The organism is Pseudomonas flavescens (assembly GCF_013408425.1).
Classification (GTDB): domain Bacteria; phylum Pseudomonadota; class Gammaproteobacteria; order Pseudomonadales; family Pseudomonadaceae; genus Aquipseudomonas; species Aquipseudomonas fulva_A.
Genome location: NZ_JACBYV010000001.1, coordinates 4806757 through 4863165, shown reverse-complemented (window position 1 = coordinate 4863165; position 56409 = coordinate 4806757). Strand labels below are relative to the sequence as shown.

Here is a 56409-nt window from a genome sequence, read left to right as displayed (position 1 = left end):
CGCTGCGACGCTTGTCGCGGGCACCGTCCATCCAGGCACCACCGCGCTTGTTGGCACGGGCGTAGAGGTCGAAGAAGAAACGCCCGACGTGCTGGCCGTTTTCGGAAATCTCGAACAGACGGACGTCCGGGTGCCAGGTATCGAAGCCGGACAGCTCCTTGATCTGGATGCCGTAGAGCTTCTCGACGATGGCGAACAGGCCGCCGAGCACCTTGTCGATGGGGAAGTAGGCGCGCAGGATTTCCTGGGAAATGCTGTAGCGCTGCTCACGCAGCTTTTCGCTGTAGTAGCCCACGTCCCAGCTCTGCAGATCGTTGCAGCCATGCTCGGCGGCGTAGGCCTTGAGCTCGGCCAGATCCTGCTCGGCGAACGGCTTGCTGCGCACCGCAAGGTCGCGCAGGAAGCTCAGCACCTGCTCGGTGGATTCGGCCATCTTGCTGGCCAGGCTCAGCTCGGAGTAGTTGGCGAAGCCGAGCAGGCGCGCCAGTTCCTGGCGCAGATCGAGAATCTCGGCCATCACCGGACCGTTGTCGTGCTGCCCGGCGTTCGGGCCCTGATCCGAAGCACGGGTGCAGTAGGCGGCGTACAGCTCTTCGCGCAGGGCGCGGTTGTCGGCGTAGGTCATCACCGCGTAGTAGCTGGGGAACTCCAGGGTGATCAGCCAGCCTTCCAGCCCCTTGGCCTCGGCGGCCTGTTTCATCTGCGCCTTGGCGGAATCGGTGATGCCGGCCAACAGGCTTTCGTCCTCGACCTGCTTGGTCCAGGCCTGGGTGGCGTCCAGCAACTGATTGGAGAAACGGCTGCCCAGCTCGGAGAGCTTCATCTGGATCTCGCCGTATCGCTTCTGCTGCTCGGCTGGCAGATCGATACCGGACAGGCGGAAATCACGCAGGGCGTGCTCGAGAATAGTCTTCTGCGCGACATCGAAACCGGCCGCTTCAGGGCTGGCAGCGAGCGCCTCGTAGGCCTGGAACAGGGCGCGGTTCTGGCCCATTTCCGTCCAGTACTCGGAGAGTTTCGGCAGGCAGGCCTCGTAGGCGGCACGCAGCTCGGGGTTGTTGCGCACGGCATTGAGGTGGCTGACCGGGCTCCAGGCGCGGCCCAGCTTCGAACCCTGCTCGTCGAGCGGATCGATCAGCGATTCCCAGCGCGGCGCGTTGCCCTGGCTGGCCAGCAGCTCGGCCACCGCCGTACGGCTTTCGGCGAGAATGGCATCCACCGCCGGCTCTACATGCTCGGGCAGGATGGTCGAATACGGCGGCAGGTCGAAGGATTGCAGCAGGGGATTGTTCGCACTCACGTCGGGTACCTGTGCTGGAAATTGGGAAGACTGATAACTCATATGGCGACCATCTTAATTACAATCAACCCCTGGCGCAGCTTAAGAGGTTCTATCGTGGCGATTCGTACTTACCAATCCATCACCCCGCAGCTTGGCGAGCGCGCGTTCGTCGACGCCTCGGCGGTGGTCATCGGCGATGTGGAAATCGGTGAAGACAGCTCCGTGTGGCCGCTGACCGTGATCCGCGGCGACATGCACCGCATCCGTATCGGCAAACGCACCAGCGTGCAGGACGGCAGCGTGCTGCATATCACCCATGCCGGCCCGTTCAACCCGGACGGCTTCCCGCTGATCATCGGCGACGAAGTGACCATCGGCCACAAGGTGATGCTGCACGGCTGCACCCTGGGCAGCCGCATCCTGGTCGGCATGGGCAGCACGGTGATGGACGGCGCGGTGGTCGAGGACGACGTGATCATCGGCGCCGGTAGCCTGGTGCCGCCGGGCAAGGTGCTGGAAAGCGGTTACCTGTACGTCGGCAGCCCGGCGAAACGGGCGCGGCCACTGACCGACAAGGAGCGCAATTTCTTCAGCTACACCGCCGGCAACTACGTGAAGCTCAAGGACGCGCATCTGGCCGAAGGCTATGCAGACTGAGTCGAGACAGCGCTCCGTCGGATTGACAGGTGCCTGCCGTGCAAGATGCACCACGAAAGAGTAATCTTCATTTGACGTTATTTTTCATTCAAATGAAGGAGGCAGCATGACCATCACCGCAATGCGTCAGGCCAAACGGGGCAAGGGCGAGGCCCAGCCCCTAAGCGCTGCCTTCTGGGCGTTCTGCGCCGGCCGCGAAGCGCTCAGTGAAGCCGAGCGCCTGCAACAGATCCGGGATGGCTTCGCCGCCGAGCTGGTACAGGCCGTCAAGGCCACCTTCGCCTTGCCCGAACGCAGCCTGGAAATCCTCCTCAACGCCTCGATTTCGACCCTCGAACGACGCCGGCGCGAGCACAAACTGCTCGACCCGGTCGCCTCGGAGCGCCTGGATCGGATCGCCATGGTCTGCCAGTTGGCCGAAGAGGTGTTCGAGAGCCGCCAGGCGGCCGCGGACTGGATGTCGCGCGTGAATCAGTCACTGGGCGGACAGGCGCCGATCATGCTCTGCGAAACGGAAATCGGCGCCAAGCAGGTTCGCCGGGTGCTCAACGCCCTCGACTGGGGTGGCGCCGCCTGATGCGTGCCTGGCGTGTCGCCAAGGCCAGGCGGGCGACGGACCTTTCCGGGCGCGGCGCGGCCATCGAAGGCGGGCGTTGGAACGAGCAGGATGTCGCCGCGGTGTACATGGGGTTATCCCCTGCCATCTGCTGCCTGGAAACCTTCGTGCATGCGCAGGGGCCACCGGCGATGCCGATGAAGATCACCTGCTTCGAGCTGCCGGACGACCCCGCGCTTTACTGGGAGCCTGCTGTCAGCGAGCTGCCGAAAGGCTGGAACGCCCTGCCGGTCGACCGCCCGAGTATGGGTTTCGGCACGCTCTGGCTGCGCGCGGTCAGCCACCTGGGCCTTATCGTGCCGTCTGCCGTGCTGCCACTGGAACGCAACCTGCTGATCAATCCGCTGCATCCGGCCGCGAGCCAGATCAGCGTCGTCGAGATTTACGATTTCACTTACGACCCACGCATGTTCAAGGCGTGAGTCGCTGAATATCCCAGGAGAGCGCGTGAATATCCGCCCTATTACCAGCGCCGACTTCGATCAGGTCTGGCCCATCATCCGCGACATCACCCAGGCTCAGGAAACCTACGCCTATGACCCGGCCATGGACCGTGAAACGGCCTGGAAGCTCTGGGTCGAACTGCCGCGCGCCACCTTCGTGGCCGAACAGGACGGGCAGATCCTTGGCAGCTACTACATCAAGGCCAACGCCGCCGGCCCCGGTGACCACGTGTGCAACTGCGGCTACATGACCGCTCCCGCCGCCCGCGGCAAGGGTGTGGCCAGTGCGCTCTGCCAGCATTCCTTGCAGATCGGTCGCGAGCTGGGCTTTCAGGCGATGCAGTTCAATTCCGTGGTCGCCACCAATACCGTCGCCGTGGCGCTCTGGCAGAAGCACGGCTTCAACATCGTCGGCACCCTGCCGAAGGCCTATCGTCACCGCAGCCTGGGGCTGGTGGATTGCCATGTGATGTATCGCTGTCTGAACGACGATGCTCTTTAGCCGAAAGATTGCCTGCGGTGGCCACAAAGTGGCGAAAGCAGCCTTTCGTAGTCGGGGGACAATTGGTGGGCTAAAGCCCACCCTACGGCTAGATGCGCGGCTGTAGGGTGGGCCGGGCGGCGATCCGCTTTAGCCCACCAAACCGAAGGTCCGCTATCGCCTTGAAGCTGCCTTCAGGCGTAGGGTGGACGACGCTTCACCTGCGCGGCCCGATCCGTCCACCGCTTCACGATCGCAATGGTGGACGAAAAGAGCGTTGTCCACCCTACGCAGGGAGCGGCGCTTCTGCCTTGCTGCCATCTATTCGTCGGTAGCTCCTGAGACCTTACTTGCGGTAACTACCTGAATCGCGCCAGCGTGAAGGGTGACAGGTCGACGGCGCCTGGCTCGTTGCAGTGGTGCATGGCCAGCGCTTCACCAATGCCGGCTGAATGCTTGAAACCATGCCCGGAGCAGGCAGACACCAGCGTCACGTTGGCCAGGTGCGGGTGGGCGTCGATGATGAAGTTGAAGTCCGGGGTGAGGGTGTAGGTACAGACCTTGGACTTGAGCACCCGTTTCGACACACCGAGCAGACGGCCAGCCACATGGGCGTCGTACAGGGCATCGATATCGGCCTGGCGGACACTGCGATCCAGCGCATCGGGGTCGCAACTCTCGAGGTATTGCTCGGTGGCGATCTTGATGGCGTTCTCGCCTGGCAGCGGCGGGAAGCCGTAGCAACTGTCGGTGTCCGCCGCGCCATGCAGGAGGATGTACACCGGCGAGCCAGCAGCGAAGCGTTCAGGCTCGTCCAGTTCGAACCACACCAGTTGCTGGCGACAGACCTTGAGCAGGCCCTCGACCGGCGCACCGAGCAGGCGGCCGGTCCACATGCCGGCGCAGACGATGGCCTTGTCCGCGGTCAGCGTGCCGCTGCTGGTCTGCACGCGAACACCCTGGCCGACGGATTCGATGGCAGTGACCGGGGTGTTGGTGTGCAAGGTGGCCCCCAGCCGCTCGGCCAGCCTCAGTTGCACGTCGATAGCCAGTTCGGGGCGCACGAAACCGGCTCCCGGCTCGTAATAGCCGCTGGCCTCTTCACTGAAGCCAGCGAATTGTGGGAAGCGTGCGCGAATCCCCGTGGCATCCAACAGGCTGTGTTCGATGCCGAAACGCTTGGCCAGCGCTGCCGTCTCACCGCCGAAATCGGGCGTGCCGTGCCCCCGCGTCGGCGCCTGGCTGCTGCTGAGCATCAACATGCCGCACGCCTCGAACAGCGACTCGCCGCTCTGCGCTTCCAGCTCGCGCCAGATGCGCTGGGAATTCAACGCCAGCGGTACATAGGCAGCGCCCTCGCCCACCGCCTGGCGGGTGATGCGCGTATCGCCATGGCTGGAACCCTGATCGTGGGGCGGTGCGTGGCGATCCACACCAGCCACGCGCACGCCGCGCCTGGCCAGTTGGTAAAGGGTGGCGGCGCCCATGGCGCCCAGTCCGATGACGATGACGTCGTAGTGCATGCTCACTCCTCCATTAAGGTCGAGGACGGTTGGATTTCCTCGCGAAACGCGGCGAGGAAAGCCACCATCCGCGCGTGCCGCTGCTCGGCCAGTCGCGCGCCTGCAGCGGTCTGAAAGCCTGAGGCCAGGCCCAGCAGCTTGGTACGGAAATGGTCGAGGGCGAAGCGCTGGTCATCCAGCGTGCGATGCGCGGCGTCGATATCGTCGGCATCGTACAGGGCGCTGCCCAGCCGTCCGGATACATGGAAACAGCGCGCCACGCCGATCAGGCCGATGGCATCGAGGCGGTCGGCATCCTGCAGGATGCGCGCCTCCAGGCTGGTTGGCGTAATCGCCGCGGAGAAACTGTGCGCCTCGATGGCGTGGCAGACCGCCGCGATGCGCTCATCGCGCCACCCCAGCCTGGCAAGCACCTCAGCGGCCCTTGCAGCGGACAGGCGCGATGCGCTGGCGCGCAACGGCGAGTCCTTTTCCACCGCTACACAGTCATGCAGCAACACGGCAGCCAGCAGCAGCTCGAGATCGCCGCCCTCTTCGCGCTGCAACAGACAGGCATTGGCCCAGACCCGCTGCAGGTGTGAAAGGTCATGGGCACCATCGTCGGTCGAAGGCGCGCAGAGCGCCAGTAACCGGGCTGCCTGCTGCGCGAAGGGGGCAAAACGATCCATGGTCATTGGCGGCTGGCTGTGGGCGAAAGCCGCACCTTAGAGCCAGGCGCTACGGCTAGCAAGCCGGGCGGCGCGAAATGGCTTATCGCCATTACTGGACAATGTCATATCGCTTGCGACACCTTTGCGCATCGCTGGCCTGATCGAGCGCTGTGATCGACAGCGCCGCACCAGTCCGCAAAAAATCAGACGGACAGGCCAGCTCGAGCGCGCATTCCCAACGGCGTCTCAGCACGTAACCGCATTCCCGGTTATCTTCGGCACAGGACGGCATCGCAGGGTCACGGAAATGGCAATCACACAACAGTCGCGCATGGCCAAGGTCAGCAGCCCGCTCGGCGCGAATGCGTTGGTCATGGAGCGCCTGAACGGCACCGAATCCCTCGGCCGCCTGTTCCAGTACCAGTTGAGCCTGGCGTCCGAAAACTCATCGCTGAAGCTCAACAACCTGCTCGGCAAGCCCATGGGCATCGCCGTGCAACTGGCCGATGGCAGCGACCGCTACTTCCACGGCATCGTCGCCCGTTGCAGCCAAACCGCCCATCGTGGTCAGTTCGCCAGTTACCAGGTCACGCTCAAGCCCTGGCTATGGCTGCTGTCGCGGACCTCCGACTGCCGGATCTTCCAGAGCAAGACCGTACCCGAGATCATCAAGCAGGTATTCCGAGATCTCGGCTTCTCCGATTTCGAAGACGCCCTCACCCGCTCCTATCGCGAGTGGGACTACTGCGTGCAGTACCGCGAGACCAGCTTCGACTTCGTCAGCCGGCTGATGGAACAGGAAGGCATCTACTACTACTTTCGCCACGAGCAGGAGCGTCACGTGCTGGTGCTCTGCGACGCCTACGGTGCGCACGGCACGGCACCCGGCTACGCCCGCGTGCCCTTCTACCCGCTCGACGATCAGATGCGCGAGCGCGACCACATTCATGACTGGCACCTGGTGCACGAAGTGCAACCCGGCTCCCTGGCGCTCAACGACTATGACTTCCAGCGCCCCAGCGCGCGCCTGGAAGTTCGCTCCAGCATCGCCCGCGAGCACAGCAACGCCGACTATCCGCTCTACGACTACCCGGGCGAGTACGTGCAGAGCAAGGACGGCGAGCAGTACGCGCGCAATCGCATCGAGGCGATTCAGGCCCAGCACGAGCAGATTCGCCTGAAGGGCAACGCCCGCGGCTTGGGCAGCGGTCATCTGTTCAGCCTCACCGACTACCCGCGCGATGACCAGAACCGCGAATACCTGATCGTCGACAGCGAATACACCATCACCCAGGACCTGTACGAGAGCGGCCGCGGCAGCGAGAGCTTCCAGTTCGACAGCAGCCTCACCTGCATCGACGCCAGCCAGGTGTTCCGCCCGCTGCCGCTGACCGTGCAGCCGATCGTGCAGGGACCGCAGACGGCCATGGTGGTCGGCCCCAAGGGCGAGGAGATCTGGACCGATCAGTTCGGCCGGGTGAAGGTGCATTTCTACTGGGATCGCCACGACCAGTCCAACGAGAACAGTTCCTGCTGGATCCGTGTATCGCAGAACTGGGCCGGCAAGAACTGGGGCTCCATCCAGATTCCGCGCATCGGCCAGGAAGTCATCGTCAGCTTTCTCGAGGGTGATCCCGACCGGCCGATCGTCACCGGTCGCGTCTACAACGCCGAACAGACGGTGCCCTACGAGCTGCCTGCCAACGCCACCCAGAGCGGCACCAAGAGCCGCTCGAGCAAGGGCGGCACGCCGGCCAACTTCAATGAAATCCGCATGGAAGACAAGAAGGGCGAGGAGCAGCTGTTCATCCATGCCGAGAAGAATCAGGACATCGAGGTCGAGAACGACGAGACCCATTGGGTGGGCCACGATCGCAGCAAGACCGTCGACAACGATGAGACGGTGCACGTCAAACACGATCGCACCGAAACGGTGGACAACCACGAGACCATCACCATCGGCGTCGACCGTACCGAAAAGGTCGGCAACAACGAAACCATCACCATCGGCGTGAACCGTAGCGAGCAGGTCGGCAGTAACGAGACCATCGCCATCGGCGCCAACCGTACCGAGAGCGTGGGCAGCAACGAAACCATCAGCATCGGCGCCAACCGCACCGAGAGCGTGGGCAGTAACGAAACCATCAGCATCGGCGCCAACCGTACCGAAAGCGTGGGCAACAGCGAGCGCACCACCATCGGCGCTGACCGTACCGCGCTGATCACCGCCAACGAGTATGTGCTCATCGGCGCCGATCTGGCGACCATGGCAGGCGGCAACGAGTCGCACTACGTGCGCGGCGAGCGCAATAGCCGCGTCCTCAAGGATGACAACCTGCATGTCGGCAAGAACTTCGTGCTCAAGGCCGGCGACTCGATCACCCTGCAGACCGGCGCTGCGAGCATCACCATGAAGAAGGACGGCACCATCGTCATTCGTGGCAAGAACATCAGCATCGACGGCTCCGGGGCGATCAACGTCAAGGCAGCCAAGAACATCGTGATGAAAGGCCAGAAGATCCTGCAGAACTGAGCAGCGATAGCGGCCATGGAGCAATGCGCATGACAGTCCAGTTCCACACCCCAGTCCCTGCCATCACCCGTCTCGACGGCGTGGTCATCGGTGTACTGCTCGATGTGCCGCAGGCGTCCAGCCCGGTCGTGGCATTCCCCGGCTGCCCAGCGGAGACCGGTATCGCCGCGACCACCACCACGACGCTCAGCCGTGAAGACATCGGCGCTCAGGTGGCGCTGATGTTCGTCGCCGGCGACCCATCTCAGCCGCTGGTGATCGGCCGCATCCAGCGCCTGCCGCAGGCACCTGCCAGCGCACCTGCGGCGGTGGCACACCTCGACGGCGAGCGCCTGGAATTCAGCGCCGAGCGCGAGATCGTGCTGCGCTGCGGCAAGGCCAGCATCACCCTGACCCGCGAAGGCAAGGTGCTGATCAAGGGCGCCTACCTGTCCAGCCGCTCCAGCGGCGTGAACCGCATCAAGGGCGGTTCGGTGCAGATCAACTAAGAAGCCGCCCATGGAACTGCTCAATGCCACGCGAATGGTGGCGGCCTACAACCAGGGTCTGGATGCCGATGGCCGCGAGTATCTGGTGGTCATCGTCAAGGGCACCTTCGACCTGCCAGTGGACGGCAGCGTGGCGCGCCTGCTGGAAACCCAGCAGCCGCTGCTGATGAGTGACACCTTCGCTGGCGAGCCCGGCCTGTCGGCCCCGCTGCGCGAGTTCGACTTCGCCCCCTTCAAGCCCTACTGCGACGTGCTGGTAAGTGGCAGCGCCCATGCTCCGGGCGGACTCCCCGTCACCCAGCTCACCGTCGGCATCCGCGTCGGCCGGGTCAGCAAGGCGTTCAGCGTATATGGACCACGGCAGTGGCAGCCCGGCGCTCTCGGCACCACCGCCGGACTGGCGCAGCCGTTCGTGCGTCAGGACATTTCCTACGCCAGCGCCTTCGGCGGCAGCCATCCGGCACCGGGCAACCACGAGCATCTGCTGTGCAACCTGCGCAACCCGGCCGGCCAGGGCTGGTACCCGCGCAGCCTGAGCGGCGGCACCGTGGTCGGCATGCCGATGCCCAATACCGAAAAGCTCGGCCAGCCCGTGGACGCCCCCCATGGCGACTTCGCCCCCATGGCGCTCGGCCCACTGGGCAAGCACTGGCAGGCCCGTGCCGGCTTTGCCGGCACCTACGACCAGGCCTGGCAGGACGAGCAGTTTCCTTTCCTGCCCCGGGACTTCGACGAGCGCTATTTCCAGGCGGCCCCAGCCGATCAGCAGACTGACTACCTCAAGGGCGGCGAAGAGGTTTTCCTGCTTGGCTTGCTGCCCACCGAGCGCGCCGGTTTCCGGGTGCCCAGCGTGCGCATGCCGGTGACCTATTTCCTCAGCGGCGGCGGCCATGAAACGACGCAGGCGGTAATCGACACCCTGCTGGTCGACACCGACGCCAACCAGGTGGAAATCACCTGGCGCACCCGCCGGCCAGTCAAGCGCAGCCTGTTCGAGATCGCCCAGGTGCTGGTCGGTGAGAAGTCCCGAGCCTGGTGGCGCGCCCGCGAGCTGGGCAAGGATTACTACCCGTCGCTGGCCGCCCTGAGCCGCAGCCGCCTGGCCGAGGATGAATCGTCATGAGCGCCCTCAGCATCCTCTCCAGCGGTATGGTCAGCGCCGTGGGCCTGAGCGCGCCGGCCAGTTGCGCGGCGATCCGCTGCGCCCTCGACAACTTTCAGGAAACCCGCTTCATCGACGGCGGCGGTGAGTGGCAAGTCGCTGCCAGCGTGCCTCTGGAAGAGCCCTGGCGCGGCCGATTCAAGCTGGTGAAGATGGCAGCCCGCGCCATCGCCGAAAGCCTGGCGGCGGTGCCAGGCCTGGATTGCGCCAATACGCCGCTGCTGCTCGGCGTCGCCGAACTGGATCGCCCGGGCCGTAGCGATGGCCTGGACAGCAGCCTGCTGCGCGACATCGAGCGCGAGCTGGGCGTGCAGTTTCATGGCGCGTCCACGCTGATACCGCGCGGCCGAGTCAGCGCCGGCGTGGCGCTGCTCAATGCACGCCGGCTGATCCACGAAGGTGGCCATCGGCATGTGCTGATCGCCGGGGTCGACTCGTTTCTCAACGCAACCACCCTGTCGGCCTTCGAGCAACGCCAGCGACTGCTCACCAGCCGCCATTCCAATGGCTTCATCCCCGGCGAAGGCGCGGCGACAGTCGTCGTCGGCGCACCGGTGCGCCAGGACGCCGAACAGCTGATCTGCTTCGGGCTGGGCTTTGGCATCGAGAAGGCCACCGTGGAAGCCGACGACATCCCGCTGCGCGCCGACGGCCTGGTGCAGGCCACCCAGGCGGCGCTCAAGGACGGCAACTGCCGTATGGAGCAGATGGACTACCGCCTGACCGACAACTCCGGCGAGCAGTATTACTTCAAGGAAGCGGCCCTGGCGCTGAGCCGCACGCTGCGGGTGGTCAAGGAGGAGTTCGACATCTGGCACCCCGCCGACTGCATCGGCGAGTGTGGCGCGGCCATCGGCCCGGCCATGCTGGCGGTGGCCCTGGCCGCATCTCGCAAGGGCTACGGTCTCGGTTCGAACATCGTCTATCAACTGGGCAACGACGCCGGCGAACGTGTCGTCGCGCTGCTCAGCTATCAACGGGTGGGAGCTGCCTGATGGCCAACGAGGTCTATGCCAACAACCGGGAAATTTCCTGCAAATCGGCCAGCGGCAAGTCCATCGCTGCCTTTCCCGACGTCTGCTTTACGCCACCGCAGACGCCGCCGATGCCCTTGGGCATCCCGATCCCGTACCCCAACACCGGGCTATCCAAGGACACCACCAAGGGCACGCGCACCATCCGCATCACCCGCAAGGAAGTGATGCTCAAGAACAAGAGCTACTACAAGACCAGCTACGGCGACGAACCCGGCCGCGCCCCGAAGAAAGGCATCATCACCAGCAAGATCAAGGGCAAGGTGTACTTCACCTCCTGGTCGATGGACGTCAAGTTCGAAGGCAAGAACGTGGTCCGGCATATGGACCTGACCACCCATAACCATGGGTCGATGCCGGGGAATACGCCCACCTGGCCGTATCTGGATCAGACGGCGGTGAGCAAGGGTGAAGGGCCGTGCAAGGAAGACATCAAGAAAGAGAAGGATGCCTGTAAGGATTTTTCACCCCATAAGCCGGATGGCCCTAGCCCCTGCCCTCCGGATGGAAAACCGGAAACCCAACAGGCGGCAAACGCTTACGCCGACAAGGTTGGTGCAGACAAATGCCTGAGCGCCAGGCGATGTCAGCTCACCCCGTACAAACCCACTGCGGGGCAAGCCGGTTGTTGCCCAGGACAAACAGGCCACCACTTGGTTGAAGCAGGTTCTTTCTTCAACAAGGGGCGTGGCGGTAAGGAATCGAAGGCAATCAAGGGAACGAGCCCCTACAACGGCGACAAGGCTCCCTGCATCTGTGTGGAAGGCTGCAATCAGTACCACGGCACACACGGGTTGATGCATACCTATCAGAGCAACGCAGCACTCAATAGCGGCGCGCAGTCAAAGCGAATCACCTTCGAAGATGACAGCTCGGCTCGCTTGGTCAGCGTTACCTACGGCCAGGCCAAAGGCTTTGGCGTGAAGGCAGTAGGCAAAACATTTCCCGAATCAGGCTGCGACCCGGCGTGCACGGAAGCGCAGTTGGATGCCTATCACAACCAATGTGGCATCGATGATCAAACGGATTGCCGCATGATTGCGACCGGGTACAAAGGTGACGACGCCCAGAAGGCAGCGGATGCGGCAGTCAAAGCTCGATCAAAGAAGTTGCGCGCTACAAGCACTAAATCAAGTCGATAGTAATAGGTGCAGCCGATGTCAGATAGAAAGAGCCGGACAGATACCTTCATTACGGGGGCTGTTCGGTACAACGATCTCGCTTATATCGTTACCCAAGACGACAGCCTCGAGGCACGGATTGAGCACTCTCACTTGTACAGCTGGGATGCAGGACAGTGGGGTTACGACGATATGAAAGACTGGCCCACTGTCAGTGTAACTATTACCCGAGAACATCTAGAACAAGCTCTGTTCATGTCGCCCTATGGTGATATCCGTCTATTCGGTAGCGGCCAGGAGAACGACGAAAAGATTAAAACGCCTGATGGAGATCCCATCGATCGCGGCCATTTGAGACAAGCACGAACGATCGGCCAGAAAACATTTGCTGTTGGAATGGGCCGACAAGTTTATCGACGTGATGGCGTTGATCACTGGACCTGCCTCGATCAAACCATCCGCCCCGCAATCGGCGAAACGAAAGGCTTCGAGTCCATCGATGGCTTTGACGAAAGCGATCTATACGCTGTTGGATGGGATGGCGAGATCTGGCACTACAACGGCCAACAATGGAGCCAAAAGGAAAGCCCGACCAACCTCCTGCTGACCCGTGTGCTCTGCGCCGGAGATGGTCAGGTCTATGCCTCGGGCCGGCGCGGACTTCTGATCGTAGGTCGTGGTGACAGCTGGCAGCCAATCGAGCAGGAGGATATCAGCAGCGACATATGGGATCTGGCCTGGTATGACGGCACGCTCTACCTCTCTACACTGCGTGGCTTGTATACGCTTCAGGGTGACAGCCTGGTAGCAGTGGACTTCGGAGAGGACACGCCGGCTACTTACTATCACCTCAGTGTGGCTGACGGTGTACTGTGGTCATTCGGCGCCAAGGACATCATGGCCTTCGACGGCAGTACCTGGACCCGCATCGACTGATGATCGCCACCATCCTCGACCAACACGCTGAAGAAGCCGCCTTCCTCGCCGGACTGCGCAGCTATGCCGTCGGCGCGCCCCATTATGACCTGGGGCATCTCGGCGACCTGGACGAGCGGATCGAGGCGCATCTCGATGGGCTGCAGATCGCTGGTCTCAAGGGACTTCACCTGTTGCTGGAGCAACTCACCCCACACGCCCAGGGCGAAGTATTCGCTACGGCTGCGCTGGCACTGCGGCTGAGCAACGACAGCGCTCTGCAGACGCTGTATCAGCACCTGCACGCCAACCCCGAGGGCGAGCCGTTTCTTGTCGCCGCATTGGGCTGGCTGGAGTGGCCCGAAGTCTGCCCGCTGATCGAGCGCGATCTGCATGCCACTGACGTACAGCGCCGCCGTATCGCTCTGGCGGCCCACGCCCTGCACGGCAAGGACCCAGGCCCGGCGTTGCTCTCGGCCCTCGGCCACGGTGATACCAGCGTACTGGCCGCCGCAGCTCGGCTGGCTGGTACCCTGCGGCGCCGCGACCTGCTGCAGCCGCTGCGTCAGCACCGCCTGCACGGTGACGATGAGGTGCGTTTCTGGAGCAACTGGGCCAGCGCCCAGATGGGTGACCAGGAAGCGCTCGGCAACCTGCGCCTGTTCGCCGAACAGCCGGGTGAACGGCGCCGGCCCGCGCTCGAGGTGCTGCTCGCCTGGCAACCGCGGGAGGCCAGCGTCGCCTGGTTACGCGGTCTGATGCAGAGCGAGGCGCATCGCCACATGGCGATCCAGGCCATCGGCCTGCTCGGTGATCCGCAGACCGTTCCCTGGCTGATTCGGCAGATGCACGAACTGCCTACAGCCCGTGCGGCAGGTGAAGCGTTCGGCCTGATTACCGGCGCCGACCTCGCGGAACTCGACCTGGAATTGAGCGTCTATCCCGACTACGACGACGGCCCTACCGATGATCCATCCGACGCCAACGTCAGCATGGGCCCGGACATCGACCTGCCCTGGCCCGATCCGCATCAGGTCGAACAATGGTGGCAAGGCCAGCAGCAGCGCTTGCAACCAGGCACCGGGTATTTGCTGGGCCAGCCGTTCAGCGAGCGACAATGCATGGCCGTGCTGCGCAGCGGCACACAGCGGCAGCGACGTGCAGCGGCCAGCTTGCTAGCGCGCTACCAGCCGACCAGCGTGCTGTTTGCAAGCGATGCACCGGCGCGCCGGCAAAAGCGATTGCTGGGCTGCTGAGCCGAAGCGATCAACGACACAAGGAGAGTGCGAACATGCTCAAGAAATCCCGACCGGCTCCGTCGCTATACTCCAGCGCCAGCCATGGGCAGAAATCCCGCTCGAAGAAACCGCCTGCTCACCGGCACGCCTACTCCATCGGTCTGCGCACAGCGCCGCTGATTCCGCCCCGCCGCAGCAATCAACCTGCGGCACGTCCCGAAACGCTCAGCCATTCGGCGAAGGAACGACCTTGAACCGCAAATCACTCTCCTGCTGCGCATTGCTGCTTATCGGACTACTCACACAGGGTTACGCCATGGCTTTTTCCAAGACGCTTTATCTGTTCTCCGAGGTAGAGGGCACCGTGTTGCTCGACGGCAAACCTGTTCAGGGTGTGGAGATAGAACAGGAATATCACTGGCACTGGAAAAACGAGCACCGCACCAACACCACACAATCCGATGCCCAAGGCCGCTTTCAACTGCCGGCCGTGACTGCGAAATCACTGACGGCAGGCTTCATGCCCCACGAGCCGGTGACCGGCCAGCGCATCACCCTGCGCTATCAGGGCAAGGAACACAAAGGCTGGGTATTCACCAAACACAATTACGACAACCTGGGTGAGGTGCAGGGCCGCCCACTGAAGTTCATCTGTGAGCTCAACAGCGAACCCGTCGCTCACCCGGAAACTGAAACATTCGGCATCTGCGTTCTTCAGTAACGCCCCATCATCAGACCAGAAGGATTCGGCTGTGAACCCCTTGAGCCCCAAACAATCCGCGCAGATCGCAACGCATGTCTACACCGTCAAGGATGCCGTCATGTCATCCAAGGGCGGTGTGGAGGATGAAGCCGCCCGTCTCGGGCTGAGCAACTCATTCGACTTCTCCAATCTGCAAATGGCCAGTGGAACCAGCGGTGCTGTTTTCCGTACACGGACAGGCTTCGCCTATGCCGTACACGGCGTAGGGGGGCGGCAGGGAGAGATGCTGCTGGCATTTCGCGGTACCGACACCTTTGCAGATGCGATGACCGATGCGAATGCCGGCCTGCAACGCGGCCCGAGCACCTGGCCTGTGCACGCGGGCTTCAACGAAACATTCAAGTCGTTACGCAACGATCTCGATTCCTTCATGCGCGGGCGCAACCCCAGCACCGTGCACTGCGTGGGCCACAGCCTGGGCGGTGCGCTGGCGACCCTGGCGGCGGATCACCTCAGTGAGCTCGGCGTGGCCGGAATCAAGCTCTACACCTTCGGCTCACCACGCACCGGCGTCGGCGGCTTCGCCCGACACCTGAGCGGCAAGCTGGGCGCCACCAACATCCATCGCGTTTACCACAGCGCCGACCCGGTGAGCATGGTGCCGATCTTCCCGTTCAGCCATGTGCCGGTCAGTGGCAATGTCTGCATGATCCCCTGGAAGGGCGCACAGATCAGCCCCAACGCACACCGTATGACCCAGTACCTGCCCGCCATTGGCGATGCCACCTGGACAGGGCTGTATCGCAACCCTGAGCCGCCACTCGATCGGGAAATCGACATCTGGCTGGAGAGCGCCAGCTACGGCCCCACCATGCATTCCGCAGCGACATTGTGGATGATCTCCAAGGCCATGCAGTACCTGCTCAAGAAGGCGGCCAATATCGTCATCGGCAGCGCGATCACCGTGAGCATGACCGTGCTAGATCAGATTGCCAGTGTCCTGGTGCAGGGCGCACAGCTTTGCAAGGACATCAGCGATTCGATCCGCGCCCTGATCGTGAAAATCTTCAAGTTCCTGGGTCGCGCAGTGCCGGCCACCATCGAAGTGACCACGTTCTTCCTGCGCTGGGTGCTCGATCTGCTGGCCAGGGCGGTTGTCGACATGGCGCGCCAAGCCATGCAGCTCGTGATTCGCTCGTGAATCGCTGAATGACGGTGGCGCCCGAACGGGCGCCACCGTTCATCACAGGTCGCTTTCCTCGACCATCCGTGCGTTGCTGGCATCCAGCGCATACGCAGCGTCGGCCAGGTCGTTGCTGACCGGCTCGATCTTCAGCGTACCGTTGACCCAGAGTGGCTCGTAGATATCGTCCAGGGCGATACCCTTGGGATAGCGCACCAGCACCAGCTGGTTGGGCGGCGGTGGTGGAACGTGGATGCAGGCGCCTGGGTAGGGCACCAGGAAGAACAGCGTGCTGCGCCCGGCGTTGTCGGTTTCCAGCGGAACCGGGTAGCCGCCGAGGCGAATCTTCTTGCCGTTCATGGCCGGCACCGTCTTGGCCGAATACATGACTGCGGGCAAGCCCTTTTCCTGTTGCTTGAGGCCACCCTTGCTGTCGAAGCTGCCAGCCGCTTCAGGGCTGTCGTGGGTGATCTCGGGCATCTGCTCCAGCGCTCGCTGATCCTCTTCGGGCATCAGCTCCAGCCAGTCGGTTTCGGGGAGTTCGGCGCGGGCGAAGCCGCTCAACAACAGCAGGACCAACAGCAGGTAACGCATCGACGGGGACTCACGGTGGTAATGGCCAACAGGGAGTAGCCGGGCGTCGACGCGTCAGGCTACCGGTTCAGCGTTTCTTGGTGATCAAGCCGTAGATCACCAGCAGGATGATCGCACCAACCACCGCGCCGATGAAACCGGCGCCTTCACCCGCCTGGTAGATACCCAGTGCCTGACCACCGTAAGTGGCGGCGATGGAGCCACCGATACCCAGCAGGATGGTCATGATCCAACCCATGCTGTCATCGCCTGGCTTGAGGAAACGGGCGATCAACCCGACGATCAGGCCGATTAAAATAGTGCCGATAATACCCATGACGCCCTCCAGAATAGAAAAAGGCGCCGCACGAATGCGGCGCCTTCCATCTGACGAGCGCAGCGCTGGAGAGGTTCAACCTCCCGCGCCAGACGCCTAGCCTGCTGCTATCAGTGCCTGTACGTCGGCGATACGGCTATCGAGGGTCGCCCGATCCGCACAGCGCAATGTGGCATGGCCAACCTTGCGTCCGGCCTTGAAGGCCTTACCGTAGTGATGCAGATGGCAATCATCGATGGCCACCACCTTATCCACAGCCGGTACGCTGCCGATGAAGTTGAGCATGGCGCTCTCGCCGACCTTGGTGGTCGAGCCCAGCGGCAGGCCGGCGACGGCACGCAGGTGGTTCTCGAACTGGCTGCACTCGGCACCTTCGATGGTCCAGTGCCCGGAGTTGTGTACCCGCGGCGCGATCTCGTTGGCCTTGAGACCACCGTCGACCTCGAAGAACTCGAAAGCCATGACGCCAACGTAATCGAGTTGCTCCAGCACACGGCCGACGTAGTCTTCGGCCAGCGTTTGCAGCGGATGCTCGGTGCTGGCCACGGACAGGCTGAGAATGCCGCTGTCGTGGGTGTTGTGCACCAGCGGGTAGAAGCGCGTCTCGCCATCACGGCCGCGCACGGCGACCAGCGACACTTCACCACTGAACGGTACGAAACCTTCGAGGATGCACGGAACGCTACCCAGTTCGGCGAAGGCGCCGGTGACGTCTTCAGGCTTGCGCAGAACCTTCTGGCCCTTGCCGTCGTAACCCAGGGTACGGGTCTTCATCACCGCCGGCAGGCCAATGCTGGCAGCCGCCGCATCGAGATCGGCCTGGGACTGTATGTCGGCGAATTCCGGCGTGGGAATGCCCAGATCACGGAACATCGACTTCTCGAACCAGCGATCACGGGCGATGCGCAGCGCCTCGGCACCCGGGTAGACCGGCACGAACTGAGACAGGAACGCCACGGTTTCGGCGGGTACGCTTTCGAACTCGAAGGTCACCAGATCGACTTCATCGGCCAGTTGGCGTAAATGATCCTGATCGCCGTAATCGGCACGGATATGTTCGCCCAGCGCCTGTGCGCAGGCATCCGGGGCCGGGTCGAGAAACGCGAAATTCATGCCCAGCGGTGTACCCGCCAGGGCCAGCATGCGGCCGAGCTGGCCGCCCCCGATCACGCCGATCTTCATCACTGCGCCCTCGGGTCCGGGTTGTCCAGCACGGTATTGGTCTGCTCGTCGCGGAACTGCTTGAGCGCCGCGTGGAACTGCGGGTGCTGATGACCGAGGATGCTCGCCGCCAGCAGCGCGGCATTGATGGCACCAGCACGGCCGATAGCCAGGGTGGCGACTGGAATGCCAGCCGGCATCTGCACGATGGACAGCAGCGAGTCGACGCCCGACAGCATCGACGACTGCACCGGCACGCCGAGCACCGGCAGGTGAGTCTTGGCGGCGCACATGCCAGGCAGGTGGGCGGCACCACCGGCACCGGCGATGATCACCTGGATACCACGGCCTTCGGCTTCTTCAGCGTACTGGAACAGCAGATCCGGGGTGCGGTGGGCAGAAACCACCTTCACTTCGTTGGGAATGCCTAATTTATCCAGCATCTCGACGGTATGGCTCAGGGTGCTCCAGTCGGATTTGGAACCCATGATCACGCCAACCAGTGCGCTCATCGTCGTGCCTCTCTCGTCTCGGGCGCTTGGCGCCGCGGCAGAAACAACAAACCACGCGGTAGGCGTGGTTTGCGGAAACCGGCAATTATACTGCAGTCGTGCGCAAATCGATAATCGGCCGCCCGTCGGAAGTCCGGGCGATAACGCCGGCTATTGTCCTGAGGCAATGCCAGGCGTGGCAGACCTTCCATACTGAGGTTCTTCATCAGAGAGGACCGCGCCATGCGACAGACCATGCAAGCAGCCGTCGTTCATGCCTTTGGCGAGCCCTTGCGGCTCGAGGAAGTGAAGGTTCCGCTGCCCGGCCCCGGGCAGATACTGGTGAAGATCGAGGCAGCCGGCGTCTGCCACACCGACCTGCACGCCGCCGACGGCGACTGGCCGGTGAAACCCAGCCTGCCGTTCATCCCCGGGCATGAAGGCGTTGGCCATGTCGCAGCGGTGGGCGCTGGCGTGACCCGCATCCGTGAAGGCGACCGCGTCGGCGTGCCCTGGCTGTATACCGCCTGCGGATGCTGCGAGCACTGCCTCACGGGCTGGGAAACCCTCTGCGCCGATCAGCAGAACACCGGCTATTCGGTGAACGGCAGCTACGCCGAGTACGTGCTGGCCGACCCCAACTATGTGGGTGTTCTGCCGAAGAACGTCGAATTCGCCGAGATCGCGCCGATCCTCTGCGCAGGCGTCACCGTCTACAAGGGCCTGAAAGTCACCGGTGCGCGCCCCGGTCAGTGGGTGGCCATTTCCGGCATCGGCGGCCTGGGCCACGTCGCCGTGCAGTACGCTCGCGCCATGGGCCTGCACGTGGCCGCCATCGATGTCGACGATGCCAAGCTGGAGCTGGCCAGGAAACTCGGTGCCAGCCTGACCATCAATGCCCGCCACGAAAATCCGGTCGACGTCATTCAGCGCGATATCGGCGGAGCCCATGGCGTGTTGGTCACGGCAGTGTCGAACAGCGCTTTCGGTCAGGCCATCGGCATGGCGCGCCGCGGCGGCACCGTCGCGCTGGTGGGGCTGCCACCAGGCGATTTTCCCACGCCGATATTCGATGTGGTGCTCAAGGCCATCAGCATCACCGGCTCCATCGTCGGCACCCGCGCGGATCTGCAGGAGGCCCTGGACTTCGCTGGCGAGGGGCTGGTCAAGGCGACCATTCACCGCGATACGCTGGATAACGTCAATGGCATCCTCGAGCAGTTGCGCGCCGGCAAGGTCGAGGGTCGGGTGGTCATGCAATTCTGAGCGCGGGTTCGCCAGAGGGGAACGCAGTCACATCCTTCGCTGTCGGACGCCTCTAGAATTCCACCAACTCCATGAAAAGGACTACGCCATGACACGGCTGTCGCTGCTTATCGCCGCCACCCTCCTCACCGCCAATGCCAGTGCACTGGAGCTCGCCAAATATCCCAAGGCCTTCACCACCGGTGACGGAGTCAGCGTCATCGTCGCGCCCAGCAGTGATGAAAAGCAGGCACTGGTGCAGATCAACGGCATCAACCATCCCCTGGATGAAGTGGTACTGCTGACCGACGTGAAAGCGCGCGGCCAACAGGAAAACGACTACACCACCACGCTCGATGGCAGCGCCTATGTTCTCATCGGCCAGCGCCAGTCCTGGGGCGGAGAGTCCTACCAGCTGTACCTGCCCAACGACCGCGAGCCCCGTTATCTGGGCCTCGACGAAAAGGCCAGCAAGGCCGTCAAGACCACCGAACTGCTGGCGCTCTACGAGAAGCAGAAGAAGGATGGCGTGCAGGAAAAACTCACCCGCTTCGACCGTGAGAAACGCCAGCAGTATCACGTCGAGCAATTGAAAGAGATGGACGCACAGGCTTCAGCCAACTGCGGCAGCCCGGTGAAAACCGAAGTCGATCTGAAAAACCTCGATGAGAAGCTGATGAAGGAAGTGAGCATCTCCAGCTATTGCGGCGAGGTGGTCAACCAGATGGGCAACCTGTGCAGCAGTGCTCCAGACTTCAAGAAGCAAGCGGCCAAATTCGACACCGTGCAGTGCAGCTTCGGTGCCGACATGAAGATTCGTGAACAAGGCGACCGCATCCTTTTCACCACCGAACGTGAGGCGGCCAACCAGGGCGACTTCATCAAGGCATTCCTGCGCAACCTGTGAATCTGATGCAAGGGCGACCCCGGTCGCCCCACCCCTCTACGTTCGGATTCCCGAACGAAAAGCTTTCGGAAAACCGAACATCCGAATTACATGCCCTGCCAGAAAAACCCTTATAGAACTAAATTTCTATATTTTTCAATGAGTTGAAATCACAACAAGCGGCAATGCACGCCTGGCACACATCCTGCTCTCTATCCCGTCAGGAATGCGATAGCTCTTCCACACGGAAGCACGTACCACGCTGTACGGCTTCGATAACAACAACACCGAGGAAATCGACCCATGCGTATTGTCCCCCGCGTACTGGCTGTAGCCGTTGCCGCCGCCCTGATGTCCAGCCCGGTTTTCGCGGCTGAACTGACCGGCACCCTGAAGAAGATCAAGGACTCGGGCACCATCACCCTGGGTCACCGTGACTCGTCCATCCCCTTCTCGTACTTCGGCGACACCTCCAAGCAGCCGGTTGGCTACTCCCATGACCTGCAGCTCAAGGTCGTCGAAGAGCTGAAAAAGGAACTGGAGCTGCCTGACCTTAAGGTGCGCTACAACCTGGTGACCTCCCAGACCCGTATCCCGCTGGTACAGAACGGCACCGTGGATCTGGAGTGCGGCTCCACCACCAACAACGTCGAGCGTCAGCGTCAGGTCGATTTCTCCGTCGGCATCTTCGAGGTCGGCACCCGTCTGCTGACCAAGAAAAGCAGCGGCGTCAACGATTTCGATGACCTCAAGGGCAAGAACGTGGTGACCACCGCTGGCACCACCTCCGAGCGCCTGCTCAAGTCCATGAACGCCGAGAAGAAGATGGGCATGAACGTGATTTCCGCCAAGGATCACGGCGAGTCCTTCCTGATGCTCGAATCCAACCGCGCCGTGGCCTTCATGATGGATGACGCCCTGCTCGCCGGCGAAATGGCCAAGGCCAAGAAGCCGGATGACTGGCATGTGGTCGGCACCCCGCAGTCCTTCGAGATCTACGGCTGCATGGTTCGCAAAGGCGACGAAGGCTTCAAGAAGGTGGTCGACAAGGCCATCAGCGCGACCTTCGCATCGGGCGAAATCAACGACATCTACAACAAGTGGTTCCAGCAGCCGGTACCACCGAAAGGTCTGAACCTCAATTTCCCCATGAGCGACGAGCTGAAGAAGCTGATCGCCGAACCAACCGACAAGTCTGTAGAGCAGATCTGACGGTGTGATGCCACGCCCCCTTCACGAGAGGGGGCGTAGCGGGGACTCGGAGAGGCCGCTGGCCTCTCCTCCAATTTCCTGACCAAGCCGACGCTCATCCGCCAACGCGGATGCGGGCGACTGTTGCCTGGCGACGGCTTCGTCGCATTACTCCACCTGAGGGGAAACCCGCATGAACTACAACTGGGACTGGGGCATATTCTTCAAGTCCACCGGCATTGGCAGCGAGATCTACCTGGACTGGTTCATCACCGGCCTGGGCTGGACCATCGCCATCGCGCTGGTCGGCTGGCTGATCGCCCTGTCACTCGGCTCCCTGCTCGGCGTGATGCGCACGGTGCCGAATCGCCTGATTTCCGGGATCGCCACGGCGTACGTGGAAGTGTTCCGCAACGTGCCGCTGCTGGTGCAGCTGTTCCTCTGGTACTTCCTGGTACCCGACCTGCTGCCGGAACCCCTGGAGCTGTGGTTCAAGCAGGATCTCAACCCTGCCACTTCGGCCTACCTCAGCGTGGTCGTATGCCTGGGTCTGTTCACCGCCGCCCGCGTCTGCGAGCAGGTTCGTACCGGCATTCAGGCGCTGCCGGCCGGCCAGACCGCCGCCGCCTACGCCATGGGTTTCCGTCTGCCGCAGATCTACAGCAACGTGCTGCTGCCCCAGGCCTATCGGATCATCATTCCGCCGTTAACCAGCGAATTCCTGAACATCTTCAAGAACTCTTCGGTGGCCTCGCTGATCGGCCTCATGGAACTGCTCGCGCAGACCAAACAGACCGCCGAGTTCAGCGCCAACCTGTTCGAGGCCTTCACCCTGGCGACGCTGATCTACTTCACCCTGAACATGAGCCTGATGATGATCATGCGTGTGGTCGAGCGTAAGGTCGCCGTGCCTGGCCTGATTTCCGTGGGAGGCAAATGATGGACTTCAGTCAGATCATCCCCGCTCTGCCAGGCCTCTGGGAAGGCATGGCCATGACCCTGCAGCTCATGGTCATGGGCGTCATCGGCGGCGTGGTACTGGGCACCCTGCTGGCCCTGATGCGCCTGTCGAGCAACGTGTTTCTATCGAAGCTGGCGGCTACCTACGTCAACTACTTCCGCTCGATCCCCCTGCTGCTGGTGATCACCTGGTTCTACTTCGCGGTGCCGTTCATCCTGCGCTGGATCACCGGCGAAGACACACCGGTAGGTGCCTTCGCCTCCTGCCTGGTGGCCTTCATCATGTTCGAGGCGGCGTATTTCTGCGAAATCGTCCGCGCCGGCATCCAGGCCATCCCCAAGGGCCAGATGGGCGCAGCCCAGGCACTGGGCATGAGCTACGGTCAGACCATGCGCCTGATCATCCTGCCCCAGGCGTTCCGCAAGATGACTCCACTGCTGCTGCAGCAGAGCATCATCCTGTTCCAGGACACCTCGCTGGTTTACACCGTCGGCCTGATGGACTTCCTCAACGCTGCCCGTTCGCGCGGTGACATCCTCGGTCAGCCCCACGAATTCCTGATCTTCGCCGGCCTGGTCTACTTCACCATCAGCTTCGCTGCCTCGCAGCTGGTCAAGCTCCTGCAAAAAAGGTTAGCCGTATGATTTCCATCAAGAACGTCAACAAGTGGTATGGGGACTTCCAGGTGCTGACCGACTGCACCACGGACGTCAAGAAAGGCGAAGTGGTGGTGGTCTGCGGGCCGTCCGGCTCGGGCAAGTCCACCCTGATCAAGTGCGTCAACGCGCTGGAACCGTTCCAGAAGGGCGACATCGTGGTCGATGGCACTTCCATCGCCGACAAGAAAACCAACCTGCCCAAGCTGCGTTCGCGGGTCGGCATGGTGTTCCAGCACTTCGAGCTGTTCCCCCATCTGACCATCACCGAAAACCTGACCATCGCGCAGATCAAGGTGCTGGGCCGCAGCAAGGAAGAAGCCACCAAGAAGGGCCTGCAGTTGCTCGACCGCGTAGGCCTCTCGGAACATGCCCACAAGCATCCCGGCCAGCTTTCCGGCGGCCAGCAGCAACGTGTGGCGATTGCCCGCGCCCTGGCCATGGATCCGATCGTCATGCTGTTCGACGAACCGACTTCGGCCCTCGACCCGGAAATGGTCAACGAAGTGCTCGACGTGATGGTGCAACTGGCTCACGAAGGCATGACCATGATGTGCGTGACCCACGAGATGGGCTTCGCCCGCAAGGTCGCCGACCGGGTGATCTTCATGGACGCCGGACAGATCGTCGAAGACTGCCCCAAGGAAGAATTCTTCGGCGACGTGAGCGCCCGCTCCGAGCGCGCCCAGCAATTCCTCGCGAAGATCCTGCAGCACTGACACACCCTGCAGGGCCGGCGAACGCGTTTCGCCGGCCCTGCAACGGGTAACCCGCCCCGCAACTGGCCAGCCCAGGAGGACTGTGATGCAATGCGCTTCCGCCAGTCTTCGTGTGGTGCCGCCCGCCTTGTCCGCCAAACCACGCTACGTCCGCCACCTGCTGCTGACTCTGTTGATGCTGATTCTGGTCGCCATATGCGGCTACGCCGGCTATTACCTCAGCGAAAAGGCCGGCATCCGCGACCTGATCGAAAGCGGCGAGCGCCAGCTCGAGCTCAATGCCCGAGCGGTGGAAAGCGAGATCAACAAATACACCTACCTGCCCAGCCTGCTGGAGCTCGAATCCAACGTCAGCCGCCTGCTGCTGACCCCGGACGCCTACCGACGCCAACGCGTCAACGACTACCTCGAAGGCCTCAACCGGCGCAGCGGCAGCATGGCCATCTACGTGATGGACACCGACGGCCGCGTGCTGGCCACCAGCAACTGGCGCCAGCACGACAGCTACCTGGGTGAGGACCTGTCCTTCCGGGCCTATTTCCAGGATGCCCTGCAAGGCGAACAGGGGCGTTTCTACGGTATCGGCAGCACCACCGGCGAACCCGGCTACTACCTGTCCCATGGTCTCAAGGCCAACGGCCGGATCATCGGCGTGGCAGTGGTCAAGGTACGTCTCGATCCGCTGGAGCAGCGCTGGCAGCGAGCACGCCTGGAAGCCTACGTCAGCGACGAAAACGGCATCATCATCCTCTCCAGCGACCCCGCCCGCCGTCTCAAGGCAGTGCGCCCGTTGAACGCCGACATCAAGGAGCGCCTGGCGCGCAGCCTGCAGTATCACTGGTCTTCACTCGACGAACTGATCCCGCTGGCCCGCACGCCGGTGGACACCGATGTCGAGCAGGTCAGCTTCGCCGCCACCGGCGAGCAGGAGGGCAGCGAGGTGATCAACTACCTGTCGCAAAGCCGTCCGCTGGAAGACACCCCCTGGCACCTCACCCTCCTCAGCCCGCTTCAGGACCTGCGCCGCGAGGCGGTCAGCCACGGCATGCTGGCCGCCGCCGCCTTCGCCTTGCTGGCCTTTCTGCTGATCGCCTGGAACGAACGTCGCAAGGTGATCGCCACCCGCCTCGCGGCCCGTGAAGCCTTGCAGCAGGCCAACAGCGAGCTGGAACGCAAGATCACCGAGCGCACCGCCGATCTGCGCGCCAGCAATGACCGCCTCAAGGCGCAGATACGCGAACGGCGGCAGGCCGAGAACACCCTGCGCCTGGCCCAGGACGAACTGGTGCAGGCCGGCAAGCTGGCGGTGATCGGGCAGATGTCCACCAGCATCGCCCATGAGCTCAACCAGCCACTGGCCGCGCTGCGCACCTTGTCCGGCAACACCGTGCGCTTTCTCTCCCGTGGCTCGTACGACGTGGCCACCACCAACCTGCAGACGATCAACGAACTGGTCGACCGCATGGGCAAGATCACCGGCAGCCTGCGGGCCTTCGCGCGACGCTCCAACGACGGCGGCGAAGCCAGCCTGAGCAAGGCGGTGGAAGCTGCCCTGCAAGTGGTCCAGCCGCGCCTGGAACGCACCCCGCTGAACATTCACCACCAGTTCGACGAAGCGCGTCTGGCCATCAACCAGACGCGCCTTGAACAGATCCTCGTCAACCTGATCGCCAACGCCGCCGATGCCATGAGCACCCAAACGGATCGCCAGCTATGGCTACAGGGCAGTGCCGAGGGCGACCGCTATCGCCTGCGCGTGCTCGACAACGGTCCCGGCATCGCCCCCGCCGACCGCACGCACCTGTTCGAACCCTTCTTCACCACCAAGCCCGGCGAGCAGGGCCTGGGCCTTGGCCTGACGCTATCGGCCAGCCTCGCGGCTGCCGCAGGCGGTAGCCTCAGCGCCGATCACCCGCCCCAGGGCGGTACCGCTTTCGAACTCAACCTGCCTCAGGTTGCCGCTGTCATGGAGACACCCGATGAATGACGACCTCACCGTGCTGATCGTCGAAGACGATCCCCACGTGCTGCTCGGCTGCCAGCAGGCCCTGGCCCTGGAAGATATCGCCAGCGAAGGCGTCGGCAGCGCCGAACAGGCCCTGCAGCGCATCGACGCGGATTTCGCCGGCATCGTCATCAGCGACATCCGCCTGCCGGGCATGGATGGCCTGAAGCTGCTCGACGAACTCAAGCGCCGCGACCCGGCACTGCCGGTGGTGCTGATCACTGGCCACGGCGATATCGGCATGGCCGTGGGCGCGATGCGCGACGGCGCCTACGACTTCATGGAGAAACCCTTCTCACCCGAGCGTCTGGTCGATGTCACCCGCCGTGCGCTGGAACAACGCAGCCTGGCCCGCGAGGTGTCGTCGCTGCGTCGCCAGTTGGCCGGCAAACAGGCCCTGGAACACCGCCTGATCGGTCGCTCGTCGGCCATGCAGCAATTGCGCGAGCTGATCGCCAACGTCGCCGACACCTCGGCCAACGTGCTGATCGAAGGCGAAACCGGCACCGGCAAGGAACTGGTCGCCCGCTGCCTGCACGACTTCAGCCGGCGACAGAGCAAGGCCTTCGTCGCCCTCAACTGCGGCGGCCTGCCGGAGAACCTGTTCGAGAGCGAAATCTTCGGCCACGAGGCCCACGCCTTCACCGGCGCGGGCAAACGGCGCATCGGCAAGATCGAACACGCCAACGGCGGCAGCCTGTTTCTCGACGAGATCGAAAGCATGCCGCTCAATCTGCAGATCAAGCTGCTGCGCGTGCTTCAGGAGCACAGCCTGGAGCGCCTGGGCTCCAACCAGCCGGTCGCGGTCGACTGCCGGGTGATCGCAGCGACCAAGGCCGATCTCGACGAAGCCGGCAAGGCTGGGCACTTCCGCAGCGACCTCTACTACCGCCTCAACGTGGTCACCCTGGAACTGCCACCGCTGCGCGAACGCCGTGAAGACATCGCCCGGCTGTTCGAACACTTCCTGCAGCTCTCGGCGCTGCGCTTCGATCGCGCCGCACCCGAACTGGATCGCCACACCCTGGCGGCGCTGATGGCCCATGACTGGCCCGGTAACGTACGGGAACTGCGCAACGTCGCCGAACGCTTCGCCCTAGGCCTGCCGGCCTTCAAGAAAAGCGGCAATCACGATGGCATCGCGCCGACCTTCGCCGAAGCGGTGGAAGCCTTCGAGCGCAACCTGCTGGTCGATGCCCTCGAGCACCACGCCGGCAACCTCAGCCAGGCCGCCCAGGCCCTGGGCATGGCCAAAACCACGCTGTTCGACAAGGTGAAGAAATACGGGTTGGGGTGAGTCTTGATGCGGCCGCAGTGAGCACCAATGCGCGCGACTCTTCCAACGACTGTGGGAGCGGGCCATGCCCGCGAAATATCTTGGGCAATACCCAATCTCACATTGGATCACCAATATTGATGCTTATATTTGCCCTCTAGGGCTCAAGGGCCTCGGATACCTTTTTCGCGGGCATGGCCCGCTCCCACAATAGATCGTTGACCCCACCGCTTTAGCTTTCGTCGCGTCCCACCCCCCCTTCGAGCTTGCGCCACAAAAGCCGCACGGCCGCCTTGCGCGACATGCTCCAGCGGTACAGGCGAATTTCCAGCGGGATGTGCCAGTGCTCCTTGCCGCAGACCACCAGCTCGCCACGGGCCAGCTCGGCGTTCATCGACAGCCGCGGCACCCAGGCCACGCCCAGGCCTTGCAGCGCCATGGCCTTGAGGCTGTCGGCCATGGCCGTTTCATGCACGGTGGTGGAACGCAACGCGCGTTGGCGCAGCAGCAGATTCACCGAGCGCCCCAGATAAGTGCCGGCGCTGTAGGCCAGCAGGGGCACACTCTGGCCGGCGTCCAGATCGAAAAGCGGCGCGCCCTGCTCATCGACGGCGCAGACCGGCAGCATCTCGCTATTACCCAGATGCAGCGACGGAAACAGGTCGGGGGCCAGTTGCACCGCGGCGTCCTGGTCGTGATAGGCGAGGATCAGGTCGCAGGTGCCTTCGCGCAGCGAGTGCACGGCCTCCCCCACATTGGTCGCCACCAGGCGCGTGGTCAGCGGCAGGCCATCGCGGCGCAGGCGGGCGATCCACTCAGGGAAGAAACCAAACACCAGGGAGTGTGCGGCGGCAATCTGCAACGCCTCGCCCTGTTGCCCCTCGAGGTGATGCAGGTGGCGCACCACCTCCCCCAGTTGCTCGACCATGCTACGCGCGGTGAGCAGAAACAGCTGGCCGGACTCGGTCAGCTCCACCGGCGTACGCGAGCGATTCACCAAGGTCAGGCCCAGGGCTGCCTCAAGGCTTTGGATACGCCTGCTGAAAGCCGGCTGGGTAACGAAACGCTTCTGCGCCGCCTGAGAAAAGCTGCGCGTAGCGGCCAGCGTCACGAAGTCTTCCAGCCATTTGGTTTCCAGGTTCACGCGCATCCTCCCCTAGCAGGTCACATCTACATTATGCCGATTATGCATACCCCAGCAAGTAACAGCATTGGCCATCGAAGGGTCAAAATCCTTACTCTAAGGGCCATCGCGGTATCTTCCGCGCCTTTATGAGAATCGAGACATCATGTCCGCTGCTGCATTGTTCCGCGTCGAAAAAGACCTGCTCGGTACCCTCGAAGTCCCCTCCGAGGTCTACTACGGTATCCAGACCCTGCGTGCGCTGAACAACTTCCGCCTGTCCGGCGTGCCGTTGGCGCATTACCCGAAACTGGTCGTGGCCCTGGCCATGGTCAAACAGGCAGCAGCTGACGCCAACCGCGAACTGGGCTACCTGCCTGCCAACAAGCACGCCGCGATCAGCGAAGCCTGTGCACGCATCATCCGCGGCGATTTCCACGACCAGTTCGTGGTCGACATGATTCAGGGCGGCGCCGGCACCTCGACCAACATGAATGCCAACGAGGTGATCGCCAACATCGCCCTGGAAGCCATGGGTCATGCCAAAGGTGAATACAAGCACCTGCACCCCAACAACGACGTGAACATGGCGCAGTCGACCAACGACGCCTACCCCACCGCCATCCGCCTGGGTCTGCTGCTGGGCCATGACACCCTGCTGGCCAGCCTGGACAGCCTGATCCAGTCGTTCGCAGCCAAGGGCGAAGAATTCAGCCACGTCCTGAAGATGGGCCGTACCCAGCTGCAGGACGCCGTACCGATGACCCTCGGCCAGGAATTCCGCGCGTTCGCCACCACCCTGGGTGAAGACCTGGCGCGCCTGCGCAGCCTGGCGCCGGAGCTGCTCACCGAAGTGAACCTGGGCGGCACCGCCATCGGTACTGGCATCAACGCCGACCCCGGCTACCAGCACCTGGCCGTGCAGCGCCTGGCGCTGATCAGCGGCCAGCCGCTGGTGCCGGCCGCCGACCTGATCGAAGCCACCTCCGACATGGGCGCCTTCGTGCTGTTCTCCGGCATGCTCAAGCGCACCGCGGTCAAACTCTCGAAGATCTGCAACGACCTGCGCCTGCTCTCCAGCGGCCCGCGCACCGGCATCAACGAGATCAACCTGCCGGCGCGTCAGCCAGGCAGCTCGATCATGCCTGGCAAGGTCAACCCGGTGATCCCGGAAGCGGTCAATCAGGTGGCCTTCGAAATCATCGGCAACGACCTGGCCCTGACCATGGCAGCCGAAGGCGGCCAGCTGCAACTGAACGTGATGGAGCCGCTGATCGCCTACAAGATCTTCGACTCGATCCGCCTGCTGCAACGCGCCATGGACATGCTGCGCGAGCATTGCATCAACGGCATCACCGCCAACGAAGCCCACTGCCGCGCATTGATGGAGAACTCCATCGGCCTGATCACCGCGCTCAACCCCTACATCGGTTACGAGAACTCCACCCGTATCGCCAAGGAAGCGCTGGTCAGCGGCCGCGGCGTACTGGAACTGGTGCGCGAGGAGCAGCTGCTGGACGACACCACACTGGCCGAGATTCTGCGCCCGGAAAACATGATCGCCCCGCATCAGCTCAAGCCCCTGACGCCACCGATCAAAGAGGCGGTCGACCAGCAACGCTAAGCGCCAGTTGCAGCCCGAAGCCCCGTATCTGTTCACAGTACGGGGCTTCGCTCTTTCAGGAGCGATTGCCGTTTGCGCGCCAGCACGATACAACGGCAGCAGCCCAACAAAGAGAAGCTCCCTCATGACCGTCAAAGCCGCGTGGTTCGCCTGTTTGCTGTCCGTTTCCAGCGTCTTCGCCCTGCCCGCGCAGGCCGAACTGCCGCCTGGCTACAAGGTCGTGTTACAAACGGAAAACTTTCCGCCATTCAACATGGCCGACAACGAAAAGAATTTCGCCCGTGACGCCAATATTCAGGGGGTCAGCACCACCATCGTGCGCGAGATGTTCAAGCGTGCCGGCATCGACTACACCCTGACCCTGCGTTTCCCCTGGAGCCGGGTCTACGACTCCACCCTCGCCAACGCCAACCACGGCCTGTTCTCGACCTCGATGAACGAGGCGCGTCGCCCGCTGTTCAAGTGGGTCGGCCCGATCGCCAAGGTCGAGCGCGTGCTGCTCGCCGCGCCGGGCTCGAACATTCCCAACCTCAAGGACCTCGAGCAGGCCCGCCAGTACCGCATCGGCAGTTACAAGGACAGTGCCGCCAGCCAGACGCTGGAAAAGGCCGGGCTGCAGCCGATCAACACCCTGCGCGACCCGGAGAACATCGCCAAACTGACCCAGGGCCGCATCGACCTGTGGGGCACCACCGACCCGGTATGGCGCCACCAGGCCCGCCAGGCGGACGTCACCGGCCTGCGCAACGTGCTGACCTTCGACCGCTCCGACCTTTACCTGGCCCTCAACCTCGACACCCCGGACGAAGTGGTAGCACGGCTGCAAAAGGCGCTGGATGAGATGAAGAGCGAGGGTTACGGCACCTGCAACAAACACCCGGAACTGTGCTGATAGCGAAAGCTGTTCGCATTGGTGGGCTGAAGCCCCCCCTACGGCACACCAGCACGTGCGGACCTGGCGTAGGGTGGGCTTCAGCCCACCACTCGCCCATACAGCGGGTGGTCAGCTGCCCCCCCCTCACTCCACCTCGAACAACCCATCACGAACCGGCGCGTGAGCCAGGCGCTCGCGGATGTCTTCGTCGATGCGTGGGTCATCCGGCTGATAGAGCATCACCTGGCGATAGGTGCTGATGCGGTTGATCTCGGTGCCCAGGAACTCCCACACCACGCGGGTGCACGCCGGGGTGCGGCGGTCACCGCTGGAGACCCCGGTCTTCAGGCCGTTGAGGCGTGTGATGCGGCTCTTGAAGCTGGGGATCAGGATGGTCTGGCTCATCTCGTTGACCGTCAGCGACTCGTAATCGATGAGAAACAGACGATCCTGCAGCTGGAACGCCGCGCCCAGGTAACGACAGCGTGCCGAGTCTTCGGCGAGCCCGCCAGCAGAGGTCACCTGGCGCTCCTGACGCTCGAACAGAAAGCTCCCGCTTTCCTCGCGCATGTGGATCAGTGACAGCAGGATGGTACCGGGCACCGACATGCAGTTGGCGTATTCGAAGTAATAGCCGCAATAACGCGAAAGATCACCGGATTGTTCACGTAACGGCTGTAACAATGCGTGTAACGGATCCTGCTCCGCAGGTGCGCCGATCTGCGTACCGCGTGCGCCGATCAGGCGCGCGAACTGATCGCCCGGCAAGCCCAGCTCATAGCCCTCGACGCCGAAGAAATCCCCAATCCTCTTAAGGTTATAGGCCGTCGGCTGGCTCTCTCCAGACAGGTACTTGTTGAACTGTGCGCGGTTGATACCGAGCTTTCGGCACACCTCCGCAATGGAGCGATAGTGGCTGCATAGCAACCGGAGATTCTCACCGAGGTGACTGGACATGGGCGGCTCAGATGATGCGAGTGACGTGATTATAGCATCAGGTCGCATCACCTAGGATCGACCCGCGAAATTGTTCCGCTGGCTGCCTTGCTCAAAAATCATCCACCGCAAACCGCGTCGCACTTTTCGCGAACGCTCACAATAAGAACCGAGGATTCATCATGCTCGAAGTACTGAACGACTTCCTGTCCGGGAAAGTGTTGATCGTGCTCATCGTCGGCCTGGGTAGCTACTTCACCCTGCGCTCGCGCTTCGTCCAGTTCCGTCACTTCATACACATGTTCAGTGTGTTCAAGGAATCGCTGCGCAGCAGCGGCGGCCAACTCAGCTCGTTCCAGGCGCTGATGCTCAGCCTCGCCGGTCGTGTGGGTGCCGGTAACATCGCCGGTGTCGGTATCGCCGTGACCCTCGGCGGCCCAGGCGCGGTGTTCTGGATGTGGGTGACTGCACTGGTCGGCATGTCCAGCAGCTTCTTCGAATGTACCCTCGCCCAGGTCTACAAACGCAGCGACGGTGACGGCCTGTACCGCGGCGGCCCGGCCTACTACATCCAGCACGGCCTGAAGCTGCGCTGGATGGCGATGACCTTCGCCGTCCTGCTGCTGGTCACCTACGGCTTCGCCTTCAACGGCCTGCAGTCGTACACCGTGACTCACTCGCTGCAGAACGCCTTCGACATTCCGGTGCAATACAGCGGTATCGCCCTGGCCGTATTGCTGGGCCTGGTGTTCATCGGTGGCATCAAGCGCATCGCGTCGGTCTCGGACCTGCTGGTTCCGGTCAAGACCCTGATCTACATCGCAGTGACCATCTACGTCATCGCCATCCAGATCGAACACGTGCCGGCCATGCTGGCGACCATCGTCAAGAGCGCCTTCGGCCTCGAGCCTGCCTTCGCCGGCCTGCTTGGCAGCGCGATCGTGATGGGCGTCAAACGCGGCGTGTTCGCCAACGAAGCCGGCCTGGGCAGCGCGCCTAACGTCGCCGCAGTCGCCTCGGTCAAGCACCCGGCAGCACAAGGCGTGGTTCAAGCGTTCAGCGTGTTCCTCGACACCTTCGTGATCTGCACCTGTACCGCCCTGCTGATCCTGCTGTCCGGCTTCTACACCCCGGGCTTCGAAGGCGACGGTATCGTGCTCACCCAGAACTCCCTGGCGGCGGTCGTCGGTGACTGGGGCCGTACCTTCATCAGCGTGGCACTGAGCCTGTTCGTGTTCACCTGCATCCTCTACAACTACTACCTTGGCGAGAACGCCCTGCAGTTCCTGGTCGGTCGCAGCAAGGTCGCTCTGCTCGGCTACCGCGGCCTGGTTCTGGCACTGATCTGCTGGGGTTCGATGCAGAACCTGGGCACCGTGTTCGCCTTCGCCGACATCACCATGACCTGCCTGGCGTTCGTCAACCTGACCGCTCTGGCCATGCTGATCAAGGTCGGCCTGCGCGTCATGAAGGACTACGACGAGCAGCGCAAGGCAGGCATCGCTCAGCCGGTATTCGACGGCTCCAAGTTCGCCGACCTGGACCTCGACCGCGCCTCCTGGCCGGCCGCCAAGCCAGCCGCTGACGCTCAGCCACAGAGCGCAGCGGAACTGCTGCCGACTCAACGCTGAGTCGTCCAGCCTGATCGGGCGACACACATCGTGTCGCCCGATCCGCCGCCCAGATCGCGGCCTCCCCTTTCCTGCCGTACATCCCTGGCGCGCCACCTGGCGAGCCAGGCACGGCTTCGTCTCGAGATCCCCACCCCAGGTCTTTCATGAGTGGCAATCAGATGTATCCTGCCCCTTTCCATACCCATTCTTTCAATAAGGAAAAAGGCATGCCTGCAGCGCAAAAACTCCTCGTGCTCTATACCGGCGGCACCATCGGCATGCAGATGAGCGCTGCCGGCCTGGCCCCTGCCTCCGGCTTCGAGGCGCGCCTGCGCGCACAGCAGACGCAACAGAGCGAGCAGGTGCCGACGTGGATGTTTCGCGAGCTGCTGCCGCCGATAGACAGCGCCAACATGAGCCAGAACAACTGGCTGGCGATGGTCGCGGCGATCCGCCTGGGCATCGAGCAGGATGGCTGCGACAGCGTGCTGGTACTGCATGGCACCGATACCCTGGCCTACAGCGCCGCAGCGCTGAGCTTCCTGCTGCTGGGCCTGCCGGTGCCGGTGGTGCTGACCGGCTCCATGCAGCCGGCAGGCGCCGAGAACAGCGACGCCTGGCGCAATCTGTTCGGCGCCATGCAGGCATTGCACGACGGCGTGCAGGCTGGCGTGCACCTGTATTTCGACGGCGCACTGATGCACGGCGCTCGCGTCAGCAAACTGCGCAGCGATGCCTTCGACGCGTTCCAGGTCATGCCGCGCCTGCGGCACGGCGAGCGTCTGGCAGAGCTCCCGGAGCACATCGACTTCCGCCAGCAGCGTCAGCCGGTCAACCTGCTCAGCCTGCCGCTGATTCCCGGCCTGCGTGCCAGCCACCTGCGCGCCCTGCTGAACAGCGGCGTGCAGGGTCTGCTGCTGGAGTGCTATGGCAGCGGTACCGGCCCGTCCGACAATGCCGAGCTGCTCGACGTCTTGCGCGAGGCCCATGAACGCGGCGTGGTGCTGGCGGCCATCAGCCAGTGCCCCCAGGGGCATGTGGAGTTCGGTGTCTATGCGGCCGGCAGCCAGCTGGCTTCGGTTGGCCTGATCTCGGCTGGCGGCATGACCCGCGAAGCGGCCCTGGGCAAACTCTTCGCGCTGCTGGGCACAGGGCTGGATCAGGGCGAGACGGAACGCCTGTTCGCACTCGACCTGTGTGGCGAACGTGCGGAGTGAGTCATGGATCAGGGCGCGCCTAGCCGGTATAGTCGCGCCCGGCTGACGGTAGTCAGCCATTCTTCGGTTTCATCTCCCCACAAGGACGTCGTATGCCTTTGCTTCGCTCAAGCATTTTCCTGCTGCTCATTCTGGCCATCACCGGCTGCTCGACCAAGGCCTTCTTCAAGCTGCCCGAGCACGCCACCATCAGCGTCAACGAGCGTGCCCAGCAACATCCCCAAGGCCTGGTGAAAACCCGTCCGTTCTTCTGGAGCCGTGCCGGTGGCGTACCGTACAAACTGACCAGCGCGACTGGCGAAACCCTCGCCGAAGGCAAGCTGCGCACGCGCTTTCGCGTGGCGTCGATCTTCTGGCCACCGTTCAGCATCATTTACTGGCCAATGGGCTTCGGCCAGCGTTGCTATGACATGACCGGCGCCAAGCCAGGCTCCTGCACCTATCAGGACCTGTGGATGCTGCGCCAGGAATACCGCGACAACAACTGATGCCGAGGCTGCCGCTCTGGCGGCCCCGGGCATGACGCAGAGCGTCATGGGAACCATCAGGCCTGCAGCCTAAAAAACCGACCAGCCAATCCGCTCGCTGAGCACTTCCAGCGCCGCCATGCCGGCCAGCGAATTGCCGGCGGCGTTGAGCTCGGGCGACCACACGCAGATGGTGTACTGCCCCGGCACCACCGCGACGATGCCACCCCCCACGCCGCTCTTGCCCGGCAGGCCAACGCGGTAGGCGAAGTTGCCGGCCTCGTCGTACAGCCCGCTGGTGGCCATGATCGAGTTCACCTGCTGGGTCTGCCGCACGCTGAGAACCTGCTCGCCGCTGTGTTTGCAGAAACCGTCGTTGGCCAGGAAGCAGAAGGCCTTGGCCAGGTCGACGCAGTTCATGCTCAGGGCGCAGTGGCTGAAGTAGCCGCGCAGCACCATCTCCACATCGTTGTGGAAATTGCCGAACGACTGCATCAGATACGCCATCGCCGCGTTGCGCGCGCGATGCTGGTACTCGGATTCGGCGATGCGGTTATCCACAGCCACGTGCGCGTTACCGGACAGGCGCCGGACGAAATCGCGCATCGACAGCACAGGGGCAGCGAAGCGTGACTGGTTGATATCGCTGATCACCAATGCGCCGGCATTGATGAACGGGTTGCGCGGCCGGCCGTTCTCCAGTTCCAGCTGCAGCAGCGAATTGAACGGCTGCCCGGAAGGCTCGTGACCCAGCCGCTCCCAGATGGCCTCGCCGCTGTGCTGGATGGCTTGCACAAGGCTGAACACCTTGGAAATACTCTGGATCGAGAACGGTGTCTGCGCATCACCGGCGGTGAACAGTTCGCCGTCGTTGCCATACACCGCGATGCCCAATTGATCGGCAGGCACATCGGCCAACGCGGGGATGTAATCGGCAACCTTGCCTTTGCCAATCAGCGGCCTGACCTGATCGAGGACTTCATTCAGCAACGCTTGCATGCTCGGACTCGCAGTGATGCTCGGCAAGCTGCCTGAGCGACCCTAGGAAGACGCCAGGATCGCGATTCAGAGCACATGGCGCGCCAAGCCGATTGATCAGTTCAGACGCTGCGCCAGCACCGCGATATGCTCCGGGCCGATACCGCAGCAGCCGCCCAGATGGCTGGCTCCACGGGCGCGCCAGTCGGCGACCCAGCGCAGGTAGCCGGGCGGGTCGAGATCCTCGCGCAGCGGGTCCAGGCCGTCGTTGGCGGTGGCCTCCTCGGGCTGCGGCGGGAAGGCATTGGCATAGGCGCCAATGGCGATCTCTGCACCGAGGCTGGCGAAGGTTTCGCGCGCCACGTCGATGGCCGTGCCGATCACTTCCGGCTGGCTGCAATTGAACAGCAGCACCTCGACACCCAGCTCGGCGGCTGCACGGGCCGCATCGGCCACCGGCTCGCCGGAGCGCAGGCGCGGTACCTCGTCGGTGTCTTCATCACGCAGGGTGAAGGACAACCAGAACGGCTTGCCGTCATCGGGCAGATGGGCACGAATGGCCCGTGCTTCGGCGATAGCGCTCTGGGTCTCGGCCAGCCACAGGTCGACATGGGGCGCCAAGCCCTGTATCAGCGGCGTCAGCACCTCGGTCACCCGTTCGGGCTGGAACAGATCAGGCCGATAGGAGCCGAATAGCGGCGGCAGCGAGCCGGCAACCCGCACTGCGCTGGCAGCCCGATCGGCCGCGTTGCGCGCCAGCTGACCGGCACGTTCGGCAAGGGCGCGGCCCTCCTCGGCGAAGCGCTGCTCGCCGATATGGAAGGGCACCACCGCGTAACTGTTGCTGGTGATCACCTGGCTGCCGCTGGCGATATAGGCTGCGTGCACCGCCTCCACCTGCTCGGGCGCCTCGCTCAGCGCCAGCGCCGACCACTCCGGCTGACGAAACGGCGCACCACGGCGCTGCAACTCACGGCCCATGCCGCCATCCAGCAAAATCAGAGGTCGCCCGCTCATATAAGCTCCAGTCATATCGATATGCATTCAATTCATTTGGACGCATTCATTTATAACTATTTAATACACACAATTCGCCTGTCACAACCCCTTTCGTGCTTAAGGAATTCTGTGAAAACCACGCTATTCGCGGCCCTCGGCCTGACCCTCGTTTCCTTCTGCAACCTGGCTCTGGCAGGCCCCACGCTCGACCGTATCGAGAAGAACGGTGAGCTGGTCAACGTGCTGATGGAAAACTATCCGCCGTTCTCCTTTCTCAACGATCAGAACCAGCTCGACGGCTTCGACGTCGATGTGGCCAAGGCCGTGGCTGACAAGCTCGGCGTCAAGCTGCGCCTGGAAACCCCATCCTGGGATGTGATCGCCGCGGGTCGCTGGAACGGCCGCTACGACATCTGCATCTGCTCGATGACGCCTAGCCAGGCACGCGCCCAGGTCTTCGATTTCCCGGTCACCTATTACGCCTCCCCGGCGGTGATCGTGGTCAACGCCGCCGACGAGCGCATTCAGTCGGCCAAGGATCTTTCCGGCCTGAAGGTCGGCGTCACCAGTGCATCATCGTACGAGGGCTATCTGAACAAGGATCTGGTCATCGAAGGCGCAGAAGACAAGCCGCTGGAGTACCCGTTCGACGCGGTACAGGTCGCGCCGTACGACAACGATACCGTGGCCTTCCACGACCTCGCCCTGGGTGCCGGTGTGCGCCTCGATGCCATTCTCACCAACCTGGTCACCGCGCAACCACGCATCGACCAGGACAAGCGCTTCAAGCTGGCCGGCACCGCGCTGTACGCCGAGCCGAATGCCGTGGCCATCGAGAAGGATGACGCCGAGTGGCGCGCCAAGGTCGAGAGCGTCTTCGCAGAGCTGCGCAAGGACGGTACCCTGGCGGCCATCTCCAAGAAGTGGATCGGTTCCGATATCAGCCAATGACACCCCCTCCTGAATCCCCTCGCCCGCCACCCATGGCGGGCGAGTCGTTGCTGCAGCGTCTGTTCGGCTTTCGCACCCGCCTGTATGTCACCTGGGCGATCATGTTCGCCCTGTGCGTGGCGTTCTTCCTGAGCTTCGACCTGAAGTTCTCGATCATCCTCGACAAGCTCCCCAACCTGCTCGGCGCCAACCTGGCCCCCAACGGTTTTCTGCAGGGCGCGGCGCTGACCCTGTTCCTGTGCTTCTGCTCGATCTGGGCATCTCTGGCGCTGGGCTTCGTCACCGCCCTGGCGCGCCTGTCGAAGAGCGCCGTGGCGTTCGGGATCGCCAGCTTCTACGCCTCGTTCTTCCGTGGCACGCCGTTGTTGATCCAGATTCTGCTGATCTATCTGGGCCTGCCTCAACTGGGCCTGGTACCGGGCGCGATCACCGCCGGGATCATCGCCCTGTCGCTGAACTACGGCGCCTACCTGAGCGAAATCTTCCGCGCCGGGCTGATCGGCGTCGCTCCCGGCCAGCGCGAAGCCTCCCTGGCACTGGGCCTCAAACCGGTGGTGATCTTCTGGCGGGTAACCCTGCCCCAGGCGATGCGCACCATCATTCCACCGACCACCAGCCAGTTCATTTCGATGCTCAAGGACTCGTCGCTGATCTCGGTCATGGGCGTCTGGGAAGTGATGTTCCTGGCCCAGTCCTATGGCCGCTCGTCCTACCGCTACATCGAAATGCTCACCACCGCGGCAATCATCTACTGGCTGCTGTCGATCGGTCTGGAGCTGATCCAGGCACGTCTCGAGCGTCATTACGGCAAGGCTTATCTGAACGGGCGCTAAGCCGCCTCCACCGCACGGATGCTTGCGATGCCGGCCCCAGCATCGCAGGATGGCGGTCGACCGACTTTCAGGAGAGCTGCCCATGACCGTCCGCATCCCCGTGGAAATCCGTGCCGTCACCGCTGACGACCACGCTGCCTGGCTGCCGTTGTGGCAGGGCTACCAGCGCTTCTACATGACCGAGATCGACGCGGACGTCAGCGCCACCACCTGGCAGCGCTTTCTCGATCCCGCCGAACCGATGTTCGCTGCACTCGCCTGGCACGACGGCGAGGCGATTGGCCTGGTGCACTGGATCTACCACCGCTCCTGCTGGACGACCGGCGACTATTGCTACCTGCAGGATCTGTTCATCGGCAAGGACGTACGGGGCAATGGCGTCGGCCGCCAGTTGATCGAACACGTCTATGCCGTCGCCCAGGCCGCCGGATGCTCACGTGTGCACTGGCTGACCCACGAAACCAATGCCAAGGCCAAGCTGCTCTATGAGCGCATCGGCGAACGCTCGGGCTTCGAGCAGTACCGCAAACTGTTCTAGGGCCGACTGCATGCTGCCCGGCGTGCCGCCACCCTGTAAGCCCGCTTGCGGGCGATGCGATGGCGGCCGTTCAGCGAAATCGCGGTGTGCCAACCAATCGCCGGCAAGGGCTAGGCGCCCCCGACTCCTACACGGCTGCGTGGAATTCAGAGCCCTGTAGGAGCCCGCTTGCGGGCGAAGCGATGGCGGCCATCCAACGTAATCGCGGTATGCCAACCAATCGCCGGCAAGGGCTAAGCGCCCCCCTGCTCCTACACGACTGCGTGGAATTCAGAGCCCTGTAGGAGCCCGCTTGCGGGCGAAGCGATAGCGGCCATCCAACGTAATGGCGGCACGGCTGCCAATCGCCGGCAAGGGCTAGGCGCCCCCCTGCTCCTACACGACTGCGTGGAATTCAGAGCCCTGTAGGAGCCCGCTTGCGGGCGAATCGATGGCGGCCATTCAGCGAAATCGCGGCACGGCTGCCATTCGCCGGCAAGGGCTAGGCGCCCCCCCGGCTCCACTGGCACTCACCTCACGCCAGAAATTGGCATGCAAAGCGCATCCCTGTTGCCACACTCGCTTCGATAAGCCCTGCCCATGAACAAACTGGACAACGCGCTGCTGAATATCCTGATCAAGGATTCACGCACTTCCTTCGCCGATATCGCCCGCCAACTGAACATCTCCCGCGCCCACGCCCGCACCCGGGTACAGGCGCTGGTCGAGAGCGGCGTGATCGAGAAATTCACCGCGGTGGTCAACCCGGAAAAACTCGGCAAGGGCATCTCCACCTTCGTCGATCTGACCGTCGCGCCGCACGCCATAGAGGCAGTCGCCCAGCGCCTTTCAGCGACCATGGAGGTGGTCAGCCTGTACATCATGAGCGACCTGAAAAGCCTGCATATCCACACCCTGACCGACAGCTACGAAACCTTCGATGCCTTCGTACGCCAGCACATCTTCAATCACCCGGAAATCCTCACGGTCGATTGCAAGGCGCTGATGACCCGGGTCAAGCATCGGCGTGGCGGCGCACGTCTTTAACCTCGACTCAGGGTCCGCTGCGCACTGCGTCAAAAGCGTGCCGCCGATGCGTTTTGGTGCACAAATGACATTCGCACGCTCACCACGGCCCTGCTTGACGGAACGGACCCGGACAACCGGCGTGACCTGACAAATGTTCAGTACCCCCTGCTGCGGTTACCGTTTCGTCACCTTGCGAACCTCCGCCACGCTTGTTTTGTGTGCGCCAGGGATTTCGAAGGCAAACCGTAAAAAACAGATAATCCATTTAAAATCATATAGTTAAAATAATTTTCTCCTGGCATGGCTGTTGCTGAAGGCTTTCGGTAACGACTTTACATCCGGCAGGCAAACGCCCGTCGCAATGGCCACAGTGAAAGGAGAATCCCATGAGCCTCAATCGACGTAACTTCATCGGCGCCGGCGCCCTCGCCGCAGGTGCTGGCCTGGCGATGGGTGCCAGCGGTGTGGCCAGTGCGGCAGTCAGCGGCAAGACCTTCAACTGGAAGATGACCAACGCCTATGCGCCGGGCTCGCCCTTCTACGTACAGGGCCCGGGCAGCCCCACCGACTTCTGCAAGCGCGTCGAGGAAATGTCCGGTGGCCGCCTGAAGATCCAGCACTTCGCCGCCGGCGAGCTGATTCCTGCGCTGGAGGGCTTCGACGCCGTTTCCAGCGGCATGGTAGAGATGAACGCGGCGAACGCCTTCTTCTGGGCGGGCAAGATCCCCGCGGCGCAGTTCTTCACCGCCGTGCCGTTCGGCATGAACACTCAGGGCATGAACGCCTGGCTGTACAACGGCGGCGGCCTCAAGCTCTGGGAGGAGCTCTACGAACCCCACGGCCTGGTGCCCATGCCCATGGGCAACACCGGTACGCAGATGACCGGCTGGTTCCGCCAGCCCCTGGAAAACGTCGACAGCCTGAAGGGCCTGAAGATGCGCATCGCCGGCCTGGCCGGCAAGGTCTACAGCGAGCTGGGCGTGGCGGTGCGCCTGTTGCCCGGCGGCGAGATATTCCCAGCCCTGGAACGTGGCGTGATCGACGCCGCCGAGTTCGTCGGCCCCTATCAGGATCGACGCATGGGCCTGCACAAGGCGGCGAAGAACTACTACACCACAGGCTGGCACGAGCCGACCAACGTCACCGAGCTGATCATCAACAAGCAGGCCTGGGACAGCCTGCCCGCCGACCTGCAGGCGATCGTGCGTTCCTGCGCCCAGGCCTGCAACAACGACAGCTGGTCATGGTGCGACGCGGTCAACGCCGAAGCCATGCAGGATCTGGTCGGCAACCAGGGCGTGATCGCCCGGCCGCTGCCGGACGACGTAATCAAGCGCCTGCGTGAAGTCACCCACGACACCCTGTCGAGCATGGCAGCGAGCGACCCGGCGACCAAGAAGGTCTACGAGCACTTCTTCGCCTTTCGCAAGCAGTACATCTCCTGGGCCTCGGTCGGCGAGAAAGCCTTCATGGAAATCGGGATGGGCGAGTCATGATGTCCATCGTCAGCCGTATCGAAGGGCTGGTCGAGGCCCTGGGCTTTATAGCCCGGGCCTGCGTACTGCTCCTGGTCCTGCTGGTGTCGTTCGATGTGCTGATGCGCTACCTGTTCGACTTCAGCCCGGTCGCCCTGCAGGAACTGGAGTGGTACCTGATCTCGCCCATCGCCCTGCTCGGTATCTCCTACACCCTCAAGCACCGCCAGGACGTGCGCGTGGACTTTCTCTACGAAAAATTCAGCGTGAAAACCAAGGCTGCCGTCGACCTGTTCAGCGGCATCGCCACTGCGGCAATCGGCTTCTACATCGCTCGCCTGGCGTTCAACTACACGATGCAGTCCTACAACATGGGCGAAGGCTCACCCGATCCGGGTGGCCTGCCCTATCGCTTCCTGGTCAAGGCCTTCCTGCCCTTGGGCTTCGGCCTGTTCGGCCTGCAGGGCGTGGCCGATAGCCTGCGGGCACTGTGCACCCTGCTGCAGCCCGCCTCGCCTGGGGAGGTGCGCGCATGAGCCCCAACGAATGGTTGGCCATCGCCATGGTCTTCGGCTTCTTCGCCATGATGATGGCGGGTGTGCCGGTGGCCATTTCCCTGGCCGTATCCGGGTTCGTCGCCGGCATGATCGGCTTCGGCCCGATGCTTTTCGCACTGCTGCCGGCACGCATGTTCGGCGTGGTCAGCAACTACACCCTGCTGGCGATACCCTTGTTCACGTTCATGGGGGTGATGCTGGAGAAATCCAGGGTCGCGGAAGACATGCTCGACACGATTGGCCGCGCCATGGGCGGCCTGAACGGCGGCATGGGCTTGGCGATCATTCTGGTCGGCGTGCTGCTTGGCGCCTCCACCGGCATCGTCGGTGCCACGGTGGTGACCATCGGCCTGCTGACCCTGCCCACGCTGCTGCGCCGCGGCTACAACAAGACCGTGGCCTGCGGCACCATCTGCGCATCCGGCACCCTCGGGCAGATCATCCCGCCCAGCCTGGTGCTGATCCTGCTGGCCGATATCCTCGGCCAGTCGGTGGGTTCGATCTTCGCCGCGGCCTTCATCCCCAGCCTGGTGCTGGCGCTGATCTACGTAGCCTACATGCTGCTGCTCGGCTGGCTGCGCCCGGACTGGGTGCCGGCGATTCCTGCCGAGGAACGCGCCCTGACCAACCGCACGCAATTGCTCAAGGACATGGCACGCAGCGTACTGCCACCCCTGCTGCTGGTAATGGCGGTCCTGGGATCGATCATCGGTGGTGTCGCGGCGCCCACCGAAGCGGCCTCCATGGGCGCACTCGGCGCGTTGCTCATCGCTGCGCTTTCAGGTCGCCTGAGCTGGCCGACGCTGAAGGCCACCCTGCACGGCACCCTGACCATCAGCGCGATGATCTTCCTGATCCTGCTCTGCTCGCAGCCCTTCTCCCTGGCATTCCGCGGCCTCGGCGGCGAGGCTCTGGTGCATGACCTGTTCACCATGCTGCCAGGCGGCGAACTGGGGGCGATCCTGTTCCTCATGGCGGTGCTGTTCGTGCTCGGCTTCTTTCTCGAGTGGATCGAGATTTCCTACATCGCCCTGCCGATGTTCCTGCCAGTGTTCATCGCTTACGACACCGACCTGGTGTGGCTGGGGATCCTGGTGGCGCTGAACCTGCAGATGTCCTTCCTGACACCGCCTTTCGGTTGGGCGCTGTTCTTCCTCAAGGGCGTCGCGCCACCGGGGATCAGCACGAAGGACATCTACCTCGGCGCCCTGCCGTACGTATTCCTGCAGATGCTCGCCGTGGCCGTGGTGTTCTGCTTCCCATCCCTGGCCACCTGGCTGCCTGCCGCTATCGGTTGGTGATGCCATGACGGGCACCTCTGGAAACTGCCAGTGCGGTCATCTACCCGCGCGAACGTTTTTTGAGGCGCCCCATCGGGCCGTGCCGTTATGATCGGTGCGGCCCGAAAACAACAAGGAACCTGATCCCATGCTCAAGAGCACCCACGCCACCGGCGGCCTGTTCGTCGCTCCCCACCATCTTGCCGCCCAGGCCGGGCGCGACGTGCTCAAGGCCGGCGGCACCGCCGTGGAGGCGATGGTTGCGGCAGCGGCGACCATCGCGGTGGTCTATCCACACATGAACGCCATTGGCGGTGATGGTTTCTGGCTGATTCACGAGCCAGGCAAGCAGCCGCTGGCCATCGACGCCTGCGGCAGCAGCGCTGCCCTCGCCGACCGCGATTTCTACGCCGGTCACGCGCAGATCCCCAGCCGCGGCCCACTGGCTGCGCTGACCGTGGCGGGCACCGTCGGCGGCTGGGCCGAAGCACTGGCACAGACCGCTCACTGGGGGCCGGGCATGCCTCTGTCAGACCTGCTGAGCGACGCCATCGGCCATGCCCGTCGCGGCATCGTGGTCAGCCGCAGCCAGGCGCAACTGACCCAAGGCAAACTGGCCGAACTGAAGGACGTGCCTGGTTTCGCCGACGTCTACCTGAACCATGGCCAGGCGCCCAAGGAGGGCGACTTGCTGCGCCAGCCAGCCCTGGCAGAGACCCTGCAGCGCCTGGCCGATGTCGGCCTGGACGACTTCTACCGCGGTGAACTGGCCACACGCATGGCCGCCGATCTCGAGCGCCTGGGCAGCCCGCTGCGTCTCGCCGACCTGCAGGGCTACCGGGCCCGCGCCGTCGAACCGCTGAGCGTGCGCCTGAACGACGCCACCCTGTACAACATGCCGCCGCCGACCCAGGGCCTGGCATCACTGCTGATCCTCGGCATCTTCGAAAAGCTCGCGGTCGAACAGGCCGAAGGCTTCGAGCATGTGCACGGGCTGGTGGAAGCGACCAAGCAGGCGTTCCTGATCCGCGACCGCGTGGTGACCGATCCAGGTCGCGTACCCCAGGAGCCACAAGGCCTGCTGGACGACGCCAACCTGCAACGCCTGGCCGACGCCATAGACCCGCAGCAGGCGCTGCCGTGGCCACAACCGGCAGCGCCGGGGGATACCATCTGGATGGGTTGCATCGACGAGCAGGGCCGCGCCGTCAGCTTCATCCAGAGCGTGTACTGGGAGTTCGGCTCCGGCGTGGTACTGCCGTCTACCGGCGTCGCCTGGCAGAACCGCGGCATCAGTTTCTCCCTTGACCCTACCGCGCTGCAGACCCTGGAACCGGGCCGCAAGCCCTTCCACACCCTCAACCCGGCCCTCGCCCTGTTCGACGATGGCCGCACCCTGAGCTACGGCACCATGGGCGGCGAAGGCCAGCCACAGACTCAGGCAGCGATCCTCAGCCGCTACCGCCTGGGCAGTGACCTGCAGGCCGCCGTCAGCGCACCACGCTGGCTGCTCGGCCGCACCTGGGGCGACGTCAGCACCACCCTCAAGCTGGAAAGCCGTTTCCCGAGCGAACTGGTCGAGCGGCTGCGCCAGGCCGGGCATGTCATCGATGTGCTGGACGACGCCTTCAGCGACACCATGGGCCACGCTGGCGCCCTGCTGCGCCATCCCAACGGCATCCTCGAAGGCGCCGCCGACCCGCGCAGCGACGGTAGCGTCTGCGGGCTGTGAGCCAAGCCCGTGGTTGACGGGCTGGAGCGGATCGCCGCCCGGCCCGGCATGGCGTGCACTCGCCCGCTGGCAGCAGGAGAAACGACCTGAAGCCTCGTAGGGTGGACGACGCTTCACCCGTCCACCGCTCTACCATCGCGATGTTGGACAAAAAGAGCGTTGTCCACCCTACATCCGGCTTACCGTCCCACCGCCTGCACCGGCGTGAATTTCGCCACCACGATCGCCAGCAAGCTGGCTCCTACGGCCTGCAGACCTTTGCCGGCCACTAAAGCCCTGTAGGAGCTGGCTTGCCAGCGAGACGCCCTCACCTTCGCCACAACCGTGAATGTCGCCCCGGTCCTGCTCGGGCTGACATTACCCGAGCATCCGCGAGAAGGACGTCCCACCGCGATCGCCAGCAAGCTGGCTCCTACGGCCTGCAGGCCTTTGCCGGCTACCAAAGCCCTGTAGGAGCTGGCTTGCCAGCGAGGCACCCTCACCCTCGCCACACCCGTGAATGTCGCCCCGGTCCTGCTCGGGCTGGCATTACCCGAGCAGCCGCGAGAAGGATGTCTCACCGCGATCGCCAGCAAGCTGGCTCCTACGGCCTGCAGACCTCGCCGGCTACCAAAGCCCTGTAGGAGCTGGCTTGCCAGCGAGGCACCCTCACCCTCGCCACGCCCGTGAATGTCGCCCCGGCCCCGCACGCGCCTGATCATTACCCGAGCATCCGCGAGAAGGACGTCCCACCGCGATCGCCAGCAAGCTGAACTGGTCAAGTAATTCTGGACACCGTTTATGGTTTAGGCCGCCAGCTTCTCTGCAGCCACGGGTGATCGGTAGCCGTTATAACTGTGAGGCCTGATGGTGTTGTAGCGCGTGATGTAAATCTGCACATCCACCCGGGCCTCATGCTCTGTTTCATAACCTCCATCGGGCACCCATTCCGACTTCAGGCTGCCAAAGAAACGTTCCATTGGAGCATTGTCCCAACACTCGCCTTTGCGACTCATGCTCTGCTGAAGACCATGCCGGCTCAGCTCATCCCTGAATCGATGGCTGGTGTACTGGCAGCCTTGATCGGAGTGGAACAGCACATTTGTCGGGTGCCCCCGCAGTTCAATGGCCATTCGCAACGCCTCGCAGGCTAACGCCGCATCCGAAATCAACGAGAACGACCAGCCCACGACACGCCGGGCAAACAGGTCTAGAACCACCGCCATGTAAAGCCACCGTTTCCCAATCTTGATGTAGGTGACATCCCCACACCACACCGTGTCAGGAGTCTTTACATCGAACCGGCGCTTGAGGACATGCGGTGCCGTTAACGCCTCTACTCCTGAGGACTTGTACTTGTGCCGGCGACGTTGCCGACTGGCGATACCGGCTTCAAGCATCAGTCCACTCGCCTTGAAACGGCCCACCCGGTGGCCGTCGGCCTGCAGCAACTTGGCCAACGTGCGAGCACCAGCCGATCCTCTCGTGGCTCGGTGATGCCTGACCAGCTTGGCCTTGAGCTGCTCGCGCTCAGGGCAAGGTCGGCCTTTGCGTTGACGCCAGTTGTAAAAGCCGCTGCGACTGACGGCCAGTACACGGCAACATTCATTGATGTCGTACTGCTCGCCCAGCTTTTCGATTAACGCGAAGGTTCCTTGGCGTCCGCAAGCAGGAGAGCACTGGCCTTTTTTAGGATTTCGATGTCCCGGTCTTTTTGCTTGAGCAAGGCATGTAACCGCTGAATTTCTCGCTGATCAGAGGTTATCGCCTTGGCTCCAACCGGCGTGATGCCTTCACGCTCCTGGCGCAACTGACTGACCCAGCGGCGAAGTGCGGTGGGCCCGATATCCAGATTGGCGCAGACCTGGGGCACTGATTGCCCTTCGTCCAGCACCATGCTGGCCGCCTTGATCTTGAAATCGTTCGAGTAGGAGTTACGCATAACAAAACACCCCCTGTTGTGGACGCCATCATAGCGCCCGATTGAGGTGTCCAGATTTATTAAGCCAGTTCAAGCTGGCTCCTACGGCCTGTAGACCTCGCCGGCTACCAAAGCCCTGTAGGAGCTGGCTTGCCAGCGAGGCACCCTCACCTTCGCCACACCCGTGAATGTTGCCCCGGTCCTGCTCGGGCTGACATTACCCGAGCATCCGCCAGAAGGATGTCTCACCGCGATCGCCAGCAAGCTGGCTCCTACGGCCTGTAGACCTCTGCCGGATACCAAAGCCCTGCGGCGCTGGCTTGCACGCGAAACGCCCTCACCTTCGCCACACCCGTGAATGTCGCCCCGGTCCGGTGAACGGCTGAACACCCTCCGAACAATCCGCAGTAGGGACGAACGGTCTGCGCCTGGAGACCGGATAACGGCTAGCCTGTCTGATTGGTATCGAGCCGATTCGAACCCATTCGCCTTGCCTCGATCCCTCCGAAACATCGCGGACCACCAGAACGATTCCTCTCACAACAATAAAAGGAAGTTCGACCATGATGCACTCTCGACACCTGCTATCGGGCCTCACCTTGTCCCTCGCGCTCGCCAGCACCGGGGCTCATGCCGCCGGGCTGACCACTGAACACAAGCCCTTCGGCAAGACCCATGACGGCACCACCATCGACCAATACGTGCTGCGCAACAGCCATGGCATGCAGGCCACGGTCATCACCTACGGCGGCGTGCTGCAGTCGCTGGAGGTACCGGACAAGAACGGCAAGAGCGCAGACGTGGTACTGGGTTTCGACGATGTGCAAGGCTATGAGTCAGGCACCGCATTCTTCGGCGCGACCATCGGGCGCTTCGGCAATCGCCTGGCCGGTGGTACCTTCGAGCTCGATGGCAAGCGCTATCAGGTACCGCTCAATGACGGGCCGAACGCCCTGCATGGCGGCGCCCAGGGCTTCGACAAGCAGGTGTGGGAGGCCAAGCCGGTCAAGGACAAGGACTCGGTCGGCGTGACCCTGACCTACCTGTCCAAAGATGGCGAGATGGGCTTCCCCGGCAACCTGAAAACCGAAGTCACCTATCGCCTCAACGACAAGAACGAGCTGCACATCGACTACAAGGCCACCACCGACAAACCCACGGTGCTCAACCTGACCAACCACAGCTACTTCAACCTCGCCGGTGCGGGTAACGGCGACATCCTCGAGCAGGTCGCGACCCTGCATGCCAGCCATTACACACCGGTCAACGCTACCCTGATCCCCACCGGCGAGCTGGCCCCGGTCAAGGGTACGCCGATGGACTTCTCGAAACCGACGCCGATCGGCCAGCACATCAAGGATGATCATCCACAGCTCAAATTCGCCGAAGCCAAACAGGGCGGCTTCGACTTCAACTGGGCACTGGACGGCAAAGGCGACATCGAGCAGCTCGCTGCCGAGGTGCACGACCCACAGTCCGGTCGACGCCTGCAGCTCTACACCAGCGAGCCGGGCGTGCAGTTCTACACCAGCAATTTTCTGGATGGCTCGGTGAAGGGCAAGGCCGGTAAAACCTATGCGCACTGGAGCGCCTTCACCCTGGAGACCCAGCACTTCCCGGATGCGCCTAACCAGCCGACGTTCGCCTCCACACGCCTGGACCCGGGGCAGACCTACACGCAGAACACGGTGTTCAGGTTCTCGGCCGATTGACGGCACGTATTGGAACCGAACGAAGGGTATGGGGCAGGTGACACGCTAGTCAGAATTCAATCGTGGCCTGCCCCTGGCGGATCAACTATCGATAAAGGATTTCGGGGCAAAAGACCGCGGATCGATGCACCGGATCCCAGGGGGCCTCAGAACTTGTAGCCCAAGCCGATCATGTACACGAATGGATCAACGTCAACATCCACCCGGGCCCTGACGCCAAGATCAGTGTTGCTGACATAAGCATCGGTTTCGATATCGATGTAGCGAGCTTGCGCGTTGATCATCAGGCGGTCGGTCAACATGTAGTCCGCCCCTACCTGCGCGGCCCACCCCCAGGAATTGCTGGCATGGAAGTTATCGAATCCTGCCGCAGTGGCGCTGCTGCTCACGCTCTCATCGTAGATCCAAGTGTAATTGATACCCGCGCCGACATAGGGTTGGAAGGCTGACTTGCTGTTCAGAGGGTAGTAGATAAGGCTCAGCGTCGGTGGCAGATGCTTGAGCGAGCCCAGCTTGCCATCGGCAATCCCAGCGGATGTCCCGCGGATGTTCACGTCATGCTCGAAGGGTGTGGCCGCTAACAACTCGATACCCAGATGGTCCGTGATCATATAGGCGAAGTTCAGGCCAAGCTGGGTGTCACTGCCAAGGCCCGCCTTACCGCCCAGGTCAGTGCCCGAGAGGCCTCCACGATCGACCCTGACGCTGGAGCTGCTTTCACGAGGGTCAACCGTCACCGCTCCCGCCCGAACGATGATATCGCCCGCCTGGTAAGCCTGAGCAGTTGAAGCAGCCATGGCCAGCATCGCTAGACCGGTGTTGAGCAAAAGAATTTTCCGCATGCCTAACTCCACGTTTTCTCTGGAGGACAGCCGGGCCAGAGCAGTTGTCGGGACCGGCTGTCCGGAGGAGAAACCAGTATTGGCGGGGGGGCGCAGATGAACGTCTGCCGATCGGCATAGCGAGGGAGGGCAGATGCGTTACGAAGTTTGTCTCTGTAGACCTATCAATCCATAACGCCCCGTCTCGGATCGATGATCTCGTACAACAACATGGCTCCGAAGACCTGGATCACCATGGGCAGAAAGGCCAAGACGAGACGAGCGCCGGCGCCCCTGCATTCAGCAGCGACAGCCGGATGATCACGCCACGACTGCGCATGTGCTGCCAGAAAATGCACACGCCGAGCCTGCAAAGGTCCTGTGGCTCGGGCTGAATGACCGTACGCTGCGGGTTGCCGCTAATGGTGCGGCTCATCGAACGGCGCTTTGCCTCGCCTTCCGACCGCTTTCGCTATCGTGCCGGCCCGATTTGCTCACAACCCAGCGATAAAGCGCCTCAATATCTGCAGCATCGCAGCAGAAATCAACGCATCGATAACCGGGCCGGTGCCTCGGCTGGCCAGGTGGCACCTGCCCGCTCTGCATACCATCCCGTGGCCGGGAAGCCTCACACCCGTGAGGCTTCCCGTCTGCTGCCGCGATGATTAAACCTCGCCACTTTGAGAGCGTGCTGCGCACGCATCGCCGTTAGCGGACAGCGACATCTCCCGCATCGCCGCCTGGTGAGCGGCCTTGATCAGATCGCAGGCGTCCTCGGTCAGCAGGTGCGCGGCTTCGCTCAGATACCGCAAGTCACTGGCATCGGCCAGCGTGATGTTCATGACGGCGAGGCTACGCAGCAAGCCGCGAACCGCGCTCAAGCGTTGTTCAGCGCTTTCCTGCAGGTCGATATAGGAACAACGGGTATCGATCAGCAGCACGGGGGTGCTGGTCGGGTTACTGGATAGCGGCAGGAAGTCAGTCATGTTGCTGGCCTCCGTTCTCGTATTCAGCCTGGCACTGTGCGAGCGGAGTGGGGGCGTGCGAATGCGTCATCGGTGTAGCTCCTAGAGTTGAGGACCTGCCACCAATCGCTGTCAAACGATTCGGGGTGGCAGTTGTGCGCAGGTTGACAGACCGGGACTCTAGGAACCCGGCGCACACGAATGTGCCCCACGCACAACCGCCATAGCACGAGGGAACGGGAGCGTAAGAGCCCCTGCTTTCGGATGGTGGACGCTTGTGCGCCTAGAGATATTCGAGCTGTCAAACCCGGTCGCTGAATGTGCAGCGACGCGGCGACTATAGAGGCAGAGCAGTTGATGTGGCAACGCCGGTCGAGGCGTAGAGCGGATGAATTGAATCAGCTGATCGGAGAAATTCTGCTGTCTAAAGCAGAGCGGGTAGCCTTGAGGCTCGACGCAAGGCGGGCTGATGGGCGCGCCATTCAGACCAGCCACACTCGATGATTCGAGCAGAACCAACATGACCCGACAATCGGCTGCAAACAGACCTCGCCTCAGTGTCAGCTACGAATCCCCTCGAGCACACTGGCTACAAGGCTGTCGTGGCCGGCGGCATCGTCGGCTTTCGACGTGATGCGGATCAACGCCAGGGTATCTCCCGAGCCGGCCAGCAGCAGGGTCACGCGCATTGGAATGCCATCGAAGCTGGCGATTGCATCGATCTGGCGAAAACCCAAGCCCTTGATGGTATGGGACTTTTCACCTTGGCGCTGATACTGCGGCCATGATGCCTGCTGCCTGATGAAACTCGCCATGACACCATCCAGGAACCTTGCATCGTTATCCTGGGCACGCGCGCCTTCTGCCATCGGCGACTGCTCACTGGCGAGAACCATCTGCTGCCGCGCCTGGTTTGCATAGGCGAACGCGGTCACGCCTTCAGACCCGTTGGCGGCCGGGCTGGAGGGGATTTTCATGTCAACGAAATCGGGCGGCAAAGCGAACTTGATTTTTCCGCCAAGCAGCGAGGCATGTTCCTGCTGGGTCGATGCGCTCGGCCTCTGTGCCTGCGCGTGCGCAGGCACACTGGCGTACAGCAGCGATCCGGTAATGGCCAGCGCAAGGGCAGCAGATATGAAGAATGTAGAGGACATGTGCATGGGCTACTTATGTCGGTTGATCCTTAACGCCAGTTCATCGCTGGGAGTGGCCGACGACCTGGTTTGGCAGGCTCCCGGAACGGCCCCAGGGTATATAACACGTGCAGGCAGAGCATCCAATGCGATGCTTGATCAGCATTGCCACCGCTTACGCACATTTGCCCTGCGCAACCCGAATGAATGTATGCGAGCCGTAGTTCTATGAAAGGGTTCGTCCCTGCCTGCGCTCTTTAATAAACGCCTGGCCCGCCTTACATCAGCGGCAGCATATAGCTGAGGATCAGCCGGTTCTAATCAACCAATAGGGTCTATGCCACAGAATTCCACCACGGCCTCCTCACAGCAAAAAACAATGTTCGCACTTTGAATTTTGCACCTACTCGGGAGTGAGGGAACGGCTAGATGATTTTCAGATCTATTATTCAGCCGGCTACACGGGCCGAAAATAAACCTGTTCCCTTTTCCCAGCCCCCTTTTCCCACCATATCTATTCCTTATGCGTTACCTTTTCTTCAGACTTTTCATCTTTGACCTTGCTCAGAGAACCAATAAACACCAAAACAACAGCCACAGCTGTCAATATAGTTCCCAAGCGCCAAGAAAAGCTTAGGGAAGAATCTATCAACTCAACTAGGTTCCAGCCCCTTCCCCTGACCACTAAAACTAATAGTGCGGCAATAAAAACTGCAAAAAAACTCATCACCACTGATACTAAAAGCGTTCTGGCTAGCCATAAAGCCCACTGCTTCTTATTTTTCACTTTTCTTTTCCTCAACTACTAATGGACCTACTCCTTCTGAGGTGGCCGAACCAACAATCGTGCTAAAGTTTTCTCTTAACGAATTGGGGACAGAGCTTGGCAATGAGTCTTTAACAACCTTCCCCGCGATAGCACCTGCGGCTGTACCAACACCCGCTCCAATCATCGCGTTAGCAGGGATTCCTCAGGGACAGACCACGATTTCACTCAACGCTAGAGTTATAAACGTGGTCTGCCCCCTATTATTCTCCAAATAAAATCCGCCTGAGAGCACGTTGTTTTTCTAGGGTTGAATCATCAGAAAAAACCTTATCAGACGTTACAACTTTACAAAACCTACCACACTCGAAAACCTCAAACCCCTCGCTTTCCAACAACGAAATACTGGCAAATCTATCCACGCCGGCTCTCTCCCAGAAGGGGTTGCCTAGCCACATAGTGCTTCCAATCGCCTCAATATATCCTTGCCTAAGCACGTTACGGCCAGGATTCCCTGAGGTATCAATTTCCATTTCATCCAAGGGGGGAGGCAAGCCATTAGACTTCATTGGAAGACCTGAAAGAGGGCGGCCCACGCATTCATACTCTAGAGGGTCTGTAGCATTCTGCCAAAAATCATATTCGACCTCGGAAACCCATGCCTGAATGAAACCTTCAACACTGAGAATAGGCCCTACTTCCTCTTCCAACCTAGTATCACTATGACTCTCTGATTCTTCTATTACCAAAAAGCAATAATCCATCGCTGGAAGCACCCCGAATCGGAGCTCAAACCCACCAGACACTAAGCCACTAGGCCATGATTTTTTTCTCAATATTTTCTTTTCAAACGTTTTTATATCGACCTTAACCCCATGCAGAAAAAACACCGCGGGGGAAGAAAATTTACTTAAAATCCCTTTAACCAAGGCCAGCATCTGCAAACCACTGATCGACTCGACATCAAAAACAAACTTTAATCTCTTCATCTTTCACTTGAACTCTTTAACAACCACTTTTACATTATATTCACGGCCGAATTCGATAAGCGACTTAGCAGCAGCCGAACCACCAGGCTGAACTCGCAGATCAAGCACCATAGTTGCAGGCACACCATTGACTTTCGCACCATGTGTCCCCAAATCGATAATATGATCTTGGGCAATAGGGGACAGGCCACGATTTCACTCAACGCTAGAGCTATAAACGTGGTCTGCCCCCTATTACACTTTTCCACGATCATTATTCAACTGAAAGAAATTATTCTTTTTTCTAAGAAATCGATAAAATTTTTCGCATACAAACTAGAAGTTTTACTAGAAAGATCAAGCCTATAAACAGGATACTCCCCATCATTAAGACCATCGTCCGTGGCAAAATAAAATGACTCCCCTGCACCCGGCGGTTCACAGATAAATAGCCTCTCCTTCCCACACAACCCATTTCGGCCGTTAACGATTGACATATAAACGATATCACCACCCCTTACGCTATCAAAATCCATTTCGTAGATACTATAGATCTCCTCTCCAGATATTTCCCCGCCAGAATAATACTTCAGCCACCATTTATAGCTATCAGGCAACTTCAACCCAAGACGAGCTTCAGCTTTATAAATCCATTCATCAGCAATCCCGTCACTATAATCAGCAAACTCAACGAAATCCGATTCTTCAATAAGATTAATTATTCTCGAATAATCCATGTCTAATTACTCCCAGCTCCGAGCCCGTAACTTCCCAAACAATAGGGGACAAAACAATAGGGGACAGACCACGATTTAGAGGAGAATTAATCGTGGTCTGTCCCCTATTACTCTTTTTTCCCTATTGATTCGTTCTAGAGGCCAATTAGCATTTGATAGAATGGCCTATATAGTTCACCACCTGCCGCAATTACGCATTCATCTACGCAAGAATTCCTCTGGAGCTTGTCACTCGCCAATCTTTCATCGTGCAGACATCGCCCCAAAAAACATGCCGCAAGAAGCATGGCCGCCAAAAAACTCTGTCCGTCCTTAGCACACCGCCAAAGTATATGTTTCTGCACGGAGGTTAAGTCCTCTACACAGACTTCGCCAGAAACCGTATCAACCACCAGCAAATCGGCTTCGACCTGACCTATCACCCAACTTGAGTTTTTTTATGCGGCTCTAAGTCGAATTTTAACATTCCAATTTCGACATTACTTGGATCGTAGTTCTTAAAAAGCTCGCCAAGCTGCCCCGGCAGTCCTATTCGCTCTAAACGCTCCTTGCGTTTAATAATAAAAAAAGATCTCCGAAGCTCATCAACTTCATCCGATAAAAGGCCCACTTTAGCTAAGTCTTCAATACCTGGCACGCAGTTTTCCAGCCTTTTCTTGAACTCACTAGCGTCCACACGATTTCCTCACTGATTTGGATGTAGAGCCTTATACCATTTCTGATGGATGACCTCTGGCAGGGGCGTCGCTATCGGTCCTTGATCAATGTGGTGATGAACTAACCGCTGCCCAATAAATGCTTGATGCTCTGGATAATGAGCAACCCAGGCGGCGTTGACAACAGGAGATCGTCCTGCGCGAATTCGGGCCAAGTTTGTAACAATCGGGGATAGACCACGATTTAGAGGAGAATTAATCGTGGTCTGTCCCCTATTACTCGTGTCCCCTATTACTAATCCGATTTAGAGGAGAATTAATCGTGGTCTGTCCCCTATTACTAATCCCTATTACTCTAATCGTGGTCTGTCCCCTATTACTCGCTAATCGTGGTCTGTCCCCTATTACTCGCGAGTGTCGAGCACGATAAATCGCTGGGCGAGTGCCTCAGGTATTCGAGGCCGACCCGCCAGAGCGACAGCACGGTTGCTCTGAAAGCGGTATGGCCTGCCTGTCATCCGGGCCTGAAGACCGACCAAGTAAAGCGCATAACAAGCCAAGGCCGCGATCAGCAGCAGGATCTCGATACACCGTGGGCAGCGCACCCGGTGCAGGTCGAAGGCAAAGCCGAAACGCAGGCTTTTCAAATCCCTGAACCCTTCCTGGATCTACATCCGCTTGCGGTAGATACCTACGATCTGACGCGCCGTAGTTGGTTTTTGGCAGGTTGCTGGCGAGCAACCACGGCTCTTGTTCACGGCGAGCGTTCTGTCGACTGAGCTTGCTGGACCGGAAAACGGAAAAGGGACAGATTTATTTATTGACTCACGCCATCAGGCGAAAAATAAATCTGTCCCCTTTTCCGCTCCTACAGAGGAAATCAATGGGGTCAGAGATCATTGATCTAGCTGCGTTCTATACGGCATGTCGATGACTGGAAAAGGATTTTCGATTTAAAGTCTGCTGAGCGACTTCCTCGTCCAAATCAATGACTCTGACCCATCGACTTTTAAAAA

58 protein-coding genes and 1 pseudogene (2 of these 59 cut by a window edge) are annotated in these 56409 nt (G+C 61.7%); 35 read left to right on the top strand and 24 right to left on the bottom strand.

The features are described from left to right. Positions 1 to 1300, bottom strand: the 5' portion of a protein-coding gene (gene prlC, locus FHR27_RS21745; protein ID WP_042553495.1) for an oligopeptidase A. 749 nt of this gene lie to the left of the window's left edge; 1300 of the gene's 2049 nt are visible here — the first part of the coding sequence; the start codon lies at positions 1298 to 1300; its stop codon lies beyond the left edge, outside the window. Positions 1301 to 1396: 96 nt separating this feature from the next. Here prlC and FHR27_RS21740 point away from each other — a divergent pair, with 96 nt between their 5' ends. The 4 genes from FHR27_RS21740 (at position 1397) to FHR27_RS21725 (ending at position 3500) form a co-directional block, all read left to right on the top strand. Then, on the top strand, positions 1397 to 1939 hold the full coding sequence (locus FHR27_RS21740; RefSeq protein WP_042553364.1) for a gamma carbonic anhydrase family protein: 543 nt from the start codon (positions 1397 to 1399) through the stop codon (positions 1937 to 1939). Between the two features lie 106 nt (positions 1940 to 2045). After that, positions 2046 to 2516, top strand: coding sequence for a type II RES/Xre toxin-antitoxin system antitoxin (parS, locus tag FHR27_RS21735; protein WP_179539539.1), 471 nt, complete (start codon positions 2046 to 2048; stop codon positions 2514 to 2516). Beyond that, positions 2516 to 2977 (top strand): RES family NAD+ phosphorylase, encoded by a 462-nt coding sequence (locus tag FHR27_RS21730; RefSeq protein ID WP_042553366.1) that lies wholly within the window; start codon positions 2516 to 2518, stop codon positions 2975 to 2977. The genes parS and FHR27_RS21730 overlap by 1 nt, the downstream gene beginning before the upstream one ends. A 25-nt stretch (positions 2978 to 3002) precedes the next feature. Beyond that, on the top strand, positions 3003 to 3500 hold the full coding sequence (locus FHR27_RS21725; RefSeq protein ID WP_179539538.1) for a GNAT family N-acetyltransferase: 498 nt from the start codon (positions 3003 to 3005) through the stop codon (positions 3498 to 3500). Positions 3501 to 3838: 338 nt separating this feature from the next. Here FHR27_RS21725 and solA read toward each other — a convergent pair whose 3' ends face one another. Both solA and FHR27_RS21715 read right to left on the bottom strand, forming a co-directional pair. Next, positions 3839 to 5008: an N-methyl-L-tryptophan oxidase gene (solA, locus tag FHR27_RS21720; protein ID WP_373565127.1), complete on the bottom strand. Its 1170-nt coding sequence runs from the start codon at positions 5006 to 5008 to the stop codon at positions 3839 to 3841. Then, positions 5005 to 5676, bottom strand: coding sequence for an HD domain-containing protein (locus FHR27_RS21715; RefSeq protein WP_179539536.1), 672 nt, complete (start codon positions 5674 to 5676; stop codon positions 5005 to 5007). Before FHR27_RS21715 ends, solA begins: the two co-directional genes overlap by 4 nt. A 283-nt stretch (positions 5677 to 5959) precedes the next feature. Here FHR27_RS21715 and FHR27_RS21710 point away from each other — a divergent pair, with 283 nt between their 5' ends. From FHR27_RS21710 to FHR27_RS21670, 9 genes are all read left to right on the top strand, one after another. Beyond that, entirely contained in the window at positions 5960 to 8185 is a 2226-nt protein-coding gene (locus FHR27_RS21710) for a type VI secretion system Vgr family protein (RefSeq protein WP_179539535.1), read from the top strand. 29 nt (positions 8186 to 8214) lie between these two features. Beyond that, entirely contained in the window at positions 8215 to 8673 is a 459-nt protein-coding gene (locus tag FHR27_RS21705; RefSeq protein ID WP_042553371.1) for a DUF6484 domain-containing protein, read from the top strand. Between the two features lie 10 nt (positions 8674 to 8683). Next, entirely contained in the window at positions 8684 to 9796 is a 1113-nt protein-coding gene (locus FHR27_RS21700) for a DUF2169 family type VI secretion system accessory protein (RefSeq protein WP_179539534.1), read from the top strand. Beyond that, the gene (locus FHR27_RS21695; protein WP_179539533.1) at positions 9793 to 10830 is read left to right on the top strand and encodes a hypothetical protein; all 1038 of its coding nucleotides are present in this window, start codon (positions 9793 to 9795) and stop codon (positions 10828 to 10830) included. The genes FHR27_RS21700 and FHR27_RS21695 overlap by 4 nt, the downstream gene beginning before the upstream one ends. Next, positions 10830 to 12011, top strand: a complete 1182-nt coding sequence (locus FHR27_RS21690; RefSeq protein ID WP_179539532.1) for a PAAR-like domain-containing protein — start codon at positions 10830 to 10832, stop codon at positions 12009 to 12011. The genes FHR27_RS21695 and FHR27_RS21690 overlap by 1 nt, the downstream gene beginning before the upstream one ends. A gap of 15 nt (positions 12012 to 12026) precedes the next feature. Beyond that, on the top strand, positions 12027 to 12926 hold the full coding sequence (locus FHR27_RS21685; protein WP_179539531.1) for a hypothetical protein: 900 nt from the start codon (positions 12027 to 12029) through the stop codon (positions 12924 to 12926). Further along, entirely contained in the window at positions 12926 to 14161 is a 1236-nt protein-coding gene (locus FHR27_RS21680) for a TIGR02270 family protein (protein WP_179539530.1), read from the top strand. Before FHR27_RS21685 ends, FHR27_RS21680 begins: the two co-directional genes overlap by 1 nt. Before the next feature lie 298 nt (positions 14162 to 14459). After that, positions 14460 to 14864, top strand: a complete 405-nt coding sequence (locus tag FHR27_RS21675; protein WP_257026966.1) for a DUF4198 domain-containing protein — start codon at positions 14460 to 14462, stop codon at positions 14862 to 14864. 100 nt (positions 14865 to 14964) lie between these two features. After that, a complete protein-coding gene (locus FHR27_RS21670; RefSeq protein ID WP_052493776.1) occupies positions 14965 to 16047 on the top strand; it encodes a lipase family protein in 1083 nt (360 codons plus the stop codon). A gap of 42 nt (positions 16048 to 16089) precedes the next feature. On the opposite strand, the gene FHR27_RS21665 is transcribed toward FHR27_RS21670, so the two are convergent. The 4 genes from FHR27_RS21665 to purE form a co-directional block, all read right to left on the bottom strand. After that, positions 16090 to 16623 carry a DUF3299 domain-containing protein gene (locus FHR27_RS21665; protein WP_179539529.1) on the bottom strand — a complete coding sequence of 178 codons (534 nt, stop codon included), beginning with the start codon at positions 16621 to 16623 and terminating at the stop codon, positions 16090 to 16092. A gap of 67 nt (positions 16624 to 16690) precedes the next feature. Next, positions 16691 to 16939 (bottom strand): GlsB/YeaQ/YmgE family stress response membrane protein, encoded by a 249-nt coding sequence (locus FHR27_RS21660; RefSeq protein WP_042553380.1) that lies wholly within the window; start codon positions 16937 to 16939, stop codon positions 16691 to 16693. Positions 16940 to 17035: 96 nt separating this feature from the next. Beyond that, entirely contained in the window at positions 17036 to 18121 is a 1086-nt protein-coding gene (locus tag FHR27_RS21655; protein ID WP_179540137.1) for a 5-(carboxyamino)imidazole ribonucleotide synthase, read from the bottom strand. Continuing rightward, positions 18121 to 18612, bottom strand: coding sequence for a 5-(carboxyamino)imidazole ribonucleotide mutase (gene purE / locus FHR27_RS21650; RefSeq protein ID WP_179539528.1), 492 nt, complete (start codon positions 18610 to 18612; stop codon positions 18121 to 18123). The genes FHR27_RS21655 and purE overlap by 1 nt, the downstream gene beginning before the upstream one ends. Positions 18613 to 18834: 222 nt before the next feature. On the opposite strand from purE, the gene adhP reads away from it, so the two are divergent. The 8 genes from adhP (at position 18835) to FHR27_RS21610 (ending at position 27551) form a co-directional block, all read left to right on the top strand. Then, entirely contained in the window at positions 18835 to 19857 is a 1023-nt protein-coding gene (adhP, locus tag FHR27_RS21645) for an alcohol dehydrogenase AdhP (protein WP_042553383.1), read from the top strand. A gap of 88 nt (positions 19858 to 19945) precedes the next feature. After that, on the top strand, positions 19946 to 20743 hold the full coding sequence (locus FHR27_RS21640; RefSeq protein ID WP_179539527.1) for a hypothetical protein: 798 nt from the start codon (positions 19946 to 19948) through the stop codon (positions 20741 to 20743). Positions 20744 to 21025: 282 nt separating this feature from the next. Next, positions 21026 to 21934 carry a glutamate/aspartate ABC transporter substrate-binding protein gene (locus FHR27_RS21635; RefSeq protein WP_042553385.1) on the top strand — a complete coding sequence of 303 codons (909 nt, stop codon included), beginning with the start codon at positions 21026 to 21028 and terminating at the stop codon, positions 21932 to 21934. A 172-nt stretch (positions 21935 to 22106) separates the two neighbouring features. Further along, positions 22107 to 22853, top strand: coding sequence for an amino acid ABC transporter permease (locus FHR27_RS21630; protein WP_042553386.1), 747 nt, complete (start codon positions 22107 to 22109; stop codon positions 22851 to 22853). Continuing rightward, complete coding sequence (locus tag FHR27_RS21625; protein ID WP_179539526.1) at positions 22850 to 23518, top strand: amino acid ABC transporter permease; 669 nt, start codon at positions 22850 to 22852, stop codon at positions 23516 to 23518. Before FHR27_RS21630 ends, FHR27_RS21625 begins: the two co-directional genes overlap by 4 nt. Continuing rightward, positions 23515 to 24249, top strand: a complete 735-nt coding sequence (locus FHR27_RS21620; RefSeq protein WP_179539525.1) for an amino acid ABC transporter ATP-binding protein — start codon at positions 23515 to 23517, stop codon at positions 24247 to 24249. The genes FHR27_RS21625 and FHR27_RS21620 overlap by 4 nt, the downstream gene beginning before the upstream one ends. A gap of 85 nt (positions 24250 to 24334) precedes the next feature. Then, complete coding sequence (locus tag FHR27_RS21615) at positions 24335 to 26236, top strand: sensor histidine kinase (protein WP_042553389.1); 1902 nt, start codon at positions 24335 to 24337, stop codon at positions 26234 to 26236. After that, positions 26229 to 27551 carry a sigma-54-dependent transcriptional regulator gene (locus tag FHR27_RS21610; protein WP_179539524.1) on the top strand — a complete coding sequence of 441 codons (1323 nt, stop codon included), beginning with the start codon at positions 26229 to 26231 and terminating at the stop codon, positions 27549 to 27551. The genes FHR27_RS21615 and FHR27_RS21610 overlap by 8 nt, the downstream gene beginning before the upstream one ends. 211 nt (positions 27552 to 27762) lie before the next feature. Here the strand turns inward: FHR27_RS21610 and FHR27_RS21605 are convergent, their stop codons facing one another. Then, on the bottom strand, positions 27763 to 28674 hold the full coding sequence (locus tag FHR27_RS21605) for a LysR substrate-binding domain-containing protein (RefSeq protein WP_042553496.1): 912 nt from the start codon (positions 28672 to 28674) through the stop codon (positions 27763 to 27765). Positions 28675 to 28819: 145 nt separating this feature from the next. Between FHR27_RS21605 and aspA the strand changes: the two genes are divergently transcribed. Together aspA and FHR27_RS21595 are read left to right on the top strand one after the other, a co-directional pair. After that, the gene (aspA, locus tag FHR27_RS21600) at positions 28820 to 30277 is read left to right on the top strand and encodes an aspartate ammonia-lyase (RefSeq protein WP_179539523.1); all 1458 of its coding nucleotides are present in this window, start codon (positions 28820 to 28822) and stop codon (positions 30275 to 30277) included. A gap of 124 nt (positions 30278 to 30401) precedes the next feature. After that, entirely contained in the window at positions 30402 to 31169 is a 768-nt protein-coding gene (locus tag FHR27_RS21595; protein ID WP_179539522.1) for a substrate-binding periplasmic protein, read from the top strand. 126 nt (positions 31170 to 31295) lie between these two features. On the opposite strand, the gene FHR27_RS21590 is transcribed toward FHR27_RS21595, so the two are convergent. After that, positions 31296 to 32108, bottom strand: a complete 813-nt coding sequence (locus FHR27_RS21590; RefSeq protein ID WP_179539521.1) for a helix-turn-helix domain-containing protein — start codon at positions 32106 to 32108, stop codon at positions 31296 to 31298. 161 nt (positions 32109 to 32269) lie between these two features. Here FHR27_RS21590 and FHR27_RS21585 point away from each other — a divergent pair, with 161 nt between their 5' ends. The 3 genes from FHR27_RS21585 to FHR27_RS21575 all read left to right on the top strand — a co-directional run bounded on the left by FHR27_RS21585 (position 32270) and on the right by FHR27_RS21575 (position 35405). Next, on the top strand, positions 32270 to 33718 hold the full coding sequence (locus FHR27_RS21585; RefSeq protein ID WP_179539520.1) for an alanine/glycine:cation symporter family protein: 1449 nt from the start codon (positions 32270 to 32272) through the stop codon (positions 33716 to 33718). 209 nt (positions 33719 to 33927) lie between these two features. Beyond that, complete coding sequence (locus FHR27_RS21580; protein WP_179539519.1) at positions 33928 to 34917, top strand: asparaginase; 990 nt, start codon at positions 33928 to 33930, stop codon at positions 34915 to 34917. Between the two features lie 92 nt (positions 34918 to 35009). Next, positions 35010 to 35405, top strand: coding sequence for a hypothetical protein (locus tag FHR27_RS21575; RefSeq protein ID WP_042553395.1), 396 nt, complete (start codon positions 35010 to 35012; stop codon positions 35403 to 35405). Positions 35406 to 35474: 69 nt separating this feature from the next. Here FHR27_RS21575 and glsB read toward each other — a convergent pair whose 3' ends face one another. Both glsB and FHR27_RS21565 read right to left on the bottom strand, forming a co-directional pair. Next, positions 35475 to 36383 (bottom strand): glutaminase B, encoded by a 909-nt coding sequence (gene glsB / locus FHR27_RS21570; protein WP_179539518.1) that lies wholly within the window; start codon positions 36381 to 36383, stop codon positions 35475 to 35477. A 96-nt stretch (positions 36384 to 36479) separates the two neighbouring features. Further along, entirely contained in the window at positions 36480 to 37379 is a 900-nt protein-coding gene (locus FHR27_RS21565) for a homocysteine S-methyltransferase family protein (protein ID WP_042553397.1), read from the bottom strand. A gap of 111 nt (positions 37380 to 37490) precedes the next feature. Between FHR27_RS21565 and FHR27_RS21560 the strand changes: the two genes are divergently transcribed. The 8 genes from FHR27_RS21560 to FHR27_RS21525 all read left to right on the top strand — a co-directional run bounded on the left by FHR27_RS21560 (position 37491) and on the right by FHR27_RS21525 (position 45735). Then, positions 37491 to 38312 (top strand): ABC transporter substrate-binding protein, encoded by an 822-nt coding sequence (locus FHR27_RS21560; protein WP_179539517.1) that lies wholly within the window; start codon positions 37491 to 37493, stop codon positions 38310 to 38312. Beyond that, a complete protein-coding gene (locus FHR27_RS21555; RefSeq protein ID WP_042553399.1) occupies positions 38309 to 39145 on the top strand; it encodes an amino acid ABC transporter permease in 837 nt (278 codons plus the stop codon). Before FHR27_RS21560 ends, FHR27_RS21555 begins: the two co-directional genes overlap by 4 nt. Before the next feature lie 82 nt (positions 39146 to 39227). Beyond that, positions 39228 to 39683, top strand: a complete 456-nt coding sequence (locus FHR27_RS21550) for a GNAT family N-acetyltransferase (protein ID WP_179539516.1) — start codon at positions 39228 to 39230, stop codon at positions 39681 to 39683. Positions 39684 to 40262: 579 nt separating this feature from the next. Further along, complete coding sequence (locus FHR27_RS21545; RefSeq protein WP_042553400.1) at positions 40263 to 40709, top strand: Lrp/AsnC family transcriptional regulator; 447 nt, start codon at positions 40263 to 40265, stop codon at positions 40707 to 40709. Positions 40710 to 41077: 368 nt separating this feature from the next. After that, on the top strand, positions 41078 to 42187 hold the full coding sequence (locus FHR27_RS21540) for a TRAP transporter substrate-binding protein (RefSeq protein WP_179539515.1): 1110 nt from the start codon (positions 41078 to 41080) through the stop codon (positions 42185 to 42187). Continuing rightward, entirely contained in the window at positions 42184 to 42702 is a 519-nt protein-coding gene (locus tag FHR27_RS21535) for a TRAP transporter small permease subunit (RefSeq protein WP_042553402.1), read from the top strand. The genes FHR27_RS21540 and FHR27_RS21535 overlap by 4 nt, the downstream gene beginning before the upstream one ends. Continuing rightward, positions 42699 to 44024, top strand: a complete 1326-nt coding sequence (locus tag FHR27_RS21530; RefSeq protein ID WP_179539514.1) for a TRAP transporter large permease — start codon at positions 42699 to 42701, stop codon at positions 44022 to 44024. Before FHR27_RS21535 ends, FHR27_RS21530 begins: the two co-directional genes overlap by 4 nt. A 127-nt stretch (positions 44025 to 44151) precedes the next feature. Continuing rightward, positions 44152 to 45735: a gamma-glutamyltransferase family protein gene (locus FHR27_RS21525; RefSeq protein WP_179539513.1), complete on the top strand. Its 1584-nt coding sequence runs from the start codon at positions 44152 to 44154 to the stop codon at positions 45733 to 45735. 785 nt (positions 45736 to 46520) lie between these two features. On the opposite strand, the gene FHR27_RS21520 is transcribed toward FHR27_RS21525, so the two are convergent. Both FHR27_RS21520 and FHR27_RS27025 read right to left on the bottom strand, forming a co-directional pair. Next, positions 46521 to 47327 carry an IS3 family transposase gene (locus FHR27_RS21520; RefSeq protein ID WP_264650106.1) on the bottom strand — a complete coding sequence of 269 codons (807 nt, stop codon included), beginning with the start codon at positions 47325 to 47327 and terminating at the stop codon, positions 46521 to 46523. Positions 47328 to 47353: 26 nt separating this feature from the next. Beyond that, a complete protein-coding gene (locus tag FHR27_RS27025) occupies positions 47354 to 47656 on the bottom strand; it encodes a transposase (RefSeq protein ID WP_257026799.1) in 303 nt (100 codons plus the stop codon). 542 nt (positions 47657 to 48198) lie between these two features. On the opposite strand from FHR27_RS27025, the gene FHR27_RS21515 reads away from it, so the two are divergent. Next, positions 48199 to 49347 (top strand): aldose epimerase family protein, encoded by a 1149-nt coding sequence (locus FHR27_RS21515; RefSeq protein WP_179539512.1) that lies wholly within the window; start codon positions 48199 to 48201, stop codon positions 49345 to 49347. A 146-nt stretch (positions 49348 to 49493) separates the two neighbouring features. On the opposite strand, the gene FHR27_RS21510 is transcribed toward FHR27_RS21515, so the two are convergent. The 11 genes and pseudogenes from FHR27_RS21510 to FHR27_RS27480 all read right to left on the bottom strand — a co-directional run. Continuing rightward, positions 49494 to 50189, bottom strand: a complete 696-nt coding sequence (locus tag FHR27_RS21510; RefSeq protein WP_179539511.1) for an OmpW/AlkL family protein — start codon at positions 50187 to 50189, stop codon at positions 49494 to 49496. 229 nt (positions 50190 to 50418) lie between these two features. Next, the gene (locus FHR27_RS21505; RefSeq protein ID WP_179539510.1) at positions 50419 to 50604 is read right to left on the bottom strand and encodes a hypothetical protein; all 186 of its coding nucleotides are present in this window, start codon (positions 50602 to 50604) and stop codon (positions 50419 to 50421) included. A gap of 229 nt (positions 50605 to 50833) precedes the next feature. Beyond that, positions 50834 to 51154, bottom strand: coding sequence for a hypothetical protein (locus tag FHR27_RS21500; protein ID WP_179539509.1), 321 nt, complete (start codon positions 51152 to 51154; stop codon positions 50834 to 50836). Positions 51155 to 51693: 539 nt separating this feature from the next. Then, positions 51694 to 52287 carry a hypothetical protein gene (locus FHR27_RS21495; RefSeq protein WP_179539508.1) on the bottom strand — a complete coding sequence of 198 codons (594 nt, stop codon included), beginning with the start codon at positions 52285 to 52287 and terminating at the stop codon, positions 51694 to 51696. Positions 52288 to 52780: 493 nt separating this feature from the next. Further along, the gene (locus FHR27_RS21490) at positions 52781 to 53053 is read right to left on the bottom strand and encodes a hypothetical protein (protein WP_179539507.1); all 273 of its coding nucleotides are present in this window, start codon (positions 53051 to 53053) and stop codon (positions 52781 to 52783) included. Between the two features lie 242 nt (positions 53054 to 53295). Beyond that, a complete protein-coding gene (locus FHR27_RS21485) occupies positions 53296 to 54021 on the bottom strand; it encodes a hypothetical protein (protein ID WP_179539506.1) in 726 nt (241 codons plus the stop codon). Positions 54022 to 54278: 257 nt separating this feature from the next. Beyond that, positions 54279 to 54737, bottom strand: coding sequence for an SMI1/KNR4 family protein (locus FHR27_RS21480; RefSeq protein WP_179539505.1), 459 nt, complete (start codon positions 54735 to 54737; stop codon positions 54279 to 54281). A 418-nt stretch (positions 54738 to 55155) separates the two neighbouring features. Next, positions 55156 to 55413: a hypothetical protein gene (locus FHR27_RS21475; RefSeq protein ID WP_179539504.1), complete on the bottom strand. Its 258-nt coding sequence runs from the start codon at positions 55411 to 55413 to the stop codon at positions 55156 to 55158. 9 nt (positions 55414 to 55422) lie between these two features. Beyond that, positions 55423 to 55608 carry a hypothetical protein gene (locus FHR27_RS27370; protein ID WP_179539503.1) on the bottom strand — a complete coding sequence of 62 codons (186 nt, stop codon included), beginning with the start codon at positions 55606 to 55608 and terminating at the stop codon, positions 55423 to 55425. 161 nt (positions 55609 to 55769) lie between these two features. Next, positions 55770 to 56176, bottom strand: a pseudogene (locus FHR27_RS27020) (IS4 family transposase); the annotation flags it as partial. Between the two features lie 226 nt (positions 56177 to 56402). Continuing rightward, positions 56403 to 56409: the 3' portion of a DUF7919 family protein gene (locus FHR27_RS27480; RefSeq protein ID WP_444964390.1), read on the bottom strand. It continues 230 nt past the right edge of the window; only the last 7 of its 237 coding nucleotides appear in the window; the start codon falls outside the window, past its right edge; its stop codon occupies positions 56403 to 56405.

Excerpts from the sequence above, each read along its gene's own strand:
- FHR27_RS21525 (WP_179539513.1), top strand. The coding sequence starts at position 44,152 with ATGCTCAAGAGCACCCACGCCACCGGCGGCCTGTTCGTCGCTCCCCAC.
- FHR27_RS21535 (WP_042553402.1), top strand. The coding sequence starts at position 42,184 with ATGATGTCCATCGTCAGCCGTATCGAAGGGCTGGTCGAGGCCCTGGGC.
- FHR27_RS21585 (WP_179539520.1), top strand. The coding sequence starts at position 32,270 with ATGCTCGAAGTACTGAACGACTTCCTGTCCGGGAAAGTGTTGATCGTG.
- FHR27_RS21545 (WP_042553400.1), top strand. The coding sequence starts at position 40,263 with ATGAACAAACTGGACAACGCGCTGCTGAATATCCTGATCAAGGATTCA.
- FHR27_RS21670 (WP_052493776.1), top strand. The coding sequence starts at position 14,965 with ATGTCATCCAAGGGCGGTGTGGAGGATGAAGCCGCCCGTCTCGGGCTG.
- FHR27_RS21510 (WP_179539511.1), bottom strand. The coding sequence starts at position 50,189 with ATGCGGAAAATTCTTTTGCTCAACACCGGTCTAGCGATGCTGGCCATG.
- FHR27_RS21705 (WP_042553371.1), top strand. The coding sequence starts at position 8,215 with ATGACAGTCCAGTTCCACACCCCAGTCCCTGCCATCACCCGTCTCGAC.
- FHR27_RS21575 (WP_042553395.1), top strand. The coding sequence starts at position 35,010 with ATGCCTTTGCTTCGCTCAAGCATTTTCCTGCTGCTCATTCTGGCCATC.
- adhP (WP_042553383.1), top strand. The coding sequence starts at position 18,835 with ATGCGACAGACCATGCAAGCAGCCGTCGTTCATGCCTTTGGCGAGCCC.
- FHR27_RS21565 (WP_042553397.1), bottom strand. The coding sequence starts at position 37,379 with ATGAGCGGGCGACCTCTGATTTTGCTGGATGGCGGCATGGGCCGTGAG.
- glsB (WP_179539518.1), bottom strand. The coding sequence starts at position 36,383 with ATGCAAGCGTTGCTGAATGAAGTCCTCGATCAGGTCAGGCCGCTGATT.
- FHR27_RS21540 (WP_179539515.1), top strand. The coding sequence starts at position 41,078 with ATGAGCCTCAATCGACGTAACTTCATCGGCGCCGGCGCCCTCGCCGCA.
- purE (WP_179539528.1), bottom strand. The coding sequence starts at position 18,612 with ATGAGCGCACTGGTTGGCGTGATCATGGGTTCCAAATCCGACTGGAGC.
- FHR27_RS21640 (WP_179539527.1), top strand. The coding sequence starts at position 19,946 with ATGACACGGCTGTCGCTGCTTATCGCCGCCACCCTCCTCACCGCCAAT.
- FHR27_RS21680 (WP_179539530.1), top strand. The coding sequence starts at position 12,926 with ATGATCGCCACCATCCTCGACCAACACGCTGAAGAAGCCGCCTTCCTC.
- FHR27_RS21595 (WP_179539522.1), top strand. The coding sequence starts at position 30,402 with ATGACCGTCAAAGCCGCGTGGTTCGCCTGTTTGCTGTCCGTTTCCAGC.
- FHR27_RS21495 (WP_179539508.1), bottom strand. The coding sequence starts at position 52,287 with ATGTCCTCTACATTCTTCATATCTGCTGCCCTTGCGCTGGCCATTACC.
- FHR27_RS21665 (WP_179539529.1), bottom strand. The coding sequence starts at position 16,623 with ATGCGTTACCTGCTGTTGGTCCTGCTGTTGTTGAGCGGCTTCGCCCGC.
- FHR27_RS21630 (WP_042553386.1), top strand. The coding sequence starts at position 22,107 with ATGAACTACAACTGGGACTGGGGCATATTCTTCAAGTCCACCGGCATT.
- FHR27_RS21615 (WP_042553389.1), top strand. The coding sequence starts at position 24,335 with ATGCAATGCGCTTCCGCCAGTCTTCGTGTGGTGCCGCCCGCCTTGTCC.
- FHR27_RS21695 (WP_179539533.1), top strand. The coding sequence starts at position 9,793 with ATGAGCGCCCTCAGCATCCTCTCCAGCGGTATGGTCAGCGCCGTGGGC.
- FHR27_RS21480 (WP_179539505.1), bottom strand. The coding sequence starts at position 54,737 with ATGGATTATTCGAGAATAATTAATCTTATTGAAGAATCGGATTTCGTT.
- FHR27_RS21620 (WP_179539525.1), top strand. The coding sequence starts at position 23,515 with ATGATTTCCATCAAGAACGTCAACAAGTGGTATGGGGACTTCCAGGTG.
- FHR27_RS21515 (WP_179539512.1), top strand. The coding sequence starts at position 48,199 with ATGATGCACTCTCGACACCTGCTATCGGGCCTCACCTTGTCCCTCGCG.
- FHR27_RS21660 (WP_042553380.1), bottom strand. The coding sequence starts at position 16,939 with ATGGGTATTATCGGCACTATTTTAATCGGCCTGATCGTCGGGTTGATC.
- FHR27_RS21675 (WP_257026966.1), top strand. The coding sequence starts at position 14,460 with ATGGCTTTTTCCAAGACGCTTTATCTGTTCTCCGAGGTAGAGGGCACC.
- FHR27_RS21580 (WP_179539519.1), top strand. The coding sequence starts at position 33,928 with ATGCCTGCAGCGCAAAAACTCCTCGTGCTCTATACCGGCGGCACCATC.
- FHR27_RS21635 (WP_042553385.1), top strand. The coding sequence starts at position 21,026 with ATGCGTATTGTCCCCCGCGTACTGGCTGTAGCCGTTGCCGCCGCCCTG.
- FHR27_RS21655 (WP_179540137.1), bottom strand. The coding sequence starts at position 18,121 with ATGAAGATCGGCGTGATCGGGGGCGGCCAGCTCGGCCGCATGCTGGCC.
- FHR27_RS21530 (WP_179539514.1), top strand. The coding sequence starts at position 42,699 with ATGAGCCCCAACGAATGGTTGGCCATCGCCATGGTCTTCGGCTTCTTC.
- FHR27_RS21610 (WP_179539524.1), top strand. The coding sequence starts at position 26,229 with ATGAATGACGACCTCACCGTGCTGATCGTCGAAGACGATCCCCACGTG.
- aspA (WP_179539523.1), top strand. The coding sequence starts at position 28,820 with ATGTCCGCTGCTGCATTGTTCCGCGTCGAAAAAGACCTGCTCGGTACC.
- FHR27_RS21690 (WP_179539532.1), top strand. The coding sequence starts at position 10,830 with ATGGCCAACGAGGTCTATGCCAACAACCGGGAAATTTCCTGCAAATCG.
- FHR27_RS21505 (WP_179539510.1), bottom strand. The coding sequence starts at position 50,604 with ATGAGCCGCACCATTAGCGGCAACCCGCAGCGTACGGTCATTCAGCCC.
- FHR27_RS21485 (WP_179539506.1), bottom strand. The coding sequence starts at position 54,021 with ATGAAGAGATTAAAGTTTGTTTTTGATGTCGAGTCGATCAGTGGTTTG.
- parS (WP_179539539.1), top strand. The coding sequence starts at position 2,046 with ATGACCATCACCGCAATGCGTCAGGCCAAACGGGGCAAGGGCGAGGCC.
- FHR27_RS21500 (WP_179539509.1), bottom strand. The coding sequence starts at position 51,154 with ATGACTGACTTCCTGCCGCTATCCAGTAACCCGACCAGCACCCCCGTG.
- FHR27_RS27025 (WP_257026799.1), bottom strand. The coding sequence starts at position 47,656 with ATGCGTAACTCCTACTCGAACGATTTCAAGATCAAGGCGGCCAGCATG.
- FHR27_RS21590 (WP_179539521.1), bottom strand. The coding sequence starts at position 32,108 with ATGTCCAGTCACCTCGGTGAGAATCTCCGGTTGCTATGCAGCCACTAT.
- FHR27_RS21700 (WP_179539534.1), top strand. The coding sequence starts at position 8,684 with ATGGAACTGCTCAATGCCACGCGAATGGTGGCGGCCTACAACCAGGGT.
- FHR27_RS21710 (WP_179539535.1), top strand. The coding sequence starts at position 5,960 with ATGGCAATCACACAACAGTCGCGCATGGCCAAGGTCAGCAGCCCGCTC.
- FHR27_RS21730 (WP_042553366.1), top strand. The coding sequence starts at position 2,516 with ATGCGTGCCTGGCGTGTCGCCAAGGCCAGGCGGGCGACGGACCTTTCC.
- FHR27_RS21625 (WP_179539526.1), top strand. The coding sequence starts at position 22,850 with ATGATGGACTTCAGTCAGATCATCCCCGCTCTGCCAGGCCTCTGGGAA.
- FHR27_RS21550 (WP_179539516.1), top strand. The coding sequence starts at position 39,228 with ATGACCGTCCGCATCCCCGTGGAAATCCGTGCCGTCACCGCTGACGAC.
- FHR27_RS21685 (WP_179539531.1), top strand. The coding sequence starts at position 12,027 with ATGTCAGATAGAAAGAGCCGGACAGATACCTTCATTACGGGGGCTGTT.
- FHR27_RS21555 (WP_042553399.1), top strand. The coding sequence starts at position 38,309 with ATGACACCCCCTCCTGAATCCCCTCGCCCGCCACCCATGGCGGGCGAG.
- FHR27_RS21715 (WP_179539536.1), bottom strand. The coding sequence starts at position 5,676 with ATGACCATGGATCGTTTTGCCCCCTTCGCGCAGCAGGCAGCCCGGTTA.